Source organism: Alteromonas sp. KUL49, assembly GCF_006538345.1.
Taxonomy (GTDB): domain Bacteria; phylum Pseudomonadota; class Gammaproteobacteria; order Enterobacterales; family Alteromonadaceae; genus Alteromonas.
The window spans coordinates 1-57,671 of sequence record NZ_BJKL01000001.1; the positions used below are offsets into that span (position 1 = coordinate 1).

Annotated in this window: 58 protein-coding genes and 3 pseudogenes (1 of these 61 running past the window's edge); 42 read left to right on the forward strand and 19 right to left on the reverse strand. The window is 44.3% G+C overall.

What is annotated here, in order from left to right; genetic code table 11:
- The first annotated feature begins 312 nt into the window (after nucleotides 1-312).
- A complete protein-coding gene (locus EYS00_RS00005; RefSeq protein WP_130634534.1) occupies nucleotides 313-849 on the forward strand; it encodes a gamma carbonic anhydrase family protein in 537 nt (178 codons plus the stop codon).
- A gap of 7 nt (nucleotides 850-856) precedes the next feature.
- On the opposite strand, the gene aroE is transcribed toward EYS00_RS00005, so the two are convergent.
- Complete coding sequence (gene aroE, locus EYS00_RS00010) at nucleotides 857-1,684, reverse strand: shikimate dehydrogenase (RefSeq protein ID WP_130634535.1); 828 nt, start codon at nucleotides 1,682-1,684, stop codon at nucleotides 857-859.
- Between aroE and EYS00_RS00015 the strand changes: the two genes are divergently transcribed.
- Nucleotides 1,683-2,111, forward strand: coding sequence for a group II truncated hemoglobin (locus tag EYS00_RS00015; protein WP_130634536.1), 429 nt, complete (start codon nucleotides 1,683-1,685; stop codon nucleotides 2,109-2,111). The two genes, aroE and EYS00_RS00015, sit on opposite strands and share 2 nt — an antisense overlap.
- A 54-nt stretch (nucleotides 2,112-2,165) precedes the next feature.
- Here the strand turns inward: EYS00_RS00015 and EYS00_RS00020 are convergent, their stop codons facing one another.
- The 7 genes from EYS00_RS00020 to EYS00_RS00050 form a co-directional block, all read right to left on the reverse strand.
- On the reverse strand, nucleotides 2,166-2,840 hold the full coding sequence (locus EYS00_RS00020; RefSeq protein WP_130634537.1) for an OmpW family outer membrane protein: 675 nt from the start codon (nucleotides 2,838-2,840) through the stop codon (nucleotides 2,166-2,168).
- Nucleotides 2,841-3,003: 163 nt separating this feature from the next.
- On the reverse strand, nucleotides 3,004-3,939 hold the full coding sequence (gene hemF / locus EYS00_RS00025) for an oxygen-dependent coproporphyrinogen oxidase (RefSeq protein ID WP_130634538.1): 936 nt from the start codon (nucleotides 3,937-3,939) through the stop codon (nucleotides 3,004-3,006).
- Complete coding sequence (locus tag EYS00_RS00030; protein ID WP_130634539.1) at nucleotides 3,936-4,511, reverse strand: Sua5/YciO/YrdC/YwlC family protein; 576 nt, start codon at nucleotides 4,509-4,511, stop codon at nucleotides 3,936-3,938. The genes hemF and EYS00_RS00030 overlap by 4 nt, the downstream gene beginning before the upstream one ends.
- 20 nt (nucleotides 4,512-4,531) lie before the next feature.
- On the reverse strand, nucleotides 4,532-5,077 hold the full coding sequence (locus EYS00_RS00035; protein WP_130634540.1) for a type I DNA topoisomerase: 546 nt from the start codon (nucleotides 5,075-5,077) through the stop codon (nucleotides 4,532-4,534).
- 2 nt (nucleotides 5,078-5,079) lie between these two features.
- A complete protein-coding gene (locus tag EYS00_RS00040; protein WP_130634541.1) occupies nucleotides 5,080-5,556 on the reverse strand; it encodes a DUF494 family protein in 477 nt (158 codons plus the stop codon).
- Between the two features lies 1 nt (nucleotide 5,557).
- Complete coding sequence (dprA, locus tag EYS00_RS00045; protein ID WP_130634542.1) at nucleotides 5,558-6,670, reverse strand: DNA-processing protein DprA; 1,113 nt, start codon at nucleotides 6,668-6,670, stop codon at nucleotides 5,558-5,560.
- A 39-nt stretch (nucleotides 6,671-6,709) separates the two neighbouring features.
- Complete coding sequence (locus EYS00_RS00050) at nucleotides 6,710-7,771, reverse strand: LysM peptidoglycan-binding domain-containing protein (RefSeq protein WP_130634543.1); 1,062 nt, start codon at nucleotides 7,769-7,771, stop codon at nucleotides 6,710-6,712.
- Between the two features lie 215 nt (nucleotides 7,772-7,986).
- Here EYS00_RS00050 and def point away from each other — a divergent pair, with 215 nt between their 5' ends.
- The 4 genes and pseudogenes from def to trkA all read left to right on the forward strand — a co-directional run bounded on the left by def (nucleotide 7,987) and on the right by trkA (nucleotide 12,183).
- The gene (gene def / locus EYS00_RS00055) at nucleotides 7,987-8,496 is read left to right on the forward strand and encodes a peptide deformylase (protein ID WP_130634544.1); all 510 of its coding nucleotides are present in this window, start codon (nucleotides 7,987-7,989) and stop codon (nucleotides 8,494-8,496) included.
- 8 nt (nucleotides 8,497-8,504) lie between these two features.
- On the forward strand, nucleotides 8,505-9,461 hold the full coding sequence (gene fmt, locus EYS00_RS00060; protein ID WP_130634545.1) for a methionyl-tRNA formyltransferase: 957 nt from the start codon (nucleotides 8,505-8,507) through the stop codon (nucleotides 9,459-9,461).
- Nucleotides 9,458-10,777, forward strand: a complete 1,320-nt coding sequence (gene rsmB, locus EYS00_RS00065; protein ID WP_130634546.1) for a 16S rRNA (cytosine(967)-C(5))-methyltransferase RsmB — start codon at nucleotides 9,458-9,460, stop codon at nucleotides 10,775-10,777. The genes fmt and rsmB overlap by 4 nt, the downstream gene beginning before the upstream one ends.
- A gap of 27 nt (nucleotides 10,778-10,804) precedes the next feature.
- Nucleotides 10,805-12,183 (forward strand): annotated as a pseudogene (trkA, locus tag EYS00_RS00070) (Trk system potassium transporter TrkA).
- Between the two features lie 15 nt (nucleotides 12,184-12,198).
- Here trkA and EYS00_RS00075 read toward each other — a convergent pair.
- Together EYS00_RS00075 and elbB are read right to left on the reverse strand one after the other, a co-directional pair.
- Nucleotides 12,199-13,650, reverse strand: a complete 1,452-nt coding sequence (locus EYS00_RS00075) for a TrkH family potassium uptake protein (protein WP_130634547.1) — start codon at nucleotides 13,648-13,650, stop codon at nucleotides 12,199-12,201.
- Nucleotides 13,651-13,840: 190 nt separating this feature from the next.
- Nucleotides 13,841-14,494, reverse strand: coding sequence for an isoprenoid biosynthesis glyoxalase ElbB (elbB, locus tag EYS00_RS00080; protein WP_130634548.1), 654 nt, complete (start codon nucleotides 14,492-14,494; stop codon nucleotides 13,841-13,843).
- A 406-nt stretch (nucleotides 14,495-14,900) separates the two neighbouring features.
- Here elbB and polA point away from each other — a divergent pair, with 406 nt between their 5' ends.
- Nucleotides 14,901-17,684 carry a DNA polymerase I gene (gene polA / locus EYS00_RS00085; protein WP_130634549.1) on the forward strand — a complete coding sequence of 928 codons (2,784 nt, stop codon included), beginning with the start codon at nucleotides 14,901-14,903 and terminating at the stop codon, nucleotides 17,682-17,684.
- 358 nt (nucleotides 17,685-18,042) lie between these two features.
- On the opposite strand, the gene yihA is transcribed toward polA, so the two are convergent.
- Nucleotides 18,043-18,657: a ribosome biogenesis GTP-binding protein YihA/YsxC gene (yihA, locus tag EYS00_RS00090; protein WP_130634550.1), complete on the reverse strand. Its 615-nt coding sequence runs from the start codon at nucleotides 18,655-18,657 to the stop codon at nucleotides 18,043-18,045.
- Between the two features lie 174 nt (nucleotides 18,658-18,831).
- Between yihA and EYS00_RS00095 the strand changes: the two genes are divergently transcribed.
- The 4 genes from EYS00_RS00095 (at nucleotide 18,832) to EYS00_RS00110 (ending at nucleotide 21,423) form a co-directional block, all read left to right on the forward strand.
- Complete coding sequence (locus EYS00_RS00095; protein WP_130634551.1) at nucleotides 18,832-19,455, forward strand: cytochrome c; 624 nt, start codon at nucleotides 18,832-18,834, stop codon at nucleotides 19,453-19,455.
- A 338-nt stretch (nucleotides 19,456-19,793) separates the two neighbouring features.
- Nucleotides 19,794-20,441 carry a class I SAM-dependent methyltransferase gene (locus tag EYS00_RS00100; RefSeq protein ID WP_130634552.1) on the forward strand — a complete coding sequence of 216 codons (648 nt, stop codon included), beginning with the start codon at nucleotides 19,794-19,796 and terminating at the stop codon, nucleotides 20,439-20,441.
- A 52-nt stretch (nucleotides 20,442-20,493) separates the two neighbouring features.
- Nucleotides 20,494-21,003: a Der GTPase-activating protein YihI gene (gene yihI / locus EYS00_RS00105; protein ID WP_130634553.1), complete on the forward strand. Its 510-nt coding sequence runs from the start codon at nucleotides 20,494-20,496 to the stop codon at nucleotides 21,001-21,003.
- Between the two features lie 33 nt (nucleotides 21,004-21,036).
- Nucleotides 21,037-21,423: a DUF2489 domain-containing protein gene (locus tag EYS00_RS00110; RefSeq protein ID WP_307723723.1), complete on the forward strand. Its 387-nt coding sequence runs from the start codon at nucleotides 21,037-21,039 to the stop codon at nucleotides 21,421-21,423.
- Between the two features lie 98 nt (nucleotides 21,424-21,521).
- Here EYS00_RS00110 and EYS00_RS00115 read toward each other — a convergent pair whose 3' ends face one another.
- A complete protein-coding gene (locus EYS00_RS00115; protein ID WP_130634554.1) occupies nucleotides 21,522-22,094 on the reverse strand; it encodes a DNA-3-methyladenine glycosylase I in 573 nt (190 codons plus the stop codon).
- Nucleotides 22,095-22,243: 149 nt separating this feature from the next.
- Here EYS00_RS00115 and glyQ point away from each other — a divergent pair, with 149 nt between their 5' ends.
- The 3 genes from glyQ (at nucleotide 22,244) to EYS00_RS00130 (ending at nucleotide 25,743) form a co-directional block, all read left to right on the forward strand.
- Complete coding sequence (gene glyQ, locus EYS00_RS00120; RefSeq protein WP_130634555.1) at nucleotides 22,244-23,152, forward strand: glycine--tRNA ligase subunit alpha; 909 nt, start codon at nucleotides 22,244-22,246, stop codon at nucleotides 23,150-23,152.
- Nucleotides 23,152-25,224 carry a glycine--tRNA ligase subunit beta gene (glyS, locus tag EYS00_RS00125; protein WP_130634556.1) on the forward strand — a complete coding sequence of 691 codons (2,073 nt, stop codon included), beginning with the start codon at nucleotides 23,152-23,154 and terminating at the stop codon, nucleotides 25,222-25,224. The genes glyQ and glyS overlap by 1 nt, the downstream gene beginning before the upstream one ends.
- 78 nt (nucleotides 25,225-25,302) lie before the next feature.
- Nucleotides 25,303-25,743 (forward strand): hypothetical protein, encoded by a 441-nt coding sequence (locus tag EYS00_RS00130; RefSeq protein WP_130634557.1) that lies wholly within the window; start codon nucleotides 25,303-25,305, stop codon nucleotides 25,741-25,743.
- A gap of 70 nt (nucleotides 25,744-25,813) precedes the next feature.
- On the opposite strand, the gene gyrB is transcribed toward EYS00_RS00130, so the two are convergent.
- The 4 genes from gyrB to dnaA form a co-directional block, all read right to left on the reverse strand.
- Nucleotides 25,814-28,234 carry a DNA topoisomerase (ATP-hydrolyzing) subunit B gene (gyrB, locus tag EYS00_RS00135; protein ID WP_130634558.1) on the reverse strand — a complete coding sequence of 807 codons (2,421 nt, stop codon included), beginning with the start codon at nucleotides 28,232-28,234 and terminating at the stop codon, nucleotides 25,814-25,816.
- Nucleotides 28,235-28,242: 8 nt separating this feature from the next.
- Nucleotides 28,243-29,331: a DNA replication/repair protein RecF gene (gene recF, locus EYS00_RS00140; RefSeq protein ID WP_130634559.1), complete on the reverse strand. Its 1,089-nt coding sequence runs from the start codon at nucleotides 29,329-29,331 to the stop codon at nucleotides 28,243-28,245.
- 107 nt (nucleotides 29,332-29,438) lie between these two features.
- The gene (gene dnaN / locus EYS00_RS00145; protein ID WP_130634560.1) at nucleotides 29,439-30,539 is read right to left on the reverse strand and encodes a DNA polymerase III subunit beta; all 1,101 of its coding nucleotides are present in this window, start codon (nucleotides 30,537-30,539) and stop codon (nucleotides 29,439-29,441) included.
- A gap of 30 nt (nucleotides 30,540-30,569) precedes the next feature.
- Nucleotides 30,570-32,066, reverse strand: coding sequence for a chromosomal replication initiator protein DnaA (gene dnaA / locus EYS00_RS00150; RefSeq protein WP_130634561.1), 1,497 nt, complete (start codon nucleotides 32,064-32,066; stop codon nucleotides 30,570-30,572).
- A gap of 604 nt (nucleotides 32,067-32,670) precedes the next feature.
- On the opposite strand from dnaA, the gene rpmH reads away from it, so the two are divergent.
- From rpmH to EYS00_RS00270, 25 genes and pseudogenes are all read left to right on the forward strand, one after another.
- The gene (gene rpmH / locus EYS00_RS00155) at nucleotides 32,671-32,805 is read left to right on the forward strand and encodes a 50S ribosomal protein L34 (protein WP_014290886.1); all 135 of its coding nucleotides are present in this window, start codon (nucleotides 32,671-32,673) and stop codon (nucleotides 32,803-32,805) included.
- 15 nt (nucleotides 32,806-32,820) lie between these two features.
- Nucleotides 32,821-33,180, forward strand: a complete 360-nt coding sequence (gene rnpA, locus EYS00_RS00160) for a ribonuclease P protein component (RefSeq protein ID WP_130634562.1) — start codon at nucleotides 32,821-32,823, stop codon at nucleotides 33,178-33,180.
- On the forward strand, nucleotides 33,165-33,413 hold the full coding sequence (gene yidD / locus EYS00_RS00165; RefSeq protein WP_130635104.1) for a membrane protein insertion efficiency factor YidD: 249 nt from the start codon (nucleotides 33,165-33,167) through the stop codon (nucleotides 33,411-33,413). Before rnpA ends, yidD begins: the two co-directional genes overlap by 16 nt.
- 10 nt (nucleotides 33,414-33,423) lie before the next feature.
- The gene (gene yidC, locus EYS00_RS00170; RefSeq protein WP_130634563.1) at nucleotides 33,424-35,088 is read left to right on the forward strand and encodes a membrane protein insertase YidC; all 1,665 of its coding nucleotides are present in this window, start codon (nucleotides 33,424-33,426) and stop codon (nucleotides 35,086-35,088) included.
- A gap of 52 nt (nucleotides 35,089-35,140) precedes the next feature.
- Nucleotides 35,141-35,624 (forward strand): annotated as a pseudogene (locus EYS00_RS00175) (YajQ family cyclic di-GMP-binding protein).
- 8 nt (nucleotides 35,625-35,632) lie between these two features.
- Nucleotides 35,633-37,015 (forward strand): tRNA uridine-5-carboxymethylaminomethyl(34) synthesis GTPase MnmE, encoded by a 1,383-nt coding sequence (gene mnmE / locus EYS00_RS00180; protein ID WP_130634564.1) that lies wholly within the window; start codon nucleotides 35,633-35,635, stop codon nucleotides 37,013-37,015.
- Nucleotides 37,016-37,019: 4 nt separating this feature from the next.
- Nucleotides 37,020-37,454 carry a flavodoxin domain-containing protein gene (locus EYS00_RS00185; protein ID WP_130634565.1) on the forward strand — a complete coding sequence of 145 codons (435 nt, stop codon included), beginning with the start codon at nucleotides 37,020-37,022 and terminating at the stop codon, nucleotides 37,452-37,454.
- Between the two features lie 5 nt (nucleotides 37,455-37,459).
- Nucleotides 37,460-38,131 carry a DnaT-like ssDNA-binding domain-containing protein gene (locus tag EYS00_RS00190; protein WP_130634566.1) on the forward strand — a complete coding sequence of 224 codons (672 nt, stop codon included), beginning with the start codon at nucleotides 37,460-37,462 and terminating at the stop codon, nucleotides 38,129-38,131.
- A gap of 4 nt (nucleotides 38,132-38,135) precedes the next feature.
- A complete protein-coding gene (locus tag EYS00_RS00195) occupies nucleotides 38,136-38,960 on the forward strand; it encodes an ATP-binding protein (RefSeq protein ID WP_130634567.1) in 825 nt (274 codons plus the stop codon).
- A 604-nt stretch (nucleotides 38,961-39,564) separates the two neighbouring features.
- A complete protein-coding gene (gene mnmG, locus EYS00_RS00200) occupies nucleotides 39,565-41,466 on the forward strand; it encodes a tRNA uridine-5-carboxymethylaminomethyl(34) synthesis enzyme MnmG (RefSeq protein ID WP_130634568.1) in 1,902 nt (633 codons plus the stop codon).
- Nucleotides 41,463-42,107: a 16S rRNA (guanine(527)-N(7))-methyltransferase RsmG gene (gene rsmG, locus EYS00_RS00205; protein WP_130634569.1), complete on the forward strand. Its 645-nt coding sequence runs from the start codon at nucleotides 41,463-41,465 to the stop codon at nucleotides 42,105-42,107. Before mnmG ends, rsmG begins: the two co-directional genes overlap by 4 nt.
- Before the next feature lie 11 nt (nucleotides 42,108-42,118).
- Nucleotides 42,119-42,913 (forward strand): ParA family protein, encoded by a 795-nt coding sequence (locus tag EYS00_RS00210; protein WP_130634570.1) that lies wholly within the window; start codon nucleotides 42,119-42,121, stop codon nucleotides 42,911-42,913.
- Nucleotides 42,914-42,974: 61 nt separating this feature from the next.
- Nucleotides 42,975-43,844: pseudogene (locus EYS00_RS00215) on the forward strand (ParB/RepB/Spo0J family partition protein); the annotation flags it as partial.
- A 207-nt stretch (nucleotides 43,845-44,051) separates the two neighbouring features.
- Nucleotides 44,052-44,435 (forward strand): ATP synthase subunit I, encoded by a 384-nt coding sequence (locus tag EYS00_RS00220; RefSeq protein WP_130634571.1) that lies wholly within the window; start codon nucleotides 44,052-44,054, stop codon nucleotides 44,433-44,435.
- A gap of 83 nt (nucleotides 44,436-44,518) precedes the next feature.
- A complete protein-coding gene (atpB, locus tag EYS00_RS00225) occupies nucleotides 44,519-45,352 on the forward strand; it encodes a F0F1 ATP synthase subunit A (protein ID WP_130634572.1) in 834 nt (277 codons plus the stop codon).
- A gap of 106 nt (nucleotides 45,353-45,458) precedes the next feature.
- Entirely contained in the window at nucleotides 45,459-45,689 is a 231-nt protein-coding gene (gene atpE, locus EYS00_RS00230) for a F0F1 ATP synthase subunit C (RefSeq protein ID WP_075177146.1), read from the forward strand.
- 37 nt (nucleotides 45,690-45,726) lie between these two features.
- The gene (gene atpF, locus EYS00_RS00235; RefSeq protein ID WP_130634573.1) at nucleotides 45,727-46,197 is read left to right on the forward strand and encodes a F0F1 ATP synthase subunit B; all 471 of its coding nucleotides are present in this window, start codon (nucleotides 45,727-45,729) and stop codon (nucleotides 46,195-46,197) included.
- A gap of 14 nt (nucleotides 46,198-46,211) precedes the next feature.
- Nucleotides 46,212-46,745, forward strand: a complete 534-nt coding sequence (gene atpH / locus EYS00_RS00240) for a F0F1 ATP synthase subunit delta (protein WP_130634574.1) — start codon at nucleotides 46,212-46,214, stop codon at nucleotides 46,743-46,745.
- 13 nt (nucleotides 46,746-46,758) lie between these two features.
- A complete protein-coding gene (gene atpA / locus EYS00_RS00245; RefSeq protein WP_130634575.1) occupies nucleotides 46,759-48,300 on the forward strand; it encodes a F0F1 ATP synthase subunit alpha in 1,542 nt (513 codons plus the stop codon).
- Between the two features lie 57 nt (nucleotides 48,301-48,357).
- On the forward strand, nucleotides 48,358-49,218 hold the full coding sequence (gene atpG / locus EYS00_RS00250) for a F0F1 ATP synthase subunit gamma (protein ID WP_130634576.1): 861 nt from the start codon (nucleotides 48,358-48,360) through the stop codon (nucleotides 49,216-49,218).
- A 33-nt stretch (nucleotides 49,219-49,251) separates the two neighbouring features.
- On the forward strand, nucleotides 49,252-50,637 hold the full coding sequence (gene atpD / locus EYS00_RS00255; RefSeq protein WP_130634577.1) for a F0F1 ATP synthase subunit beta: 1,386 nt from the start codon (nucleotides 49,252-49,254) through the stop codon (nucleotides 50,635-50,637).
- Nucleotides 50,638-50,696: 59 nt separating this feature from the next.
- A complete protein-coding gene (locus EYS00_RS00260) occupies nucleotides 50,697-51,110 on the forward strand; it encodes a F0F1 ATP synthase subunit epsilon (RefSeq protein WP_130634578.1) in 414 nt (137 codons plus the stop codon).
- Between the two features lie 170 nt (nucleotides 51,111-51,280).
- Nucleotides 51,281-51,514, forward strand: a complete 234-nt coding sequence (locus tag EYS00_RS20740; protein ID WP_242618591.1) for a hypothetical protein — start codon at nucleotides 51,281-51,283, stop codon at nucleotides 51,512-51,514.
- Complete coding sequence (locus tag EYS00_RS00265) at nucleotides 51,511-52,266, forward strand: hypothetical protein (protein ID WP_242618592.1); 756 nt, start codon at nucleotides 51,511-51,513, stop codon at nucleotides 52,264-52,266. Before EYS00_RS20740 ends, EYS00_RS00265 begins: the two co-directional genes overlap by 4 nt.
- 33 nt (nucleotides 52,267-52,299) lie before the next feature.
- Entirely contained in the window at nucleotides 52,300-52,899 is a 600-nt protein-coding gene (locus EYS00_RS00270; RefSeq protein WP_130634579.1) for a glutathione S-transferase family protein, read from the forward strand.
- Here EYS00_RS00270 and EYS00_RS00275 read toward each other — a convergent pair.
- Complete coding sequence (locus EYS00_RS00275) at nucleotides 52,880-53,485, reverse strand: tRNA-uridine aminocarboxypropyltransferase (RefSeq protein ID WP_130634580.1); 606 nt, start codon at nucleotides 53,483-53,485, stop codon at nucleotides 52,880-52,882. The two genes, EYS00_RS00270 and EYS00_RS00275, sit on opposite strands and share 20 nt — an antisense overlap.
- Before the next feature lie 88 nt (nucleotides 53,486-53,573).
- Here EYS00_RS00275 and EYS00_RS00280 point away from each other — a divergent pair, with 88 nt between their 5' ends.
- From EYS00_RS00280 to EYS00_RS00290, 3 genes are all read left to right on the forward strand, one after another.
- Entirely contained in the window at nucleotides 53,574-53,912 is a 339-nt protein-coding gene (locus EYS00_RS00280) for an MGMT family protein (protein WP_130634581.1), read from the forward strand.
- A 53-nt stretch (nucleotides 53,913-53,965) separates the two neighbouring features.
- Nucleotides 53,966-55,171 carry an HD-GYP domain-containing protein gene (locus EYS00_RS00285; protein ID WP_130634582.1) on the forward strand — a complete coding sequence of 402 codons (1,206 nt, stop codon included), beginning with the start codon at nucleotides 53,966-53,968 and terminating at the stop codon, nucleotides 55,169-55,171.
- Between the two features lie 127 nt (nucleotides 55,172-55,298).
- A complete protein-coding gene (locus EYS00_RS00290) occupies nucleotides 55,299-55,928 on the forward strand; it encodes an OmpA family protein (RefSeq protein WP_130634583.1) in 630 nt (209 codons plus the stop codon).
- A 7-nt stretch (nucleotides 55,929-55,935) separates the two neighbouring features.
- Here EYS00_RS00290 and EYS00_RS00295 read toward each other — a convergent pair whose 3' ends face one another.
- Nucleotides 55,936-56,400 (reverse strand): nuclear transport factor 2 family protein, encoded by a 465-nt coding sequence (locus EYS00_RS00295; protein WP_130634584.1) that lies wholly within the window; start codon nucleotides 56,398-56,400, stop codon nucleotides 55,936-55,938.
- A gap of 114 nt (nucleotides 56,401-56,514) precedes the next feature.
- Nucleotides 56,515-57,671 carry the 3' portion of a DUF3526 domain-containing protein gene (locus EYS00_RS00300; protein WP_130634585.1) on the reverse strand. The gene runs 136 nt beyond the window's last position, so the window shows 1,157 of its 1,293 coding nt (coding positions 137-1,293); its start codon lies beyond the right edge, outside the window; its stop codon occupies nucleotides 56,515-56,517.

Genomic DNA, 57,671 nt, shown 5'->3' on the forward strand with positions numbered 1-57,671 from the left:
TGTGTTTTCTGAAAACCTCGCCATTATTGACCTATAAGGTTAGTAATGACTAGCTTTGTCAGGGAAGTTGTTTTGCTTTCCTGTCGAAGCGGATGCGCATTTTAGGGATTTAAACGGCCACGTCAACAAGTATTTTCAAAAAAATGTCATATTTAAATTAATCGGTCAAAAACCACCCTATATGCCCTAATTTCGTACTAAATATGTGTCTACTCCTCCGATATATTAAAATAGAGGAGATCATCATTGAGATAGGCACGTAAGTGATTACACTAACGTCAAATCTACTTTGAAGAGTTATAGGAGATAACAGTGCCATTACGCCACTATAAGAACATCTACCCTTCTGTCGGTAACAAGGTATATATAGATACATCATCTGTCATTGTTGGTGACGTAACTCTAGGTAGTGATAGCAGCATTTGGCCACTCGTTGCTGCCAGAGGAGACGTTAACCGTATTTCTATTGGTGAGCGCACCAATATTCAAGATGGTTCAGTACTGCACGTAACAAGAAAGTCTCCCTCAAATCCTAATGGTTACCCTCTTATTATCGGTAACGATGTCACTGTAGGACATAAATGCATGTTACACGGCTGTCAATTGGGTAACCGTATACTCGTAGGTATGGGAGCGATAATTATGGATGGTGCGATAATAGAGGACGATGTGTTTATTGGCGCAGGTACTTTAGTCCCACCTAAAAAAACACTCGAAAGTGGGTTTCTTTATGTGGGAAACCCGATGCAAAAGAAACGACCGCTTAAAGACAGCGAGATGCAATTCCTCAAACAGTCGGCAGTTAATTACGTTAACCTCAAAGATGAGTATTTAGCTCAGGAGGAATAAAGCACAGTTATTGTGCGCTTACGAGTTCTCGTAAAGCAACAACAACCTCTTTAGTGTCTGGCTGCTTTTCCGTCCATATAGTGAATGCAGCCGCCGCTTGTTCGACTAACATACCTAAACCGTCCAGCGTGTTCTTCGCGCCTAGTTTAGATGCCTCTGTTAAAAATACGGTAGGCTCTGCTTTATACACCATGTCATAAGCCACATCGCACCGCTCAAATAACTCGGACGAAAGCGCACACGGTAATTCACCATGCAGACTCGCTGCAGTTGAGTTAATAACAACAGTGGGCTTTACCATTGCGATATCGGACAGTGAGACTACTTCTACTTTCCCCGGAGCTGTTTCGTCGGCCACTATTTGCGCCTTTTCCAATGTTCGATTGGCAAGGGTTAGCGTTGACACGCCCGCAGCTAATAATGGTGCAATAACACCCCGTGCAGCCCCACCCGCGCCAATCAGTAAAACAGACGCACCTGCTAGTTTAGCGCCGTTGTTAATGAGGTCATTCACTAAGCCCACACCATCCGTATTAAATCCTAAGACTTCTCCGTTAGTAGTCTTCATTAACGTATTTACCGCTTTGGCATCCTGCGCAGCTTTGTCTTCAACACGGGCAAAGTTGTAGGCATCCAGCTTAAATGGCATTGTTACGTTACATCCTAACGCACCCTCTTGACTTAAGAACGCTTCGGCAGCCTCAATAAAACCATCGTCCGGCGCCGATATTTTTTCATAAGAGATAACTTCGTCGCACTGTTTAGCAAACATTTGATGAATCGTTGGTGATAGACTTTGTGCAATTGGATTACCGAAAACGGCGAACTTCTTCATGGGATTATCTAACTTATTTAAAAAAGGCAAAAAACAAACGATGGGTGAACAGACTACACCATATCATCTCATAGGGGGAGAGGATAAAGTGAGAGCACTGGCGAATTGTTTTTACGATATTATGGAACAAGACCCCTACGCTTCAGAGCTACTTGCCATCCATCCGCAACCCCTTGATCGTATTCGCGAGGTATTCTTCTTGTACCTAAGTTTATGGCTAGGCGGCCCTGATACGTATCAACAGCAATTTGGCCACCCTCGACTGCGTGCCCGTCACCTCCCTTTCACAGTAACACCAGAACTCAAAGCACAATGGATGTATTGTATGCGCAAGGCCATGCTAACCACTGTAGATGATATGACACTGGCAAATAGATTACTGGAAGCGCTAAACACTTTAGCTGACCATATGATTAACACCCAATAAAAAAGCCCCCACTATGCAATAGTAGGGGCCAAAGGTTACACGCCTTGGGTGCGATTAAAATGTGTAACCCACAGAAACGGTATAAACCCATGGATTTATATCGATATCAGCCACGCTACCTTCAGTACCACTTAGGTTGAAGCTTGCTTCAGTATTAATGTCGATGTAACGCACAGACGCGTTTACATGCCATGTTTTGTTTAACTGATAGTCAAAGCCCACTTGTGCAGACAAACCAAAAGAATTGTCAAGCGAGAGGTCGTCTAGGCCAGCCGCTTCGTTGGCTGATGTAAATTCTTCGTCGAAGAAAATAGTAAAGTTAACGCCCGCACCAACATAAGGCTGGAAAGCAGATGATGGGTCATTGAGGTAATAGTTAACCGACACTGTTGGAGGTAAGTGAGTAACTTCGCCTAATTTATTGCCTGTACCGAGAGGATCGGTAACAGAGAAGTTCACGTCATGAGTAAAGGGCGTAGCCGCTAACAATTCAACGTTGATACGGTCAGTTAAGAAATAAGCAACGTTAAGTCCCAACTGAGTATTGTTGTCAACAGTAAGACCAACACCAAGGTCGGTACCACCTACCATAATATTTGATGATGATTCGTCTGGTGCAACGGTGGTCAAGCCTCCGCGTACAATCCAATCTCCCGCTTCGTGTGCTGAAGCCAAAGGAGTTGCTAGAAGAAGAGGAATAATGGTTGCTGCGAGTTTACGTGTGTGCATTGTGTTTCTCTCTTGTGTTCAAAGAAGATAGCGCTACTTTACCGCCTGAACCAAAAGTTCATTTGATCCAGCGCAACTTCCTATAGCAACAACACAAGTATCGGCAACCCCCATTGATGTGGATCAAAAATCACACCTGTGAGAATCGCCTCTTAACACTCGCTTACCAGTCTGTGGGTTTTAGCCACTCAGATAACTTGTCTTCAGCACTACCCGGCGCAGGTGTATAGCAATACTCCCAGCGTGCCAACGGAGGCATAGACATTAAAATAGATTCAGTACGGCCGCCCGTTTGGAGCCCAAACAAGGTACCTCGGTCGAACACCAAATTAAATTCGACGTAACGACCTCGGCGGTAAAGTTGAAAATCTCTCTCTCGCTCTGAGTATTGTGCATCTTTTCTGCGCTCGACAATAGGCACATACGCATCAACGTACCCATTACCCACGGCTTGCATGAACGCAAAAGACTTATCAAATCCCCATTCGTTGAGGTCATCGAAAAACAAGCCACCCACACCACGAGTCTCACTGCGGTGTTTAAGATAAAAGTAGTCGTCACACCACGCTTTATATTTGCCGTATACGCCATCACCATAAGGACTGCATAGCTTCTTCGCCACCTCGTGCCAATGCACTACATCTTCTTTAAAAGGGTAAAAAGGGGTTAAATCAAACCCACCACCAAACCACCAGATTGGGGCCTCGCCTTCTTTCTCTGCAATAAAGAAGCGCACGTTAGCATGAGACGTGGGGATATAAGGATTGTGAGGATGAATAACTAATGAAACCCCCATAGCTTGAAAGCTTCGACCCGCAAGCTCAGGGCGAGACGCTGTGGCAGACGCAGGCAAAGATGCGCCAAAAACATGGGAAAAGTTAACGCCGCCTTGCTCTATTACTCCGCCGTTCTTAATAACACGAGAACGACCACCGCCACCTTCTTCACGTTCCCACGTATCCTCGCGAAATTGTCCCTTACCGTCGGCTAACTCAAGGGTTTGGCAAATGTTGTCTTGCAGTGATAGCAAGTAAGCTTTTACTTTTTGAATAGCCTCGTTGGCATCAATACCATCTAACGTCATTGGCACTGTTGTCATGCTCTAATTACCTCACCTGTATCACCATCGCGAATTACACTAGGGTTTTTATTTCCCCCGACTTCACCGTAGACGTACTCAACACTATCTTTAAACACCGCTTTTGCTTCTTCTATGGTTCGCGTAGACGGCTCGCCAGAAATGTTAGCACTTGTAGATACTAAAGGTTTGCCCAGCTTTTCACACAGGGCCTTAACCACTGGATGATCTGTGACTCGCACCGCTATTTTGTCGTGAACACCGGTAACCCATACAGGTGCGGTATCAGATTTGGGCAGCAACCACGTATTGGCGCCCGGCCAGCTTGAGAAAATATCTGTACGCTTGTCTTGCCTAATAGCGCTGTCATTAACATAGGGCAGTAATTGTGAGTAATTTGCCGCTATGAGTATGACTCCCTTGTCTACAGAGCGCTGCTTTACTTCAAGCACGCGGTAAACAGCTTCCTTATTATCAGGGTCGCAACCAATACCCATCACAGCCTCAGTGGGATAAACAAGCAGCTTACCTGCATTAAACGCTTCCACAATAGGATCAGTAGTGCCACCTGTATCAGAGCTAACGTTAGTCATTATTTATTTCTCTAAACGAATTACAGTTCTTCTTTGTAACCACACATTGGCTGAGGGCAACAAAGTGAACCTTTCTTTTTGATCATCACGGCCCAGCCACATGCAGGACACGCTTTATTGATAGGGGTGAAATTTAGCACATAACGGCATTTTGGATAATTATTGCAGGCAAAAAACTGCTTCCCGTACTTGCTTGTTCGAGACAGTAAATGTCCATCGCTGCATTTGGGACAATTTACCTGGGTATCCTCTTGGCTTTTTAACGGGGATATATAGTGACAATCGGGAAACTGCGTACAGCCCAAAAACATGCCGTAACGCCCCTTTTTTATCGCTAAATTAGCGCTGCATTCTGGACAAGAAGAGCCTTCTAGTACTTTTAATACTGATGTTTGATTGTCGTGAAGCGGCTTACTAAACTCACACTCTGGATACCCAGAGCACCCCAAAAAAGGGCCTGATTTACTGTGCTTAATTTGCAGAGGTTTGTTGCATTCTGGGCAATCGCCGTAGGATTCCAGCGCTTGTTCATGCGCTGAAAACAAAGAATGGTCGATTTTAGACATGATTAATGGAGTGTACCGTCCGGTTCTGCGAACAATAAGTCTTCCATCTGTGCGTACGCTTTTTCTTTTCCAGGTACATTAAATAGCACCATGAGCACGACCCATTTGAGATCTTCTAAACAAAATTCAGCGGAATCGATTTCCATAACACGATCTATCACCATTTCTCGTGTTGACGCGTCTAACACACTAACCTGCTCTAGGAATAATAAGAATCCCTGACACTCAACATCTAAACGCATTTGTTCTTCGTAAGTGTAAATACGGCTAACGCTGGCGCTCATACCCTTGCAAAAATACGGCTTGATATCTGTCTCTTGTAAAGCAGCGAGTTTCTCTAACCAAGCTAGGGCTTTGTATATTTCGTCGTGATGGAAACCGGCACGAACTAACTCTTCAGTTAATTCATCTTGGTCGACTCGAATTTCCGTTTCACTATGAATAAAGTTTTCGAAAAGGTACATGAGGATGTCGAACATGTTATTTGCCCCTCAATTTAACGTAGCCACCTGGGACGGAAGCTACCAAGCCACGCAACTCATATTCTAGTAATACTGCCATAGCGTCTTGGACTGGCATGGCGCTGCGTTCGGTAATAACATCAATAGCGGTGATGTCATAATCCACACTATCTAATAATTTATCGGTTGCCAAGCTATTAACTTCACTTTTTTTCGTTGTTTCGACGTCGATTAATGCAGGTTGCCAAATATATGAAGGTAGGGCTGACAGAATGTCATCAACACAGGTCACCAATGACGCGCCCTGTTGTATTAACCAATGACAACCTTCAGATTGAGGTTGTAAAATATTACCGGGAACTGCAAAAACTTCTTTCCCTAGATCTGCGGCCAACTTGGCAGTAATCAAGGTGCCACTCTTAATTTTAGCTTCTATTACCAAGGTTCCCATACACAACGCCGCTATTATTCGATTGCGTTTCGGAAAATGCCAAGAGAGCGGCGCCGTATTTGGAAAGAACTCGGTCACTAAAGCTCCACCACCGTCGATAATGTTATTTGCCAATCGCTGATGCCGCTTGGGATAGATGCTGTCTGGGCCGGTGGCAGTAACCGCTATGGTTGCTCCGCCCATTTTCAATGTTTCGTCATGAGCCACACCATCGATACCTAGTGCCAACCCACTGGTAATCACAATGTCTTGCTGAACCAGTTCGCGGCAGAAATGACGAGTATTCTCCTTACCTTGCAAACTAGCATTGCGACTCCCAACTATCGCTATTTGAGAGCGGTTCAAAAGACAGGGGTTTCCAGTAACAAACAATACTAACGGAGGCTGTGAAAGTTGCTTTAACACACTGGGGTAATTCGGGTCGTCATAGGTAATGATATGATGTTGTGGACTGCTTGCTTCCCAGTACTTAGCTTGCTGAACCTTGTGGTAAGACAAAGTGTCGTTGAACTCATTGGGCAGTTGCTTTGCCAACACCAATTCAGGCAGTGAAGCTACAAACCGCTCCACCGGCAGTGACGTGTAAGCTATCGACTCTAACCATTGCTTGGCATTGACTTTGTCTGAAGAGGCTAGTGTGAGCCACGAATACGCTTTGCTTTGTACCTCTGGAGTCGCCATGTCTTTCCTTCGTGTAAGGTGTTCACACGGCGATAGAGTTTAAGGATGCGCGACTATCATTCCCCTTCTAATACCCTTGTCTGCCCGCGTAATCAGTCCAAAACTCGCGCCTTCAAATGTTTTGAGTACAACAAGCTCCCCTACTTTTAACGCTGGCTGCTCGACAATGTCAGTAATAGGGTTCCACCTTTGAAGCGATGTATCACTGAGGTAGCGTGGAGCATCGCCATTGATAATATCTGCGCCTTGGTGATAGATACCCATAGCAGTGCCTGGCGTTACTTGGTGCAATGAGAGGTCCAGTACAACAACATCGTATAACCCCAACATTTCGTAATCGTGCAGGTCGCCGATAACAAAACCTTTTTGCTCATTCGCAGCAGAAAGTGCAATGTCATCAAAAGTTTCTGGTAATGCAGGTGCCAGCTTATCTCCTTGTCGAACTTCCCGGTGAGAAGAAACAATAGTCACCATCTGAGTAGTGTCCGATAACTGTGTTTCTTGTAACGCTTGCGCTACACGTTCAACTCGCAATCCAACCACCTGACCTTGCATGTTTTCAATGCTAGCGTAACGACGAAGTATATTTAACTGACCTTCGGCATTGCTTTGATACTCACTCACTAAATGATCGCCCACACTGAATTGGCTTTTACCATTGTGTTCCCCGAGAACCTTCGGTAAATCCTCGTACTCCTCTTCACCCATGAATAACAAAGCATTGGTCAATATACCCAACTGTTCTGCGGAGAACATAGGAATTGGTTGGCGTTTTTGGGTGACAACCCGTTGTGGACTTAATACCCGATGAGGCTTGGCCCTTACAACAGTGAGAACCGGTACACCATCTTCAATTTGGATACTCAGAATATCGCCAGGGTAGATAAGATGAGGGTCATTCAATTGTGTATTTCTGCGCCACAACTCTGGCCATTGCCAGGGATGAGCGAGAAATTGGCTGGCAATATCCCATAGGGTATCACCCTTTTTCACTGTATAGGTACTTGGCGCATCTTCATTAATTTCTACACTAGCATATACAACTAAAGACCCCAGCAGCAGTGCCATGGTACAGAGCATACGTAGAATGAATTTCGCCATAACATACCCTTGTTGTTATTCGTAATGGTAGTTCAAAGAAAATATCTCGCCATTTGTACAGATTATTCAATCAAAGCAATCTACTAAGTCGCTTCAAAAAACTGCACCTAACCGCGCTATATACGTTAGAATAGTAACCTAACTAGCGCTGTAAATAGTGCTGACAATGAGATCGTATATCTTTTTATACTGAGTAAAAGTGAAGTAAGCGAAACATGGCCATTTTAGACGTACTTAGTTTTCCTGACGAACGCCTTCGCACGGTGGCGGAACCAGTAGAGTCAGTCAACGACGAAATTAAACAACTTGTATCCGACATGTTCGAGACCATGAAAGACGAAAATGGTATCGGGCTAGCTGCTACCCAGGTCAATCGACACGTTCAAGTTGTCGTTATGGATGTGTCTGAAGAGCAAAACGAACCACTTGTGTTTATTAACCCTAAGATAACTGCTCGTGATGGTATGACTATCAGTGAAGAAGGTTGCTTATCGGTACCGGGTAATTACGCTAAAGTTGAACGCGCCGAGACAATTACTGTAGAAGCTCTAGATGAGAATGGCGAAATGTTCTCTTTAGATGCTGAAGGTCTCTTGGCAATTTGTATTCAGCACGAGTTAGACCACCTTAAAGGTAAACTTTTCATTGACTACTTGTCACCATTAAAGCGTCAACGCATTCGTAAAAAGCTAGAGAAAGAAGCACGCCTCGCTGCGCGCGCGTAAGGAATTTCGTGTCTACGCCACTCCGTATAATTTTTGCCGGTACACCGGACTTTGCAGCGCAGCATCTTGCTGCGCTTCTCGATACTGATCACGAGATCATTGCGGTATACACCCAACCTGATCGACCTGCGGGTCGAGGTAAGAAGCTCACGCCTAGTGCCGTCAAAGTTCTTGCCCTTGAAAACGATCTCCCTGTTTATCAACCTCAGTCACTGAAAGATGAAGAGGCACAGCAGACGCTTTCTAACCTTAATGCAGATGTTATGATTGTTGTTGCATATGGGCTATTGCTTCCTCTTGCTGTGCTTGATGCACCGCGTTTAGGTTGTATTAATGTACACGGCTCCATTTTGCCTAAATGGCGTGGTGCAGCCCCCATTCAACGTTCGCTTTGGGCAGGTGACGCTGAAACCGGTGTTACCATCATGCAAATGGACGAGGGTCTAGATACCGGAGACATGCTGGCTATTGAAACCTTACCTATTACCACAGAAGACACCAGTGCGACGCTTTATGAAAAGCTAGCGGCATTGGGGCCCAAATCACTCATTACTACACTGAGTAAGTTGGAAAGTATTCAACCTCAAAAGCAAGACGATGCATCGGCTACCTATGCCAAAAAGTTATCAAAAGATGAAGCCAAGATTGACTGGAATGAGAGCGCTGAACAAATAGAGCGAAACATACGTGCATTTAACCCTTGGCCGGTAGCGTGGACGCAGGTAGAAGACCAGAACATCAAATTATGGTCTGCAACCGTGGTGCCTCTTAAACAACAAGTCGCTCCGGGCACTATTATTCAAGCAAACAAGGCCGGCATAGTAGTGGCTACGGGTAACCAAGGTCTTTGCATCACTTCATTGCAAATTCCCGGTAAAAAAGCATTACCCGCTGCTGATGTTATTAATGCTCGTAAGTCGTGGTTTGAGGTTGGCAGTGTTATCGCGAGTGCATCAGACTCGTGAAGCCGCTTCCACTCCCAAAACAAAAAAACCTGCGGGCGGACTGCGCATGGGTGGTTTATCAGGTATTGGAACAGGGCAAATCCTCGCGCGACTGTCTTGAGAAAGTTCAACGTCGCCACAACCCGCGAGACAATGCTTGGCTTCAGGAAATGTCTCTTGGGGTAATGCGTAAACTGCCAATTTTGCAGCATTGGTTACGTGCCTTGTTAGATCGCCCCCTTAAAGGTAACAAGAAGGTTATTGAACATCTAATTCTGGTCGGCTTCTATCAGCTAGCGTTTTCTAGAGTAAGTGCTCATGCAGCGGTAGGCGAAACAGTCAATGCAGCTCCCTATTTAGGCGGCGGTGGTCTTAAGGGTTTAGTTAACGCGCTACTAAGAAACTTTCAACGTGAAGCACTGGCTGACAAACCTATAAACAACCCTATTATCGAAAGTGGATTTCCCAAATGGATATACAAAGCTATAGACAGTGCGTATCCCGATAATAGTCAGCAAGTAAGAGAAGCTTCAAATGGTATGGGCCCATTGTGGCTTCGAGTGAATCAACAACAAACTGACTTCACCACCTTTTGTAATGCATTAGACAAGCTAGATATCCCCTACACCACCAGCGAACAGCATCCTAGCGCGGTTATATTGAAGAAACGGGAAGACATTACGTCGCTACCCGGTTTTGAGAAAGGATGGTTTGCAGTACAAGATGGTGCTGCACAATTGGCCGCTGCCTACTTGGGCGCAAAATCTGGTGAGCGAGTTCTAGATTGTTGCTGTGCGCCCGGCGGTAAGACGGGCCATGTATTAGAGCTCACACCAGACCTTGAAACCTGCATTGCCCTCGACTTTGATGAAAAGCGCTTACAGCGGGTCAGGGAGAACATGACAAGGCTCAAGCATACCCCGGTGATTATCCACGGAGATGCCTCTCAACCTGCCGATTGGTGGGACGGGCAAGCCTTTGATCGCATATTACTCGATGCCCCCTGTTCCGCTACTGGGGTGATTCGCAGACACCCAGACATTCGCTGGCTGCGAAAATCATCTGACATTGATGCACTAAAACTATTACAAGCAAAAATATTAGAAGCGCTGTGGCCCACGCTAAAACCCGGTGGCACATTGTTATACGCTACCTGTTCTATTTTACCCGCTGAAAACGTCGAACAAATACGTACATTTTTAGCTAATCACGATGACGCTACCCTGTTACCGCTGCACGAGAATGATTCCAATGACATTCCAGGTAGACAGATTCTGCCTGGTGAAGCACAAATGGATGGTTTCTATTATGCGAGGCTGGTAAAGTCAGAAGGCTAATAAGAGAGTAAGGTATTGTAAGTAACGATGAAAATCATCATTTTGGGTGCAGGACAGGTTGGCGGTACACTGGCTGAAAACCTTGTCGGTGAAAAAACGAAATCACCGTTATTGATTCAGACCCTGATATCCTTCGCTCATTGCAAGATAGGTTAGATTTACAAGTCGTTACCGGCCTTGGCTCTCATCCTGATGTGCTCAGAAAAGCGGGCGCAGAAGACGCAGACATGTTGATTGCTGTGACCAACAGTGACGAATGTAACATGCTGGCATGTCAGGTGGCTTATAGCTTATTCAAAACGCCCACTAAAATTGCTCGTGTTCGTTCAGAGCAATACATCATTTACCAAGAACAACTCTACAAGCAGCAAGATATTCCTGTTGATCATATTATTGCACCGGAACAATTGGTAACTAAAGCCATCAAGCGGTTGATTGATTATCCAGGTGCACTACAGGTCGTTGAGTTTGCTGATGGTAAAGCGAGCCTAGTAGCAGTTAAAGCCTACTACGGTGGCCTATTGGTAGGTCATGCATTGTCGGCGCTGAAAGATCATATGCCCAATGTAGAAACCCGTGTGGCAGCGATTTATCGTCGTGGTCGCCCCATACGTCCATTAGGCACTACAGTTATTGAAGCTGATGACGAGGTCTTCTTCATCGCTGCCACCAAACATATTCGCGCGGTGATGAGCGAGCTTCAAAAGCTAGAGTCGAGTTATAAGCGTATTATGATTGCTGGTGGCGGACTTATCGGTGCAGGCTTAGCGAAAAAGCTCGAACACAAGCACAATGTTAAGCTGATCGAATTCAGCCATGAGCGAGCGCAATATTTGTCGGCTAATTTGGACAAAACCATTGTATTCAGTGGTGATGCGTCTGATCCTGAGTTGCTCAGTGAAGAAAATGTTGAGCAAGTTGACGCTTTCATTGCGGTTACTAACGACGATGAAGCGAACATCATGTCAGCTATGCTAGCCAAACGTATGGGCGCGCAAAAGGCAATGGTACTGATTCAGCGCAGCGCTTATGTTGACCTTGTACAAGGTGGCGAAATTGATATTGCCTTCTCTCCGCAACAAGCCACTATTTCGGCCTTGCTTACCCACGTACGTCGCGGTGATATTGTAAATGTATATTCATTGCGAAGAGGTGCAGCAGAAGCTATTGAGGCGATTGCACATGGCGACGAAAATACCTCAAAAGTGGTTGGTCGTCAGATTGGCGACATCAAGTTACCACCAGGAACCACCATTGGTGCCATAGTACGTGAAGAACAAGTGATCATTGCCCATAGCGATACAAAAATAGAAGCCAATGATCACGTTATTCTATTTTTGGTCGACAAAAAATATATCGGTGACGTGGAAAAACTCTTCCAGCCCAGTGCGTTCTTTTTTGGTTAGCTAACGGTTAATTACTTAACTGCGCCAAAATGTGGGCGAGAACAGCACTAATAATGAAAATACTTCGAGACGACCAAACACCATCGCAATAACCAGTATCCATTTTCCAGCATCGGTAACATCGGCGTAGTTCGCTGCGACGCTACCCAAGCCAGGGCCTAAGTTATTCAACATAGCTGCGGTAGCGGTGAAGGCGCTCAAGTTGTCTAACCCCGTGCCAATTAAACCTATCATAATGATCACAAAGACGACGGCGTAGGCCGAAAAGAAACCCCACACCGCTTCAACGACTCTGTCGGGCATTGCACGTTCTCCAAACTTAACGGCGTACACGGCTTTTGGGTGTATAAGACGATCGACTTCTCGCTTACCTTGTAAGAACAACAAACATACGCGAACAACCTTAAGACCGCCCCCTGTAGAGCTCGCACATCCACCAATAAAGCTCGAGAAAATAAGCATAATAGGCAGGAATGTAGGCCACACAGAAAAGTCAGTGGTTGCAAAGCCTGCTGTGGTACTAATAGATACAGCTTGCAGCATGGCTTGATCGAGGGCTGACTCAGCTGAGGTATAATAGCCACTGAGTGTAAGCACTAAAAAGCACACTAAAATCAACGCTGCTTGAATCATGAAAAAGGCTTTGAATTCAGGATCACTAAAGTAGCCTCTTACCGTTCGCGAACTCACTGCAGCATAGTGGAGCGAGAAGTTCAGTGCAGCAATCAAGAGAAAAATTACGCACACCAAGTTAACCATGGGACTGTTGTAATAGCCCAAACTCGCGTCATGGTTTGAGAACCCACCAATAGCGACGGTAGAAAATGAGTGGCAAATTGCATCAAACCAGTTCATTCCCGCCAACCAATAAGACACCATGCAAGCAATGGTTAAGCTCAGATAGATGTACCACAGATGCTTCGCAGTATCAGCTATACGAGGTGTCATCTTGTTGTCTTTTACTGGGCCTGGAGTTTCTGCGCGATAAAGCTGCATTCCTCCAACGCCAAGTATAGGAAGTATGGCAACGGCAAGTACAATGATACCCATACCACCGAGCCATTGTAGTTGTTGACGATAGAACTGCACTGAGTGAGGCAAGAACTCAATACCTTCGATCACGGTCGCGCCTGTGGTCGTTAACCCAGAAAACGACTCAAAAAATGCGTCGGTTACCGTCATACTTGGCTGTTCTAGAAGGATCAGGGGAATTGCACCCACACTGGCAAGTACCGACCAAAACAGCGCAACAATCAAAAAGCCCTCTCGAGCCCGTAATTCGTGTTTTTGATTACGGTTTGGATACCAGAGCGCAATGCCTCCCAGTACACACAAGATGAATGCTAAGGCAAAAGGCAAACCACTACCGTCTTGGTAAATCAAAGATACCACGGCAGGAGGGATCATTGTTACGCTAAACAGCGCTATTAGAAGTCCAAGAATACGGACTATCGCACGATAGTGCATGTTAGCTGCGGCCTTATTATTGTTCGCATGTATATTCCATAACCAGTGCGCAAACGTCTTTCAACTTAGTATGTGTTGTGTTTATCAACGCTCAGTAAAACAAGCTAATGGACGCGTTAACTTCAGTGGGGTTTCTTGAGTTTTGATTATAGGGTGAATGCCTGCACAGAGAAACCCCTTGTTTGACGACTTATTTCATCGACAACACAGTTTGAACCATTGCTGAAATACTTTTATGAGCATCTACTATATTTTCTGCAAGCATGTATGCAGGTGTAGTGACCAGTTTATTCGATGCATCTATGACAACTTCATCAACAATACTGTCAATGTGTTCCGCGCCCATGGCTTTGAGTGCATTGGCTGTATCGCCATCATTACCAATAGTTAGCTTAACACCATTTCCATATACAGACGCCGCCAATGCTGGCGAGATACACGCATATCCTGCAGGCTTTTTAGCAACAGCGAAAGCCTTACAAACCGCCAAGACTTGCTCATTCACACGACTCTTGTCACCATCAAGTGCGAAGGTACAAAGGTTTTTCGCCACTCCAAATCCACCAGGAACAATAATCGCATCGAACTCTTCCACATTACATTCAGTAACGGGTTGAATACTTCCTCGCGCAATGCGAGCAGATTCTACAAGGACATTTCTCTGTGCGTTTTCCTCAACACTTCCTGTTAAGTGGTTCACTACATGCAGTTGCTCAGTATCAGGAGCGAAACAGGAAAATTGAGCGCCTTCTTGAGCAATACTCAATAACGCAAATACTGATTCATGGATTTCAGCACCATCGAATACGCCACACCCACTTAAGATAACTGCAACCTTCTTCATCTTGCTACACTCCTCGCTTTTGTTGGCTTATACCCATATTGGCTATAATTCAGTCAGTAAATTTAAAAATATTATTAACAATTCATGTAAGAGCATAAATATGTTGTGCTACATTAGCAAACCGCTCGGAAATACTATTATTTGAAGCATCGGTAGTTATCCACATTTATCGACAATATTTATAGTAAGCCAAGTAGTGAGTGACTATTCCTCGAAGGCCCCATACCACTTACGATTGCACTTCATCGGTGCAATGTGTAAAGATCATAAAGATCCCGCTTATTACAAAACAGATCACAAAGTTATCCACAAGCCCTGTTCTAAAATATTCGTAGCGTACTCTATGGCGATCGAGCCTGTCCTATGGCATTCTTGCGCCACAATCACTCCTTAATAGCTACACGGCATGACAGATCAAAAAACACCTCCTTTTATTCTTGTAGACGGTTCTTCCTACCTTTTCCGCGCATTCCACGGTTTACCGCCATTAACCAATTCGAAAGGACAAGATACCGGTGCTATATACGGTGTAATTAACATGCTTAAGAGCTTGATCAAACAATATGGTCCGACTCATATAGGTGTAGTGTTTGATGCCAAGGGAAAAACGTTTAGAGATGACATCTACAGCGAGTACAAAGCTAATCGTCCTCCTATGCCCGAAGAACTAAGAAGTCAGATCGCTCCATTACATGACATTATTCGAGCGATGGGATTACCCGTTATCGTAGAGTCAGGTGTTGAAGCCGATGATGTTATTGGTACGCTTGCAAAACAAGCGTCTGAGCAAGGCATCGATACTGTTATTAGTACCGGTGATAAAGACATGGCCCAATTGGTGAATCAGCACGTCACTTTGATCAATACCATGACCAATCAACTTATGGACGTTGAGGGCGTAAAAGAGAAATTTGGAATACCACCGGAACTTATCATTGATTTCCTTGCGCTAAAAGGTGACAAAGTGGATAACATTCCGGGCGTACCTGGAGTGGGTGATAAAAGCGCACAAGCTCTGCTCAATGGTATTGGTGGTATTGATGCCATCTACCAGAATCTCGACGATATCGCAGGACTATCATTTCGCGGCAGTAAAACTATGGCAGCGAAAATGCAACAGTATGAAGAGCAAGCTCGGTTGTCCTATACTCTCGCGACTATCGCGATTGATCTTGAACTAGATTATGCCATTTCAGATCTTACCCCTACTGCTCCTGACAACGATGCCCTTGCTGCACTCTTTGCAGAGTACGAATTCAAACGGTGGCATGCAGAGGTCTCTGGAACGAGCGCATCAGAGCCAACCTCAACTTCATCAACCGATGAAACCTCGTCCGCACTAGAGGACACATCTACTAATGAGTTTCCCGGTATAGATAAAAGCGGGTATGAAATAGTTTATGACAAGGCTGTGTTTGATGCATGGGTGTCAAAGTTAGAGACCGCTGAACTTTTTGCGTTTGATACTGAGACAACTAGCTTGAACTACATGAATGCTGAGATAGTTGGGGTGTCATTTTGTATTACCCCAGGCGAAGCCGCTTACGTACCCGTTGCCCATGATTATCCCGATGCGCCAGAACAGCTAGACAGAGACTATGTGCTACAAGCACTTGCACCTATTTTGTCATCTCAAGACATCAAGAAAGTTGGCCAGCACATCAAGTATGATAAAAACGTACTTGCTAACTACGATATTACTCTCAATGGTGTAGCGTTCGACACCATGCTAGAGAGTTACGTTTTGAACAGCACCGCGCAGCGTCACGATATGGACTCGCTGGCCTTGGCCTATCTGGGGCACAAAACTGTGCATTTTGAAGAAATTGCGGGTAAAGGGGCGAAACAACTTACTTTCAATCAGATCCCACTTGAGCAAGCAGGCCCTTACGCGGCAGAAGATGCTGATATAACGCTACGTTTGCACAATGCCATAATAGAAAAGCTTAATGATGTCCCTGCGTTAAAGTCGCTACTTGAGGAAGTTGAAGTTCCGGCTTCTCAAGTACTCGCGCGAATGGAGCAAGCTGGTGTACTTATTGACAGTCAACAACTAGCGCAGCAAAGCCAAGATCTAGCTGCGCGAATATCTCAACTAGAGGCAGACGTACACGAAGAAGCGGGCGAACCGTTTAACTTGGGTTCAACAAAACAGTTACAGCACATTTTGTTTGAAAAAATGTCACTGCCAATCATCAAGAAAACACCAAAAGGTGCGCCGTCTACGTCGGAAGAAGTATTGCAAGAGCTAGCACTCACCTATCCGCTGCCAGAGAAAATCATGACCTACCGAGGTCTAACAAAGCTTAAGAACACTTACACCGATAAATTGCCAAAGATGATAAATCACCGCACAGGTCGTGTGCACACCTCTTATCATCAAGCCGTAACTGCCACTGGTCGTTTATCGTCTACTGATCCAAACTTGCAGAACATTCCCATCAGAACGGAAGAAGGCCGTCGTGTGCGACAAGCATTTATTCCGCGCGACGGCTATAAGATAGTTGCTGCCGATTACTCTCAGATTGAGTTAAGAATAATGGCACACTTATCTAAAGATGAAGGGCTACTTACCGCTTTCTCACAAGGTAAAGACATTCACAAAGCCACCGCGGCTGAAGTTTTTGGCGTATCAGTTGAAGAGGTTACTGTTGATCAACGGCGTAGTGCTAAAGCCATAAACTTTGGTTTGATTTACGGTATGTCTGCGTTTGGACTGGCTAAACAACTCAATATTCCTCGTCAAGAAGCACAAAAGTACATGGACCTCTATTTTGAGCGTTATCCGGGTGTACTAGATTACATGGAATCGACTCGAGAGTTTGCTAAAGCTAATGGCTATGTTGAAACAGTGTTTGGACGCCGCTTATATTTACCAGACATTAAAGCGAGTAATGGCGCTCGTCGTAAAGGTGCAGAGCGAGCTGCAATTAATGCTCCTATGCAAGGTACTGCGGCAGACATTATCAAGAAAGCGATGATTGCAGTCGACAGCTGGATTCAAGATTCAGCATCAGACACCGTCACTATGATGATGCAAGTGCACGATGAACTTGTATTTGAAATCGCTACAGATAATGTTGAGGAATACACTCAAACTATCACCAACATCATGCAAGATGCCGCTGCGTTATCTGTGCCTTTAGTGGTTGAAGCTGGTGTGGGTGAAAACTGGGATGAGGCTCATTAATCGTAATTTGATTACATATTTTGGATATAAGCATTGGTAAGTACGCTAAATTTGGTAATTTAATTACAATTTAGCCTTGCCTTTTTCTTGTCTTATTGTAACCTTAGTCGCGTAGGGTACAGAGGTGAGAAAGCTGTTTTCAAACCTTTGCTTTAACCCCGGCCATTGTTGCCGGGGTTTTTTTATGCCCAAATAAAAATCAACAAAAAAAGCATATATAATTCAGCCACATAGAAACTCATTTGAAAAATATTCGAATTAAATTGAACTTACTACTGTTGTGCGACTCTATTTAATCGGTTTTTATGTGTTTTTCTCTCAGTCCTTAGCCCTGCTTTCAAGTGGGGCTTTCTTTTATCTATTCACTACTTTCTTTTGTTTCTAACGATAGCCACTGATTCAGAACGCCTTCTAATTCGGGTAAACCATGTCGATTCAATGAAGAAAAGGTATGCACGGTTACATCACCCATAAACGCAAGCGCAGCTTCACGAGCCATGAGTAATTGTGCTTTGCGTTTTCCTGACTTTAGCTTATCGGCCTTAGTGAGAAGCGCTAGAACCGGTATACCAGCATCTACAGCCCAATGAATAAGGTCTTGGTCAAGGTCTTTAAAAGGATGACGAATATCCATTAGAACCACTAGGCCCTTAAGTGACTTCCTTTTTTGTAGGTATTCACCCAACGATGCTTGCCACTTTTTCTTCATTGCAATAGGTACTTGCGCAAAACCATATCCAGGGAGATCCACAAGGCGTTTGTCTTCTTCAAGTTCAAACACATTGATCAATTGGGTACGCCCCGGAGTTTTACTCGTTCTAGCAAGGTTTTTTTGTCGAGTTAATGTATTTAGCGCGCTAGACTTACCTGCATTAGAACGACCAGCGAAAGCGACTTCTATTCCCGAATCATTTTTGAGATGCCTAATATCTGGCGCACTAATAAGAAATTTTGCTTTAGTGTAATACGACATATAGTCTTACTCCGTACGCATCACTAACCTAAAATGAATCCTTTTTAATGGTCAAAACTAAGGTAAAACCATAGTTTTATTATGGAATAGGTTTTTCTGACGCGTTAAATGTGTAAAATACGCATGATATCACGTATATCACGCGAGCCGTTGGATCCATTTAAGAGATTTATTATGAAAAAACTGTGTTTGTTGTTTTGTATGTCTTTAGGTTTGTCTGCCACAGCGATGGCAGAAGGTAATGCTGAAGCAGGTCAAGCTAAGTCCGCTGTATGTGCCGCATGTCACGGTATGGACGGTAACAGCATGATTGATATTAATCCTAAGATTGCAGGTCAACACGAAAGCTACATCGTAAAGCAGTTGCAAGAGTTTAAATTAGCTTCACAAACTGGTGGTGAAGAAGGCCGCAATAACGCAGTGATGAACGGTATGGCTGCACCACTGTCAGAGCAAGACATGCTAGACCTTGCGGCATACTTTTCTAGCCAAACAGCAAAAGACGGCGAGACACCAGAACAGTACGTTGAAGCGGGTCGTGCACTTTATCAAGGTGGAGACGAATCACGAGGCGTGACAGCTTGTATCGCATGTCACGGTCCACAGGGTAACGGTATGGGCTTAGCGGGCTTTCCAGATATCAGTGGTCAACATGCTGCATACACAGCGGCACAACTTAAAGCATTCCGAGCAGGTACTCGTCATAATGATATGAACGGCATGATGCGCGATATCGCTATGAAATTAACTGACGAAGATATAGAAATTTTATCTAACTATATCGCGGGCTTACACTAACAAGGCCGTTTTTTAACCCATTTTGTTAATATGGTGTAACAAAATGGGTTGTGTTTTTAATATTTTCGTGTAATCTAGCGGCTTAGTTTGTAACCGTTTGCAAAACATTACGAACACAGTTAAAGAATAACAATAAAAATAAACTGCACGGACGACATTAAAAAACGATCATAGAAGATCAAAAACAACAATAAGCTCTGTGAACAATAATAATAAGTAGAGCAAATCCATGGAAGCCAGCTACACATTGACGTGTAAATAACGGGAGAGGTGTCATACGACACTCATACAAAACGAGGTGATGGTTAACCCCATCGCCTTTTTTCTTTTTTGCGCCTATGAATTCACTTACTTGCCCATTATGTGTTCATGATTTTGAAAGTACAGATGTATTCTTTCAGGATAAGAAACGCTGTTACCATCAATGTCCTCAATGTAGTCTTGTATTCGTCACGCCCGAAGAACGTCTCACACCAGATCAGGAACTCGAAGAATATAAGCTTCATGAAAACCATGTTGACGACGCCGGTTACCGAAAGTTTTTAAACCGCGCACTATCACCTTTAGTTCCCATGGTTGACTCTTTCACCAATGCATTAGATTTTGGCTGCGGTCCTGGACCACTACTCGCGATAATGCTTCGAGAGTACGGTATAGAAACGAGTATTTACGACCCATTCTTCTTTCCCTCTCGCGACGTATTAAATACGTCGTATTCTTTAATCACATGTACTGAAGCGATCGAGCATTTCCATCATCCTCACAAAGAGTGGGAACTTTGGCAGTCTTTAATCGCTTCTGATGGCGTCATTTTAATAATGACTAAGCGCGTGTTAGATAGAGAGCGCTTTAAGCACTGGCACTACAAGAACGACCCAACTCATGTGTGTTTTTTTAGCGAAGCTACTTTTCGTTATTTAGGTCAAAAATATCATTATGACGTACAGTTCCCAACGAATGATGTTGTATTGATGAAGAAGCTTTAGAAAATACAGGTTATAATATGGGACTGTTCAATAAAGTACTGTCTCTCTTGTTATGGCAACCAAAAGTAAGAAATCCCGCAAAATTGGTCTCATTGGCGTTCGTAAAGATCCCGATCGTAAGCCTGGTTCACATCGCAATAACGATGCTCGCCCGAAAAAGCACAAGGGCAAACCAGCCGGTACCCGTAACAATGTTGAGCAACCATCCAAGTCCGTTGGCAGGAAGCAAGAGAATAAAGACCCCAGGTTAGGTAGTAAGAAGCCTATCTCCTTGATCAAAGTAGAGACGCCAACCCCAAATCAGCCACAAAAACGAAAGTATGCGACGCCAGCGCAAGAATTAGCCGCATTAGAAGCAGACCAACGCCTTGCATCACTGCTCGACAAGCTCGATGACGATAAGCCGCTTACAAAAGAGCAACAAGCTTACGTGGATGAAAAAATGGCGAGACACCGCATTCTCTGCGATCTACTTGGTATCGTAGAAGTGGAAGATGAAGAAGAAGAAAACGATCCATTCGACTCTCTCGACGCTATTGATATAGACGACTTCAAAGATTAACTCAGTCAACTATTAACTTTCTAGAGTACTCTTATGCCTTGGATCTATCTCGCAGTGTGTTTTGCTGCACTCATTATTATAGGACTTAGTTTTTACGCCGGACGCTTACTCTTCTTGCTTAAGCAACAAAAAGAGCGTCAAAACAGTGTGCGCAGTAAACGTATTTACAACATCAGTGAAAGTGTTCACGTAATTGCCATGGCAATGGAGCAGCAGCAGTGTGAGTTGAGTGAGGGAGTCATTCGTATCGTTAATTTACTAAACGCGTTACCTATTGACCCCCAGCCCGATTTTAAAAACCATCTATCCACACACTCACGCGCTGTTCGGAGAAATCAGCGGTTTTGCCACCTTAGAAGACAGAAAAAACGCTCTCTAAGAAGGAAAAGCGCAAACAAGATACCGCCCGTGAACAAATAGAATCAGAGTTCGAATCTAATGTTTTAAATGAACTCCCCAGTATAAAGGCCTACAGCGCAGAATTAATGAAAGGGTAGACTCAGGTCTGCCCTTTCCTATTATCGAGCTAGCTCACTCACCTCTTGATAGCAAAAACACGTTTTGGCATGGTCGTTCACTATGCCAACGGCTTGCATAAACGCATAGCAAATTGTCTCACCAACAAAGGTAAATCCTCGCTTTTTGAGGTCTTTGGACATTTTTTTTGCCACAGCGGCACACTCTTCTTGGTTCCCATCTACTTCACCGCGAATAGTCTTCCCCTCGGTAAATGCCCAAACATAGTCACTGAAAGACTGCTCCTCTTGTATCAACAGGTACGCTTTTGCATTTTTTACGATAGCATTCAATTTCAGCCTATGTCGGATAAGCCCTGTATTTGTCATGAGTAATTCAATATCGTCTTCAGTCATCTCAACAATTTTTGAGGGGACAAAGTCAAAGAAAGCAGCTTCATAATTCTTCTGTTTTTTGAGTACGGTTATCCAAGAAAGCCCGGCTTGCTGGCCTTCTAGACAAAGCTTTGCAAAAAGAAGTTGGCTGTCTAACACTGGGCGTCCCCACTCTTCATCATGATACTTTTGATACAAAGGGTCTTCACTCACCCAGTTGCACCTGGTCACTTTATTCATGTGTTCTCACTTAGCAATTTTGCGCTTAAACCTTCTAGCATTATTCCTCAATAGATGCTGCATTTTCATGTATTACATCTACATACTACCCTTCACAAAATGTATACTATGCATCTTTTTTATACCGTTAACCAATAAGCAGCGAATGTATGCAGAAATACGATATTAAAACCTTTCAAGGGTTAATCCTCGCGCTACAGGATTATTGGGCTCGTCAGGGCTGTGTCATCATACAACCTCTAGATATGGAAGTTGGTGCAGGCACATTTCATCCGATGACATTTCTTCGTTCTCTTGGCCCAGAGCCAATGAGCAGCGCTTATGTACAACCATGCCGTCGCCCAACTGATGGACGTTATGGTGAAAACCCCAATCGCTTACAGCACTACTATCAATTCCAAGTCATGCTCAAGCCCTCTCCAGATAATATTCAGGAGTTATATTTGGGCTCTCTTAAAGAGCTCGGCTTTGACCCTCTCACCCATGACATTCGATTTGTAGAAGACAACTGGGAATCACCAACGCTTGGCGCGTGGGGCTTAGGTTGGGAAGTGTGGCTTAACGGTATGGAAGTTACTCAATTTACCTACTTCCAACAAGTAGGTGGTCTAGAGTGCAAACCTGTTACTGGCGAAATCACCTATGGTCTAGAGCGTCTTGCCATGTATGTTCAAGGAGTAGATTCGATTTACGATCTTGTTTGGACAGACGGCCCGCTAGGTAAAGTCACTTACGGTGATGTTTTCCATCAGAACGAAGTAGAACAATCAGCGTATAACTTTGAGCATGCAAATGTAGAGGCGTTATTTAGAACCTTCGACGAGTGTGAAGCAGAAAGCCAGAAGCTTATTGAGCACAACTTGCCATTGCCTGCCTACGAGCAAGTCATGAAAGCATCTCATGCATTTAATCTTCTGGATGCTCGTCATGCTATATCGGTTACTGAACGCCAACGTTATATCCTTCGCGTTCGTACATTGGCAAAAGCGTGTGCAGAAAGTTACTACAACGCCCGTGAAGCACTAGGCTTCCCATTATGTAATAAGGAGGCTAAATAGTGCAGACTCAAAACTGTTTAGTAGAACTAGGGACCGAAGAACTCCCACCAAAGGCGCTCAAAAACCTAGGTGAAAGCTTTGCAGCGCAGATTCAAGCGGCCCTTGAAGCGTCTGATTTAGGATTCGATAAAGTTGAATGGTATGCTGCTCCGCGTCGTCTAGCTGTTAGCATACTAGCACTTGCCGAAAAACAAGCAGATAAAGTGGTTGAGAAACGTGGTCCTGCGGTTACTGCCGCATTCGATGCTGACGGTAACCCCACTAAGGCGGCGTTAGGCTGGGCTCGAGGCAATGGTATTGAAGTTAGCCAAGCAGACCGTCTTGTGACAGACAAGGGTGAATGGCTGCTCCATAAAGCTGAAGTTGCAGGCAAGTCTGTTTCAGCGCTTCTCGGCGACATCATTAATCAAGCAATTAGCAAGCTTCCCATTCCTAAGCCTATGCGTTGGGGACGTAGTAGCACGCAATTCATTCGCCCTGTGCATACGTTAACCGTACTTTATGGCAGTGAAATTGTCCCTGTTACCGCTCTCGGTCTTTCAAGTGATAGAGTACTTCAAGGGCATCGTTTCCACGGCGTCGGTCGTGTTGAACTAGACCATGCAGATAACTATCTTGATACATTACAGTCCCAATATGTACTCGCAGATTTTGAAGGACGTAAAGCAAAGGTCAGTGAGGGCTTGTTAAATGCCGCAGCGGATCTTTCGCTTACTGCTGACTTTGACGATGCCCTGTTAGAAGAGATTGCATCACTAGTAGAATGGCCTGTCATTCTGCAAGCAAGCTTCGATGAGTCTTTCCTAAAGGTTCCTAAGGAAGCACTCATCTACACCATGAAAGACGACCAAAAGTATGTTCCGTTACTGGACAACGCTGGTGCGCTTTCTAACACATTCTTATTTGTGAGTAACATTGAAAGTCGCGACCCGATGCAAGTTATCTCAGGCAACGAGAAAGTTATACGCCCGCGCCTTGCAGACGCAGAATTCTTCTTTAACAGCGACAAGAAAGCAACATTAGAAAGCCGTTTAGACAAACTTTCTACCGTGCTTTTCCAAAAGCAATTGGGCACGCTAAAAGAAAAGTCTGAACGTATTTCTGCGCTAGCGGCATTTATCGGTGAGCACATTGGTGCTGATTCGTCGCTTGCAGCTCGCGCAGGTTTGCTTGCTAAAGCAGACTTAATGACGAACATGGTCATGGAATTTCCAGACGTTCAAGGTGTCATGGGTAAGTACTATGCACTTAATGATGGTGAAAATCCTCAAGTTGCTAACGCGCTATACGAACAATACTTTCCTCGTTTTGCAGGTGATGCGGTCCCATCCGACACAGTTGCTGCAAGTGTAGCACTCGCTGATAAACTCGATACTCTGGTAGGTATTTTCGGTATTGGCCAGTTACCCAAGGGCGACAAAGACCCATTTGCGCTTCGTCGTGCAGCGATCGGCGCTATACGAATTATCACCGAGCTGTCTTTATCACTGGACTTAGAAGTACTGGTTGCTAAGGCTATTGAAGTGTATGGTGACAAGTTAACTAATAGCGATACCCAAACTCAGGTGGTTGATTTTGTGCTAGGTAGATTTGTAGCCTTCCTTCAGGACAAAGGTATAGGCACAGATGTTATTCAAGCAGTAGCGTCTCGTCGCCCTACTCAGCCTACTGACTATATGGCACGTATCGCTGCAGTAGATAGCTTTAAGCTTGCGTCTGAAGCGGAAGCGTTGGCAGCAGCCAATAAACGTGTTGCTAATATACTCGCCAAACAAAGCGACGCGATTAATGATTCAGTAGAAGAATCACTACTTGTAGAAGATGCTGAGAAAGCGTTATTTGAAGCACTCTCTGCAGCCAATACTGTGGTAGCAGAAAGTCTCCAATCAACAGACTACACTCGTATTCTTTCGACGCTGTCTACATTACGTGACGTTATCGATAACTTCTTTGACAATGTCATGGTAATGGCAGACGATGAAGCGATTAAAGCAAATCGTTTGGCGTTGCTCCAATTGCTCCGAGGCATATTCTTAACCACAGCTGATGTTTCATTGTTAGCTAAGAGTTAACCGACTCGTCGCAACTTAAGCAATTATTTAAGCCCAACATTTGTTTGGGCTTTTTTATTTTTAAAAGGAATTCTCTTCTTGAGCAAATATATTGTAGCTTTGATATTTAGCGTATTGATTACTGGTTGCACGTCTAGTTCGTCGCTGTCAGGCCGCAGTAGTGCCACGCCAGTGAACTTCAGTACTCTGTATCTTCGCGGTGTATTTAATTGGTGGGAGGCATTACCGGCCTATAAGTTTACGCCGTTAGACGATAGCCAGTGGACTGTTGACGTAGAGTTAATTGCGGATGGTCAGCCTTACGATTTCAGGCTATCTGACGAGAACTGGACCCCTTCTCAAAGTTGTGGTGCCGTGATTAAGAGTCAGCCAGTGATTTTAGGAACTCAGTCAGTTCTAACGTGTAAACAGTCTTCTCAGAACCTACAGTTCACTCCTACGGTGACTGGCTTCTATCGCTTTCAAATCAGCCAGCCAAAGAGCGGTGAAGTTCTTCTTACCGTTTCTCGTATTCGCTAGTTAGAAATTCCCATAAAAAAACCGGTGTCATTTCTGAGACCGGTTTTTTTTGTGATTGCGCTGAACTGCTCTATACGTCTAAGTTTTCTACTTTAAGCGCGTTCGCTTCAATAAACTCTCTTCTAGGCTCTACTTGATCACCCATGAGCGTAGTGAACAACTGATCACATCCGATAGCATCTTCAATAGTCACTTGAAGCATTCTTCGGCTATCTGGATCCATAGTGGTTTCCCAGAGTTGATCTGGGTTCATCTCACCAAGACCTTTATAACGCTGTACGTATTGACCACGTTTAGCCTCAGTCATTAGCCACTCAAGTGCGTCCTTAAACGCGCTCACAGGCTGTTTACGTTCATTTCTTTTCACGTATGCATCTTCAGCCATCATATCGTTAATCGCAAGGTTAAGGTCTTTAATACGTTGATATTCTGTTGACTCAATAAATTCGTGGTTAATGTTATATTCGTAGTCAATACCGTGCATGCGCATGATAATTGTAATGTAGAACTCACTCAGTTCTGCGTCTCTACGAATTTCAAAACGATAAGTCGCACCATCAGATTCATTTGCCGTTAGCTGCTCAACGAAGGCCTCAGCAACAGGTGTAAGCGTGCTTTCTTGCTTCAAGTCTTCTAAGTTAATTACTGAGGTGTACAGCATACGATAAAGCAATGATTCGGGCATCATACGCTTCATGCGGCCAATCATTTTTTCAACGGTTTGATACTGAGTAACTAGTGTTTCTAACCCTACGCCACTAATACCTGGATCTGATTCACTGGTATGAAGCGAAGCACCATCCAATGCAATTGACGTTAAGTATGAAGTAAGCGCGTCATCATCCTTGAGGTACTGCTCTTGCTTACCCTTTTTCACTTTGTAGAGCGGAGGCTGAGCAATATACACGTATCCGCGCTCTATGATTTCAGGCATTTGACGGTAGAAGAAGGTCAGCAACAAGGTACGAATGTGAGAGCCGTCTACGTCAGCATCGGTCATAATAATGATGCTGTGGTAACGAAGTTTTTCAGGGTCATATTCGTCACGACCAATACCACAGCCTAGTGCAGTAATCAGTGTCGCCACTTCTTGCGACGAAAGCATCTTGTCGAAGCGTGCCTTTTCTACATTTAGAATCTTACCTTTAAGAGGCAGTATCGCCTGGTTCTTACGATTACGACCCTGCTTTGCTGATCCGCCCGCAGAGTCACCCTCCACTATGTACAGCTCACTTAGCGCAGGATCTTTCTCTTGACAGTCGGCCAACTTACCAGGTAAGCCAGCGAGATCCAACGCTCCTTTTCGACGAGTCATTTCACGTGCTTTACGCGCAGCCTCACGAGCACGAGCAGCATCAATAATCTTTCCAGCAATGGTCTTACTGTCACTTGGGTTCTCTAGCAAGAACTCTGCAAGCTTTTCATTCATAGCAGATTCAACCGCTGGACGAACTTCAGAAGAAACAAGCTTATCTTTTGTCTGAGAAGAGAATTTCGGATCAGGCACTTTTACTGAAATAACAGCTGTCAAACCTTCACGTGCATCATCACCACTGGCATTGGTTTTCGCTTTTTTATTAAGCCCTTCCTTCTCCATGTAGTTGTTTAACGTACGTGTTAGTGCACCACGGAAACCCGCTAAGTGAGTACCACCATCACGCTGAGGGATATTGTTGGTAAAACAAAAGATGTTTTCTTGGAAGCCATCGTTCCACTGAAGCGCGGCTTCCACTGATATTCCATCTTCGCGTTCTGAAGAAAAATGGAAAACTTTTTGATGTACAGGTGTCTTGTTTTGGTTTAGGTATTCAACGAATGCTTGAATACCACCCTCATACATAAAGTGGTCTTCTTTGCCATCTCTTTCATCTTTCAAACGAATGGAAACACCAGAATTCAAGAAAGATAGCTCACGAAGGCGTTTTGCTAAAATGTCATAATGGAACAAGGTATCAGAGAATGTTTCTTCACTGGGCCAGAAGCGTACACTGGTACCTGTTTTCTCAGTTTCGCCAACAACCGCTAGAGGTTGTTGAGGTACGCCGTGTTGATATTCTTGTTCGTGACTCTTACCCGCTCGACGAATACGAAGCTTAAGTTTACTTGATAGCGCATTAACTACCGATACACCTACACCGTGTAGACCACCCGATACTTTATATGAATTATCATCAAATTTACCGCCTGCGTGTAGTACAGTCATGATAACTTCGGCAGCAGATACGCCCTCTTCGGGGTGAATTTCGGTAGGAATTCCACGACCATTATCTGATACTGATACACTACCATCAGTGTGAATTTGAACAACAATTTCAGAACAGTGTCCTGCTAATGCTTCGTCGATTGAATTATCAACCACCTCAAATACCATGTGGTGTAAGCCAGTACCATCATCGGTGTCTCCAATGTACATACCAGGGCGCTTACGTACAGCATCCAATCCTTTCAGTACTTTAATACTGGACGAATCGTAGTTATTCTGTTCTGACATACTGTCTTTTACTCCTCTTTCACGCTTCCATGTTCCACGTGAAACATTCTTTTTTCATTATATTTAGCGATAAATTCTAATTGTGATGATTCAATTGCAGTTACAAAAACCTGCGTGTCCATTCGCAATAAACCGTCGATGAATCGTTCTCGCTTTTCGGCATCAAGCTCGGCCCCTACATCGTCAAGTAGAAAAACACTCTTCCGAGATGTTTGATTATTAAACAGCGCTGTTTGAGCCAATTGCAGCGCTGCCACAGCCATTCTGAGCTGTCCTCGCGATAAAAGTTCCTGAGCATTAAGACCGTTTACTTTTAGGCGTATATCAGCCTTGTGTGGCCCAGAAGATGTATGGCCTATTTTAACATCATACTCACGTTTTTTAACTAAGCTTTCATCTAAACTGGCATCTTTTTCCCATCCTTTATAGTAAGAAATCGTTACTTCGTACTCTGGAAGGAATTCACTGATGTATTGTTCAAAGAAAGGGGCAAGTGCAGCAACATAATCAACGCGTCGAGAGTGAAGTTCTAGCGCCTTTTGTACAAAACACGATTCCCAATAGCCGTATTCTGGACTAGCCAAATTGGCTCTTTGCTTGAGTAATGCGTTGCGGTGCTTGAGGAAACTCTGAAACTGTGACGTTAGTAAACTGTAGTCATGTTCCACGTGAAACAATCCCCAATCACAGAATCGTCTACGTTCAGAAGGTGAACCTAAAACTAGATCGGTACTTTGTGGCGTAAACAATTGAACTGGTACTAGGCTAACTAAGTCCGACAACTTTGTTGAATGTTCGCCGTTAATACTACAAGTAAATCCGCCGGTTCTATCTCTCTGTAAACCAACCTTGACTTCTTCCCCGTCATCCCTTCTAGCGAGGGAAAACACGCTAAAGGCATTACTCTCGGCTTGAATAACAGACTCATGCTTTTTTGTCCGAAAAGAACGACCGAACCCGAGATAATAAATGGACTCGAGAATAGAAGACTTTCCACTACCATTCTTACCGATAATGACAGTTAACGATGGCGACGGCGTAATATCGAGTGACGAGATATTTCGAAAATTACCAAGGTGGAGGCGACGTAACTTCATCTGCTGTGTACTAGCTTTATAAGTTACTTAAAGCGAAGTGGGTGCACACTTATTGTACACCCACTCAAAGAATAAAATATTGTTAAGCACTGAATACTGTTTGTACTCTATAAACGCATTGGCATAATAACGTACAGTGCCGCGTCATCTGAAGCGTCTTCTATCAACGCACTAGCATTGGCGTCTGACATACTTAACTTCACTTCATCTGAGCCTAAAGCGTTTAAGACATCAATAAGATAAGCAACGTTAAAACCAATCTCTAAGTCACTTCCCTCATAATTGATATCAACGATTTCTTCCGCTTCTTCCTGCTCCGGGTTATTTGCCGTAATCTTAATTTCACCTGACGAAAGGTTTAAGCGAACTCCTCGAAACTTTTCATTAGATAGAATAGCTGCCCGAGAAAATGCATCCTTCAAAACAGCTTTACTCGCCAAAATTTCTTTGTCACCGTCTTTTGGCAACACACGACGATAATCAGGGAAACGACCATCAACAAGCTTACTTGTGAAAATAAAGTCATTGGAAAACAAGCGTAAATGATTAGCGCCAATTTGAATTTTAAGAGATTTATCTTCTTCACCTATTAGGCGAGAAATCTCTAACACACCCTTACGAGGAATAATTACCTGACGAGAAGGCAACGCAGTGTCATAGGTTAAACGGCACAACGCAAGGCGGTGACCATCAGTAGCAACAGTGCGAATTGTAGTATCTTCGGTTTCGAGGGACATACCGTTTAAGTAGTAACGAACATCCTGCTGAGCCATAGAAAAACTAGTAGCATCAATCAGACGCTTCAAGTTACTGCAGGTTATCTCAAACTCAACCTCGCCTTCCCAATCTTCAAGATTGGGGTAATCCGACGCCGACAGCGTAGACAAGGTATAGCGTCCACGCCCTGCACGTATAAGTGCTTTGTTCCCATCTACAGAGAAAACGATATTCGTACCGTCAGACAAACCACGAATAATATCGAAAAGCTTCTTTGCAGGAACAGTAATTTCACCGTCGACGGAATCGCCCTCAAGCTTGACGCTCGAAATAAGCTCAACTTCCAAATCGGTACCGGTAAGCCATAGCGCACCTTCACTCACCTTAATAAGGATATTGGAAAGAATAGGCAGTGTGTGACGACGCTCGATAGCGCCAGACACTAATTGAAGAGGTTGCAAAAACGTTTCGCGGCTTATAGTAAATTTCATCGCTGTGCTATCTCGCCTCTAAAAGTCGATTTACGAAGACAAAGTCCGTATGAGGTTTTTATAGTCCTCTTTTATATCATGACTTTCTTCTCTTAGCTGCTCTATTTTTCGGCAAGCATGCAAAACAGTAGTGTGATCACGACCGCCGAAAGCGTTACCTAATTCGGGAAGACTATGGTTAGTTAGTTCCTTGGCTAGCGCCATAGCGACTTGACGAGGACGCGCAACACTTCTGCTTCTTCGTTTTGAGAGAATATCAGCAACTTTAATCTTGTAGTAATCGGCCACCGTCTTTTGAATATTGTCTACGGTAACCAACTTTTCTTGCAGCGCTAGTAGATCTCGCAATGCTTCGCGAACAAAATCGATAGTGATTGGACGGCCAGTAAAATTCGCATTTGCAATAACGCGGTTGAGTGCGCCTTCTAGCTCACGAACATTCGAGCGGAGTCGTTTAGCAATAAAGAATGCAACTTCGTTGGGCAAGTGAATTCTGTTCTCAGCCGCTTTACGCATAAGAATAGCAACTCGTGTTTCCAGCTCTGGAGGCTCTATAGCGATAGTCAGACCCCAGCCAAAACGTGACTTAAGTCGGTCTTCCACACCGTCAATTTCTTTTGGATAGCGATCGGACGTTAGAATGATCTGCTGATTACCTTCAAGCAACGCGTTAAACGTATGGAAAAACTCTTCCTGAGAACGCTCTTTATTAGCAAAGAACTGAATATCATCGATTAAAAGCGCGTCTACCGAACGATAAAAACGTTTAAAGTCTTCTATAGCATTGTTTTGTAGCGCTTTAACCATATCTTGGACAAATCGCTCTGAATGCATGTACACAATCTTTGCATCTTGCTTATTAGCAACAATACCATTACCCACCGCATGGAGCAGGTGAGTCTTACCCAATCCAGTGCCTCCATAGATGAACAGCGGATTGTAAGAGCCACCAGGGTTATTAGCCACCTGTGTTGCTGCAGCTCGTGCTAGTTGGTTTGACTTACCTTCTACAAAGTTATCAAACTGGTAAGTACCGTTAATGTTGCTCTTATGTTTCATCGCTTCCGGAATAGGTACCACTGATGGCGAAGAATTTACCGGCTTGGCACTACTGACTGGAGTATTTGTCGAAAACGACGACAGAGGCATGGGTGCAGTAGGTTCAGGTAATGGATCACTTGCCGCAGGCATAGAAATAGGCGCTTGTGAAACTGGGTTACTACTAACGGGAGCAACAATAGGCGAATTGCCAGTAGATATAGACGCCGGACGTTGAGCCTGCATCGCTTCACGCTTCAAGACATCTAAACGAAGCTGCGGTGCATTGGCACCAGCAAATTCATGAAGTAACGCAGTAATACTGTCTAAATACTTGTCGCGAACCCAATCAAGTACGAAACGATTAGGTGCATACAACGAAACAAGTCCTTCTTCTTCTTGTGATACAAGTGGTCTTATCCACATGCTGAACTGCTGCGTAGGCAAATCTTGACGCAAACGCTCTAGGCATTGGTTCCATAACGACATGGTACAAATTGCTCCCGTAACTCACTACTATTACCAACAACACACCGGGATGACAGGCACCATAGTTCGTCAAAGCGAATGACTTGAATGGAATTTATTTTGTTGGGTATCAGCGAGACTATTATTAATCTTCTAAGCTGTGGATTATCTAACGATGAACAAAAAAAGTAAACAGCGATCACGATAGATCTTAAGGATCAATTTCACAACTAACTGTAATAAAAGAAAATAATCAATATAACAATTGATCACGGTGACATTCTAAATTGTTATTTAAACAGTGGAAAACTTTACTTGATCAATACTAATTTTAGTGACCTTGCCCAGAAAAATACATTTTCTGTGGATAACTTGTATAAGAAAAAGTCGTTATACACAATGAAAGTGAAAAGTAAACTGAGAATAAATCAAAAAACTGTATAAAAATGCCTACTTTTTACACGACACAGTGCTATTTCATATTGACAGAGAGGCCCGAGATCTCTAGAATTCAGCGTCCTTTTGGGATGGGCCCAAAAACAATGAGCAAAGTTAACTTTAGTGTTGAAGATATCTTTGTCTATTGAAACGCCTATTATTAACTTAATAAAGTGAGACTTTGGTCATGAAAAGAACATTTCAACCGAGCAATCTTAAGCGTAAGCGTTCTCACGGTTTCCGTGCTCGTATGGCGACTAAAAATGGTCGTAAAGTACTAGCAGCTCGCCGTGCAAAAGGCCGCGCTCGTCTTTCTGCTTAATGGAAAGATGCCGAAGTGGGCGAGAATCAATTTTCCAGGGAGTTACGTCTGTTAACTCCCTCCCACTTTACCCATGTGTTTAACGACGCAACTCCAGCTGTATCCCCTTCTTTTACTGTATTAGCACGTCCTAGTGGTCAATCCACTCCCCGACTTGGTATTACACTCGCGAAAAAACGTATTCGCAAAGCCCATGATAGAAACCGACTTAAACGTTTGGTCAGAGAAAGCTTTCGCCACAAACAGCACAACCTCCCCAATGTAGATATAATCGTCATCGGGAAAAGTGGAGCTGACACCCTAACTAATCAAGAAGTGTTTTCCACATTAGATAAATTATGGAAAAAATTAGCAAAGCGTTGCAAAGCATCTTAATTGCGCTTCCAATTTTACTCATAAAGCTGTATCAATGGCTTGTTTCCCCTATGCTGGGGCAGCGATGTCGCTTTCACCCTTCATGCTCGCATTACGCTATTGAAGCATTAAAAGTACATGGAATTGCAAAAGGCAGTTGGTTATCGATTAAACGCATATTAAAATGCCACCCTTTGCATGCCGGCGGATACGATCCAGTGCCGGAAAAACAACAAAATAAACAATCAGACTAAAGAGACCAGTATGGAATCGCAACGTAGTTTTCTCGTCATTGGCTTAGCGCTAGTGAGTTTCTTGCTTTGGCAACAATGGCAAAAGGATTATGGTCCTCAACCCATTCAACAAGTTGAATTGGAACAGCAAGCAGCCAATGTGCCTCAGGGTGTACCTTCCTTTGAAGCAACAGCAACCAATAGGGATGTACCCGTTAGCGATGACGTACCAGGTGTAACAGCACTAAGCGAACCTGTAGCCACTAACAGAATTATCGAAGTCAAAACTGACACTTTTGACATTCGCATTGATTTACTTGGCGGTGACGTTATTAGCACTGACCTATTAAAATACCCTGTAGAGCAAGGTTCAGACATTCCATTCAGTCTGCTGCGCTCTGGTAGCGCTTCGTATATTGCTCAAAGTGGTCTTACTGGCGCACAAGGGCCAGATGCAAGTCCAGACGGTCGCCCTGTTTACCGAGCAGATAAAGCATTCTACGAACTCACTGGAGACACGTTAGTTGTTCCGCTAGTTTGGATGAATAATCAAGGTCTGAAGGTTGTAAAAACTTTCACATTCACACGAGATGCCTACGATGTGAAAGTTGATTATCAAGTCACTAACAACACTAGTGCCTCTGTTACCGTGCAACCTTACGCGCAATTAAAGCAGTCTCTCAACTTTGAAGATGACAGCAGCATGTTTATGCCAACCTATCGCGGAGCAGCTTACTCGACTGCTGACGATCGTTATGTGAAGTACACTTTCGATGACATCATTGATGAAAATCTGAAAGAAACTACTCCTGCCGGCTGGGCTGCAATGCTAGAGCACTATTTCGTTGCGGCATGGGTACCTCCTCAAGATGCAACAAACGTTATCTATTCAAGTAATAGCAATGGTCAATATGCATCTATCGGGGTTATTACGCCATCAGCGACTATTGCAGCGGGAGATACTGCCTCACTCAACACCACGTTATACATGGGACCCAAAAAGCAAGATAAACTTGCTGAGTTGGCGAGAGGTTTGGACCTTACTGTTGATTATGGCTTCCTTTGGTGGATCTCAAAGTATCTGTTCGCATTACTCGTGCTGATTCATAGCTTTGTTAACAACTGGGGTGTGGCTATCATTCTTATCACTATTATAGTGAAAGGCGCCATGTACTGGCTGACCAAAAAGCAATACGAATCGATGGCCAAAATGCGCAACCTAGCGCCAAAAATGCAACAGCTTAAAGACCGTTTTGGTGACGATAGACAAAAAATGTCACAAGCCATGATGGAGTTGTACAAGAAAGAAAAAGTTAACCCAATGGGTGGTTGCTTACCATTATTGCTACAAATGCCAATTTTCCTAGCGCTTTACTGGGTATTGATGGAAAGTGTCGAACTTCGTCACGCCGACTTCGCACTATGGATCACTGACCTATCTGTTAAAGATCCATTCTTTATATTGCCAATATTAACAGGTGCGAGTATGTACCTGCTCCAGAAGCTACAACCCACAACTGTCACAGATCCTATGCAGCAAAAAATAATGCAATGGATGCCAGTGGCAATGAGTCTATTCTTCTTTATCTTCCCAGCAGGTCTCGTACTTTACTGGCTAGTGAGTAACGTGATTACCTTGGTACAAGCTAAAATGATATATGCTTCTATGGAGAAGCGGGGAATAAACACTAAATAAGTTAATTAGCAGCCCGCCATCGCGGGCTGTGTTGTTTAAGAGGACAGAGTAAATGCCTTCATTTGATATCGTTTCTGAAATTAATATGGAAGAAGTGCGTAACGCTACAGAAAACGCAAGCCGTGAACTATCAACCCGTTTTGATTTTCGCGGAATAGAGGCGTCATTTGAATACAAAGACAAAACCGTATTAATGACTGCTGAAGCAGAATTCCAATTACAGCAAATGGAAAGCATGTTTAGGGGTGCCTGTGCAAAACGTGGCGTCGATACTTCATCAATGGACGTTAAACCCTATGACGCCCATGGAAGAACCTATCGCCAGAGCATTGGGTTTAAAGAAGGTATTGAACAAGCTGTTGCCAAAAAAACTCGTCAAGTTAATCAAAGACAACAAAATGAAGGTGCAAGCTTCTATTCAGGGTGATGAACTTCGTGTTACTGGTAAAAAACGCGATGATCTTCAACAAGTGATTGCACTCGTGAAGGGCGCCGATCTTGGCCAACCTTTCCAGTATAAAAACTTCCGCGACTAAGCCTAGCTATGACCTTGTCTGCAACTGAAACAATTATCGCACAGGCCACGGCACCAGGACGTGGCGGTGTTGGTATAATTCGCGTGTCTGGCCCCAACGTAAACGAGATAGCAAAGCTACTTGTACCTGTGCCCTTGTCCCCTCGCTTTGCCACTTATACGGCTTTCGTGAATGGTGACAATGACACCATAGACCAAGGCATCGCGCTATATTTCAAAGCGCCTCACTCGTTCACAGGAGAGGACGTATTAGAGCTACAAGGTCACGGCGGTCAAGTAGTTATGGATATGCTCGTTGATGCGGTATTAGCCACGGGAAAAGCGCGCATGGCGGCCCCAGGCGAATTCAGTGAACAAGCGTTTTTAAATGATAAACTGGATCTCGCGCAGGCCGAGGCAATTGCTGATTTAATAGACGCAAGCTCTAAGCAAGCCGCTAAAAGTGCGTTGCGATCACTACAAGGTGAGTTCTCTACACAAATCCAAATGCTTTCTGAACAAATCATTCATTTGCGAATGTATGTAGAAGCTGCAATTGATTTTCCAGACGAAGAAATCGACTTTTTGTCTGATGGAAAAGTTGCTGGAGATCTGGACGCCATCCTCGCCAAACTCGACGATGTAAAAGCGCAAGCAAAGCAAGGGTCTTTACTGCGCGAAGGTATGCAAGTGGTCATTGCTGGGAAGCCGAATGCTGGAAAATCAAGTCTACTCAACGCGCTTGCAGGTAAAGAGAGTGCCATCGTTACCGATATTGCGGGAACAACAAGAGATGTACTCAAAGAGCATATTCACATTGATGGAATGCCTCTTCATATTATTGACACTGCAGGACTCAGAGACAGCCCAGATAAAGTAGAACAAATTGGTATTGCTAGAGCATGGCAAGCTATCAATGAAGCTGATCACGTGTTGTTTGTTACCGATTCCACCACAACCCAAACGTCAGACCCCTATCACATTTGGCCTGAATTTATGGATCGCCTGCCCGCAGGAATCCCGGTTTCAGTCGTCAAGAACAAAGCTGATCTATCAGATATTACCGTGGGTCAGCAGACCGTAAATACAGAGCATGGTGACGTTATTGTTATCAATTTGTCCGCCAAAGAAAACCGTGGGGTGGATACACTAAAATCCCATTTAGCCAAAACCATGGGCTTTGATGCAACAACAGAAGGTCAGTTTACTGCACGACGCAGGCACCTTGACGCACTAGATCAAGCACATCAACTAGTGATCACAGGCAAACAACAACTAGACGATGCTATTGCTGGTGAATTACTCGCTGAGGATTTGCGATTAGCACACCAAGCACTTTGCGAGATTACGGGGGAATTCACCTCTGACGATCTCCTTGGTAAGATATTCTCATCGTTTTGTATTGGGAAGTAACCACATGTCACAACACTATTCAATCATTGTCGGATCCATGCTCGGCGCCTCTGAATATGTCGCAGAAGCATTAGAAGCAGAGATTACTGCCAAGGGCGATACCTGTGAATTACACTTCGATCCTAAGTTGTCAGACATTAACAAGGCTTCTACCTGGATAGTATGTACATCAACTCATGGTGCAGGAGAGCTTCCCGACAATATTCAACCCTTTGCAAACGAATTGCAAAGCACTGATCTCAGCGACACCAAAAGCTATGTCATTGGGTTAGGTGACACAAGTTACGACACCTTCTGTCATGGAGCATTGTCGATGGCATCTATACTCAAAGCACAAGGGGCGACTTTGCTGTCTGAGCCTCACCTCATTGACGTACTCAACCACCCTATTCCAGAAGAAAACGCCGTGGAATGGTTTAAAGACACCATTGTTGCGTAACGCTAATGTCATTAGCCTACACCGACGCTGAACTCGCTGCCCTTTCATCACCTCTGAGCAATGCAGCACGGGTATTATATATGCTTGGGTTGCGCCCCTCAGCTAACCGAGATACTGGCGCGACGCAACCTGTACAATACAAACCGCTTTTGGACCTTCTCAACGGTGACAGCAAATCCGAAGACTTTTTGAGGGGACGACAGATCAACAGTTTACTGCGTCACTTAGAAGACGCAGGACTTGTAAGCGTGCCATCTACCATTGATTTAACCCATTCAATCAATGGTATGTCACTCGTACTGCCCTTACTGCATGCAACCTCTGACAACTTTTCTTCTCTGCACACATCTCCCACACCAATGAGCACCCAATGGAAACCCACTAATGCATTGTTTGATGAACTTGTTGTGCTGGTGGGGATCATAGATAAAACGTACGATGAACATGATGTAGGCGAATTTATCGCGTACTGGCTGGGGAAGCCCCACCAACGATTCACTCAATTTCAGTGGACTCAAAAATTCGTTAATAACTTGAAGCAAAAGCGGATAAAAAGCGGCTACCACCCAACAGCCCAAATAGGCACACAAACCGTAAAAGTTGAAGCGGGACTGGAAGCCGACGATAATGCTAAAGCCCTTGTTGAAAAATATGCCACTACAGTAAAGAAGACCTAGCACTATGGATCGCATTACAGACAAAATAGCCAACCTTGCAAAAGCGCTAAACAAACCCGTAGTAGGCAGTGATAGTTACACCGACTATAAAACCTTAAGAGCGACCTACGAAGCGCAAGCGAATAAAGAGGTCAGTGCGCTACAGCAACGTACCAAAAAAGCCCGTGTAGAGGCTATTCACGGCCGTTCTGACCTGAACCCCAAGTGGACGTTTGGTAATCTCATCGAAGACAGTGAAGATGTGATTGAAGCAGTATCTATTGCGCAGTCGTTTATTGCTGCTCACGACGATCCCTCATGGCGTGCCAGTGGCTCGCACATGATGATATTTTACGGTGATTATGGTCGAGGAAAATCTCATATAGCAGGTGCTATTGCACACCAGCTTATTGATCAATACGAAATTTCTGTGCTTTACCGACAACTCTCTACACTGCAAGAAATGCGATATTTTTCCTACGACTTTAATGCACAGGACAATATTGGTCAGAAGTTTAGAGAAGCGACCGAAGAACTATTAAATGTCGATTTGTTGATTCTCGACGAAGTATGTGTCAACGAAACCGTGTTAAAAAAGAATGCACAGAGTTGGCTTGGCAATGTGTTACGGCAACGCTTAGTTAACAAGAAAAACTGTATATTGATCACTAATCATAATCTTACAGAACTTGAGCGAGCACTTGGACGCTACTGTTTCGAATCAATTAAAGAATACGATACTTACAAGGTAAAATTCTCGGGCCCAAGTCGAAGATCCAATTTATACCAAGACGATACGGATCAAACCACGTCATCACAGCACAGTTATCAACCTAATCAGGTTAAATAACCCAATAAAATTTTGGAGAAAGGCGCTAAAACAGCGCCTTTTTTAAATTCAGTAAAAAATAAGTGAAAACCAAAGTCGACCGATCATCGGATCACAAAGGTAAATTGTGGAAAGATCTCTTCCACAAACAGATCGCTCTACAGTACAGGTTTTTTAAAGGAAATGGTTAAACTACTAGTGATCTAACCTACACTTTATCCCCAACACGATCACAACTTGATCAGACCTGTGGATAGGATCATACAAGCCTTTGTGAATAAGCTTTGGTTGAAGATTGAATAGAAATTTAAAAATAAGCGCTTGTGGATAAATACCCTGCTTATACACAAGAAGATCCAGTGGTTATAGATCTGTGTTTCCCAATGTTATTGATCGTGTAACACTATGATCTCAATTAGCTTTATCGAGTTACTAACAGATCTTGTCGATCCTAATAAATATAAAAATAAACAGATCTAAAAGAGATCTTAAGATCATTAAAACCGATCAAGCACATAATTGAAGAAAATTTAACCATTTTAATTAGTCTCTAAGTCAGATAAAATACGCGCCCTTTTTTCGGACATCCTTAAAAATCCAACGCAAGTATAGAGTGAGGTTAACCATGTATTATCACCAAGCATTTGATGTCATCGTTGTCGGCGGTGGACATGCTGGTACAGAGGCAGCATTAGCAGCTGCTCGTATGGGTGCTAACACGTTACTATTAACACACAATATAGAAACCATTGGACAAATGTCGTGTAACCCAGCGATTGGTGGGATCGGTAAAGGTCATTTGGTTAAAGAGATCGACGCGTTGGGTGGTGCTATGGCACTGGCAATAGATCAAGGGGGTATTCAGTTTAGAACCCTTAATTCGAGTAAAGGACCAGCCGTAAGAGCTACGCGAGCGCAAGCCGACAGAACGCTTTACCGTCAGGCTATTCGCGCTATTGTAGAGCAACAAGAAAACCTTACCTTGTTCCAACAAAGTGTAGACGATCTCATTGTAGAAAATAATCGTGCTGTGGGTGTTGTTACTCAGATGGGGCTGAAATTTTCAGCAAAAACCGTAGTATTGACTGTAGGTACCTTTCTTGGTGGCACTATTCATATCGGGCTTGAAAATTACCGTGGTGGTCGCGCTGGTGATCCTCCTTCAATTGCACTTGCCGATCGTTTACGTGCATTACCTTTCAGAGTAGATAGGCTAAAAACCGGAACTCCTGCACGTCTTGACGCCCGCACTCTTGATTTTAGTGTGATGCAGCCTCAACCGGGTGATGATCCAACGCCAGTATTTTCTTTCATGGGTGACCGTACTATGCACCCACAACAAATCCCCTGTTACATCACTCATACGAATGAAAATACCCACGATATCATTCGAGGCGGACTCGATCGCTCGCCTATGTTCACTGGTGTTATTGAGGGAGTTGGCCCAAGATATTGTCCGAGTATCGAAGACAAAATCACCCGTTTTGCAGATAAAAACTCACATCAGATCTTTGTTGAACCGGAAGGGTTAAACAGTATTGAAGTGTATCCAAACGGCATTTCTACAAGCTTACCTTTTGATGTACAAATGGCATTCATTCGCTCGATCAAAGGTTTTGAAAATGCCCATGTGGTTCGCCCTGGCTATGCCATTGAATATGACTTTTTTGATCCAAGGGATCTAAAACAAACCCTTGAGACCAAATTTATCGACGGGCTTTTCTTTGCGGGTCAGATCAATGGTACTACAGGTTACGAAGAAGCCGGTGCACAGGGGTTAATTGCCGGAGCAAATGCGGCATTGCAAGTTAAAGAGCAAGATCCATTAACTCTACGTCGAGACCAAGCGTATATGGGGGTACTCATAGACGACCTCGCAACCATGGGGACAAAAGAGCCCTATCGCATGTTTACCAGCCGCGCTGAATACCGATTACTATTGCGCGAAGACAATGCTGATAGCCGTTTAACGAGTATTGGTCGAGAACTAGGACTAGTAGACGATGCTCGTTGGCAAGCGTACAACACGAAAATGGAAGCGGTTGAGCAAGAACTACAGCGCGTACGCGGTCAATGGATCCATCCTGATCATATTGCTACGCCATCACTCAATACGTTTCTGAAGAATCCCGTGAGTCGTGAACACTCTCTTGAAGAATTGATTAGGCGTCCTGAAGTGTCTTACGACCAACTGATGCAGGTAGAATCATTAGGCCCGGGTTTGAATGATCCTGTCGCTGCTGAACAAGTGGAAATTCAGATCAAGTACGCGGGGTACATTGCCCGTCAGATGGATGAAATTGCAAAAACGCAACGACATGAAAATACTTTGTTACCTGTCGACCTAGATTTTAGTAAAATATCCGGTCTGTCTAACGAAGTCGTCGCAAAGCTTACCGATGCGCGCCCTGAAACCATTGGCAAAGCATCGCGTATTTCTGGAATAACTCCTGCGGCAATTTCGTTGTTATTGGTGTATTTGAAAAAGCACGGCATGTTGAGAAAACAGGAACCATTGAGCGCGTGAGCAATGAAAATTTAGCGCAAGAATTATCAGCGATTCTTGCCAAGGGTATTGATGCACTAGCGTTGTCGCTGAGTCACACTCAGCAAGAGCAGTTAGTCGGTTATGTGCTACTCATGCACAAGTGGAACAAAGCGTACAACTTAACATCTGTTCGCGATCCAAAAGAAATGATGGTGAAACACATCCTTGATTCACTGGCAATTATTCCCTTTGTGACAGGCTCCAGAATTATCGATGTGGGAACTGGGCCTGGTTTACCGGGTATGCCATTGGCCATTGCATTTCCAGAAAAGAATTTCACATTACTAGACAGTTTAGGCAAGCGTGTTCGCTTTATGAAACAATGCGTTCACGAGCTTAAACTCCCTAATGTTACTCCAATTCAAAGCCGTGTTGAGGCCCATAACCCAGAACCTGTGTACGACATTGTACTGAGCAGAGCGTTCGCATCTTTAAAAGATATGTTGCACTGGTGCCAACATCTGGTAGATTCAGAAGGGCAGTTTCTGGCGCTGAAAGGGCAATACCCTGAAGATGAAATTGAAGAAGTAAGTAGTCACTACCATGTTAGTAGAACAGAAAACCTAACAGTGCCTAATCTTGTTGGCGAACGTCATCTGGTCTGGATTAAAAAACTATAACAGGATTCAATGTGGCTAAGGTAATCGCAATAGCGAATCAAAAAGGCGGGGTTGGTAAAACGACCACGGCGGTTAATGTCGCGGCTTCAATGGCAGCTACAAAACGAAAAGTACTGCTCATCGACCTCGATCCGCAAGGCAACGCAACCATGGGTAGCGGCGTCGACAAATACGAGGTTGACGCTACCGCATTTGAACTCTTGATCGAAGACAAGCCTGTCGAAGACGTAGTTGTCAAAGATACGTCTGGTAAGTACGACCTTATCGCAGCTAATGGCGATGTTACCGCTGCTGAAATCAAATTGATGGAAATGTTTGCTCGTGAGGTAAGGCTGCGCAATGCCCTCGCACCAATAAAACACAAGTACGACTTTATTTTCATTGACTGTCCACCTTCGCTCAATCAATTAACAGTAAATGCCCTTGCCGCTGCGGATTCAGTAATGGTCCCTATGCAGTGTGAGTACTATGCGCTGGAAGGATTGACCGCACTTATGGATACGATTCAAAAGTTAGCATCTGTCGTTAACCCTGATTTGAAGATAGAAGGCGTATTGCGTACCATGTACGATCCTCGGAATAGGCTTGCCAACGATGTATCAGAGCAGCTTAAACGCCATTTTGGCGAGCAGGTTTACCGCACCGTTATTCCTCGAAATGTAAGACTTGCAGAAGCACCAAGCTTTGGAGCGCCTGCCATGTATTACGACAAGTCTTCAACGGGTGCAAAGGCTTATTTGGCGCTTGCTGGGGAAATTTTACGTCGCAGAGATAAAACGGCGCCTGTTCCAGCCAAAGCTAGCTAGTAACAAAAATAACGAACAATAGACACCTTTCGGTTAACATCATCGAGGAAACTATGTCACCAAAAAAAGAGGGCTAGGTCGCGGGTTAGATGCGCTACTTGCGACCAGTCAATCTTCTTCTCAGCGAGAACGAGATGCAGTAGCTGATGAACTCGCTCAAAGTGAGTTGAGCAAGCTTCCCATCGAGCACTTGACGCCAGGTAAGTATCAACCAAGAAAAGATATGTCACCGGAGGCTCTGGAAGAGTTAGCTTCATCTATCCGTGCTCAAGGGGTAATTCAACCCATTGTAGTAAGAGAAATCGAACCGAACCGTTACGAGATTATTGCCGGTGAACGGCGTTGGCGTGCCGCACAATTGGCGCAGCTCGATGAAGTGCCTTGTTTGGTTAAAAATGTACCGGATGAAGCTGCTGTCGCGATTGCACTCATTGAAAATATTCAACGTGAAGACCTCAATGCCATGGAAGAGGCGCAAGCGTTAGATAGATTAATGAATGAGTTTGCTCTAACTCACGCGCAAGTTGCTGAGGCTGTGGGTAAATCCAGAACGACGGTCACTAATCTACTTCGCTTAAACAATCTGAACGAGGATGTAAAAATTCTTGTTGAGCACGGTGATATTGAAATGGGGCACGCACGTGCTTTGCTTGCGCTCGAAGGTATGGAGCAATCAACCGCAGCGCAAACTGTGTCTGGAAAAGGCCTCACCGTTAGAGATACCGAAAAGCTTGTTAAGAAGCTACTTGAACCAGAAAAGCCAAAAGCTGAGAAAAAAGTTGATCCCGATGTTGAAAGTTTAATGACTCGACTTTCAGAAAATCTCGGTGCTCAAGTGGCCATCAATCACAACAATAAGGGTAAAGGTAAGCTGGTTATAAGCTTCAATGACCTTGAGCAATTAGACGGTATTATTAATAAAATACAATAGTTTATAAAGAATTATTAAACGCCCCTCCTCCGCCTTGTGCATCGATGCATCATCGGTAAAATCGCCAAGGCGGATAGACAAGTTTCCAGTTATACACTTAGTAAATTTTCAAAATAACTTTCAAGATGCGTTGAATGGTTGAAAAATCTCGGTAAAACAGTATACTTCTGACGCTTTTTGTTAGACGTGAACAAGCTACGGGATAAAGTGACAAACAAGCTGACTGAACAAGGATTAAACTTAGCGAAGAAAGGGATCTTGGTTCAAGTCGTAATAGCGCTTTTTCTTTCTCTTTTTTTAGGTGTTTTGTTGAGCGGCCATGCAGCAATATCAGCATTAGCTGGGGCAATGGCGAGTATTCTCCCTACCTGTATTTTCACGCTATTTGCGTTCCGTTATGGCGGTGCAACGCAAAGTAATCTAGTGGCAAAGAGCTTTAGCCAGGGCTCAAAGGTCAAGTTGGCACTTACGACAATATTATTTGTTATCGCTTTCGCAGGACTAAACGCATTGCCGATCGTTGTGTTTATTTCTTATGCGGTAACAACGGCCAGCCATAGTTTGGCCATGCTGTGTTTTGATAAGCAATAAAAAAGAATAACAACGGCTATCACTACAATATCAGCGCAATAGAACAGTTAACGATTTCTACACTTTACAATTTGGGTTAAACAATGGCATCTGAATACACTACCTCAGAATATATCAAGCACCACTTGACCAATGCCTCAATGTGTTCAACCGACAACGGAATTGCGTTTAACAAAGCGTGTTCTGATGCAGGTTTCTGGACATGGCACGTTGATACACTGGCATGGTCAATCGGTTTAGGTATCCTTTTCCTTTGGATTTTCCGCAGCGTTGCTTCAAAAGCGACTACAGGCGTACCCGGCAAAATGCAGGCGTTCGTTGAGTTGGTTGTTGAGTTTGTTGACGACAACGTCAAAAGCACGTTTCACGGTAAGAGCGGCCTCATCGCACCATTAGCACTGACCATTTTTGTGTGGGTGTTGCTAATGAACTTGATGGACCTTGTTCCGGTTGATTTACTACCAACGATTGCTGGTCTTGTAGGTTCTACGGCATTTGGCATGGATCCTCACGACGTGTACATGAAAGCAGTGCCTACCACTGATCTTAATCTAACGCTTGCGTTGGCCACAGGTGTATTCGTACTTATTCTTTTCTACTCTATCAAAATGAAAGGTATTGGTGGGTTCACTAAAGAACTAACGCTACAGCCTTTTGGTCATCCTATCTTCATTCCAGTGAACTTTATTCTGGAAACGGTGACATTACTTGCACGTCCACTTTCATTGGCACTACGTCTTTTCGGTAACCTTTATGCAAGTGAGCTAATCTTCATTTTGATTGCGACAATTGGTTACTTCCAATTGCCTCTTCACTTTGCGTGGGCGGTATTCCACATCTTGGTACTTCCACTACAAGCCTTCATCTTCATGATGTTGACGATTGTATATCTAAGCTTAGCTTGCGAAGACCACTAAAAAAGTATTGAGCCGTGTTGATTCGCCTGGAAACAATCAGCACGGTTTATAAACGGGTTTAACTTTTAACATTAACTTTAACTTAACTTTAAATCGGAGATTTAACATGCTTGCAATTGCAGTTGCTATCCTAATTGGTATGGGTGCTTTAGGTACCGCTATCGGCTTCGGTCTTCTAGGTGGAAAATTCCTAGAGTCTGCAGCGCGTCAGCCTGAACTAGCCCCACAACTACAAGTAAAAATGTTCATCGTAGCGGGTCTAATCGATGCGATCGCGATGATCGGTGTTGGTATCGCACTATTCCTATTGTTCGCTCCACCTCAGTACCTACTTTAATCAATACTCTAGCGAACTTTTATGAGGAGAGGCGATAGTGAATATTAACGCCACTTTTATTGGTCAATTAGTCGCGTTCGCTGTGTTCGTGGTGTTCTGCATGAAATATGTATGGCCACCGCTGATTGCAGCGATTGAAGAACGTCAGAAGAAAATCGCCGATGGGCTTGAAGCTTCTGAACGTGCGGAGAAAGACCTAGAGCTAGCTCAAGCGAAAGCTACAGAGCAGCTTAAAGATGCGAAAGCGCAAGCAGCTGAAATTATCGAGCAGGCTAAAAAGCGTGCCAACCAATTGGTTGACGACGAAACGCAAAAAGGCCATGCGGAACGCGAGAAAATCATCGCTTCTGGTTATGCCGAAATTGAAGCTGAACGTAATCGTGCCAAAGAAGATCTGCGCAAACAGGTTGCTGCTTTAGCAATCGCTGGTGCACAACAGATCATCCAACGTGAAATCGATGCTGAAGCGCAAAACGACATTGTTGAAAAACTTGTCGCTGAGCTTTAAGAGGGAGATGAGCCATGTCTGAATTGACAACCGTTGCTCGTCCTTACGCTAAAGCAGCTTTCGATTTCGCTGTCGAGAAAGGTGTTATTGCCCAATGGCAAGACATGCTGGCTTTTGCCGGTGCAGTAGCAAGCAACGAAGAAATGCACTCGTTATTAACGGGTTCAGTTGCTGCAGAAACACTGGCGGATGTTTTTATTAACATCTGTGGCGAGCAGCTCGACGAACACGGCCAAAACCTAGTTAAGGTGTTGGCAGAGAATAAACGTTTATCTACGTTGCCTGAAATTTCGACCTTGTTCGATGCGCTAAAAGCAGATTACGAGAAAGAAATTGAAGTAGACGTTACGTCAGCGACTGAGTTGACTGATGCACAGCAAACTGAGCTTAGTGCGTCTTTAGAAAAACGTTTGGCACGTAAAGTGAAGCTTAATTGTAACGTGGACCCTGCCCTGATTGCCGGATTTGTAGTAAAAGCCGGTGATACAGTTATTGATGGTTCCGTAAAATCGAAATTGAACCGTCTCGCAGACGCGTTGCAAGCATAACGGGGATATGAGCATGCAACTTAATTCCACTGAAATTGCTGAACTGATCAAGAAAAGAATTGAACAGTTCAATGTAACCAGTGAAGCACGCAATGAAGGTACTATTGTTGGTGTAACCGACGGTATTATCCGCATTCATGGCCTTGCAGATGTAATGCAAGGTGAAATGATCGAGCTTCCTGGAAGCCGCTACGCAATTGCACTAAACCTTGAGCGTGACTCAGTTGGTGCGGTTGTTATGGGTCCTTATGCCGACCTACAAGAAGGCGTAAAAGTACAATCTACTGGTCGTATCCTAGAAGTACCTGTTGGTAATGCGCTACTAGGCCGTGTTGTAAACACGCTTGGTGAGCCAATCGACGGTAAAGGTGCGATCGAAGCTGACGGCTTTGAGCCGGTTGAGAAAATTGCACCTGGTGTAATCGAACGTCAATCGGTAGATCAGCCAATCCAAACTGGTTATAAGTCAGTTGATGCTATGATTCCAGTTGGCCGTGGCCAGCGTGAGCTTATCATCGGCGACCGCCAGTGTGGTAAAACAGCAATGGCTATCGACGCCATCATCAACCAAAAAGGTACAGGCATTAAGTGTGTGTACGTAGCGGTTGGTCAAAAGGCGTCTACTATCGCTAACGTAGTACGTAAACTAGAAGAGCACGGCGCACTAGATCACACTATCGTGGTTGCAGCTTCTGCTTCTGAGTCTGCTGCGCTTCAATACCTAGCGCCTTACTCTGGTTGTACTATGGGTGAATACTTCCGTGACCGCGGTGAAGACGCACTTATCGTATATGATGATTTGTCAAAGCAAGCAGTTGCTTACCGTCAAATCTCATTGCTACTTAAGCGTCCTCCTGGTCGTGAAGCATATCCTGGTGACGTATTCTATCTTCACTCGCGCCTACTAGAGCGTGCTGCACGTGTAAACGAGCAATACGTAGAGCGCTACACTAACGGTGAAGTTAAAGGTCAAACTGGTTCACTTACTGCGCTTCCAATTATCGAAACGCAAGCGGGTGACGTATCAGCATTCGTACCTACTAACGTAATCTCAATTACTGACGGTCAGATCTTCCTAGAAACTGACTTGTTCAACGCAGGTATCCGTCCAGCGGTTAACGCTGGTATCTCGGTATCTCGTGTTGGTGGTGCTGCACAAACAAAAATCATCAAGAAACTAGGTGGTGGTATCCGTCTAGCACTTGCTCAGTATCGTGAACTTGCTGCGTTCTCGCAGTTTGCTTCTGACCTTGATGATGCCACTCGTGAACAGCTAGAACACGGTGAGCGCGTAACTGAGCTTATGAAGCAGAAGCAGTACGCTCCACTTTCTATCGCTGACATGGGTGTTTCACTGTTCGCAGTAGAGAAAGGGTTCCTTAAGGGCATCGAGCTTAACAAAATCCTAGATTTTGAAGCTGCTCTTCACTCGTTCATGAACAGCGAACATGCTGAGCTGATGAAGACTATCAACGAAACAGGTAACTACAACGACGAGATTGCCGGCAAGTTGAGCGACGCTTTAACTAACTTTAAAGCGACACAAACTTGGTAATCAATGGTGCTGGTGTTTAACCACCAGCGCATTCGTTGAGTAATCGGAGAGATAGTCATGGCCAGCGGTAAAGAAATAAAAGGTAAGATTGGGAGTATTAAAAATACTCAAAAAATTACCAGTGCGATGGAAATGGTTGCCGCGTCTAAAATGAAAAAGGCGCAGGAACGCATGGCCTCTGGTCGTCCATACGCACAAAATATGCTTAAAGTGATTGGTCACATTGCCAATGGTAGCTTGGAGTATCGCCACCCTTATTTGGAAGAGCGTGAAGTCAAGCGTGTTGGTTACATCGTGATTTCTACTGACCGAGGCTTATGTGGTGGCTTGAACACCAACGAATTTAAGCTCGTTGCCAAAGACGTCCAGAAATGGAAAGAACAAGGCGTAGAAGTAGATTTCGCTGCATTGGGTTCGAAGGCGTGTTCTTTCTTCAACCGTTTCGGTGGTACGTTGTTAGCCGCTGAATCAGGTTTAGGTGACAAGCCATCGGTAAGCGATGTAGTGGGTGTTGTACGCGTTATGCTTAACGCTTACGACGAAGGTAAATTGGACCGAGTGTTCTTGGTATTCAATGACTTCGTAAACACGATGACACAGGCACCTGTGATCAATCAGTTATTGCCTTTGCCAAAGTCGGAAGACGAAGAATATCAGCATCGTTGGGACTACATTTACGAGCCAGATCCAAAGGAAATTTTGGAAGCATTAATGGTTCGTTACATTGAGTCTCAGGTGTATCAGGGTGTTGTAGAAAACGCAGCTTCAGAACAAGCAGCGCGTATGGTTGCCATGAAGGCAGCAACCGACAACGCAGGCAACCTTATTGATGAGTTGCAACTGGTGTACAACAAAGCGCGTCAAGCCGCAATCACACAAGAAATTAGTGAGATTGTTGGTGGTGCCGCAGCGGTGTAGGCAAAGGTTTAGAAAAGATAACGAGGACTAATTATGAGTCAAGGTAAGGTCGTCCAAATCATTGGCGCCGTTGTGGACATCGAGTTTCCACAAGATGCGGTACCAAGAGTTTATGACGCACTACAAGTTACCGAAGGTGACTTGTCAGGATTAACCCTGGAAGTGCAACAGCAATTAGGTGGCGGTGTTGTTCGTGGCATCGCACTAGGTACTACTGATGGTCTACGTCGTGGACTTACAGTAGAGAACAGCGGTAAACCAATCTCAGTTCCAGTAGGTACAGCTACACTAGGCCGTATCATGGACGTATTGGGTAACCCAATCGACGAAGCTGGCCCAATTGGTGAAGAAGAGCGTATGTCTATTCACCGTGCAGCGCCTAGCTACGAAGAACAGTCTAGCTCGGTAGAACTACTAGAAACTGGTATCAAAGTAATCGACTTAGTTTGCCCATTCGCTAAGGGTGGTAAAGTTGGTCTATTCGGTGGTGCTGGTGTAGGTAAAACCGTAAACATGATGGAACTTATCCGTAACATCGCAATCGAGCACAGCGGTTTCTCTGTATTCGCTGGTGTTGGTGAGCGTACTCGTGAGGGTAACGATTTCTATCATGAAATGAACGAATCAAACGTACTTGATAAAGTATCGCTTGTATACGGTCAGATGAATGAACCACCGGGTAACCGTCTACGTGTTGCACTGACTGGTCTTACAATGGCTGAGAAGTTCCGTGACGAAGGTCGTGACGTACTTTTCTTCGTTGATAACATCTACCGTTATACACTAGCGGGTACAGAGGTATCAGCACTGCTAGGTCGTATGCCATCAGCGGTAGGTTACCAGCCTACTCTTGCTGAAGAAATGGGTGTACTTCAGGAACGTATCGCGTCTACTAAGACTGGTTCAATCACTTCAATCCAAGCGGTATACGTACCTGCGGATGACTTGACTGACCCGTCACCAGCAACAACGTTTGCTCACTTGGACGCAACGGTTGTACTTTCTCGTGATATCGCATCTTTGGGTATTTACCCTGCGGTTGACCCACTAGATTCAACGTCTCGTCAGCTTGACCCGCTAGTTATTGGTCAAGAGCACTACGACGTTGCACGTGGTGTACAAACTGTACTTCAGCGCTACAAAGAGCTGAAAGATATCATCGCGATCCTAGGTATGGACGAGTTATCTGATGAAGACAAGCAAGTGGTAACACGTGCTCGTAAGATTCAGCGTTTCTTGTCACAGCCTTTCTTCGTAGCGGAAGTATTCACTGGTTCTCCAGGTAAGTACGTATCGCTAAAAGATACCATTAGCGGCTTTAAAGGCATTTTGGACGGTGAATACGACCACATGCCAGAGCAAGCTTTCTACATGGTTGGTTCGATCGACGAAGCAGTAGAGAAAGCCAAAAAAGCATAATCATGCGGCTGGCCTAGCCAGCCCATAATTTTGCGAATGTACCTAATCAGGAGGTTCACATGGCAATGACAGTACATTTGGACGTAGTAAGCGCAGAGAAGCAAATTTTCTCTGGTCTTGTTGAAACGATTCAGGTGACAGGTAGCGAAGGTGAATTGGGTATCCACCCAGGTCACGCCCCGCTTATCAGTGCTATTAAACCTGGTATGGTGCGTTTGGTTAAACAGCACGGTGAAGAAGAAATGATTTACGTTGCTGGTGGTGTACTAGAAGTACAACCAGGCAATGTCACCGTTCTTGCTGATACTGCTGTTCGAGCTGAAGATCTTGATGAGCAGGCGGCACAAGAAGCCAAACGACGTGCTGAAGAGCATATCGCCAACCCAGGCGCAGACTTTAATTACGCAGAAGCGGCTCACGAATTGGCAGAGGCCATCGCACAGCTTCGCTTGATACAGAAATTGCGTAAGTAAATGAGCATTTACCTTAAAAACCCGCCAAATGGCGGGTTTTTTGTTTGCAGCAAAACCTCACATGGCTTAATGTATGCCACTGGTATAACCACGCCTTAGTGTTACACACGTTCAGTACTACCCAGTGCTATTGTAGGCCAAGATTTACGTGTAGATAGCACGCTGTATTCATGAAGCTTAACCTTTATTCCCATAGTCAAAACTCAATATCAATCGGTTTTTATCCGCTAGTAACAACGGTATTGCTGCTTGTTATTCATTACTATACTGGCGCATTAGATTGGCCTTCCGAAGGCGACATTAAAGCGCAACGTGACTTCAATTCAGCCATCGGCATGTCAGCGCTTACTGGTTATTTTGGTTTGCCATTCGGTTGCTCCATCAAAACGTGGCAAGCGCGTTGATTTCACTGTTAGTGAAGTCTAATCAGTTAGGGCAGTTTGCTCGGCATCGTTCTCGACTTGCTACTGAGTTTAAACACCACATTTTTAACACCGCCGTCATCTCTATTCTTATCACGGTATCTTATGTGGTCGTTGAAGGCTTACTCTCCACTAAACAAGAACTGCATGTGCTTATTTTAACTGCGACCGCAGTCCCCTTTTGGTTTTTAATGTGGTTGTACTTATTTCAACTGACCTCAAACATTCGCTATTTATCAAAACAGATATTGCCTAATGTAAGTAAAGGCAGTGATTATCTGACGGCGTTGATTGTATTAGTTAGGCTTGGTGTTGCTAATGCACTCATCTCAGTAGGAGCAGTTATCATAGTGCCGATTTTTTGGTTTAAGAAAGATATCCCTTCCGTTGATCTGTTTATTCTTACGCTGTTTTCTGGGGCGTTACTTTTATACCTTTGCTTACCCATCTATCGCTTTAAAGTTCAATTGGGCGAAGAGCAACAATCAGTGCTGGCAGACATCGAATCTAAAATGAGCGATGAAATACAGCAATATAGAAAATCCCAAGATGGGGGTATCAGCCGCAAACTTGAAATATTGGAAAGCGAAAAAGAGGCGGTTACCAATATCTCTTCAAATGCCCAAATGTTTAAAGAGCATGCGAGACTCGCCACTATGGCCATGCTTGTGCCCTTATCTTGGGGAATAATTAAGATGTTAGAGTGGCTTGTAGCAAACCCCATTACGCAGTAGTCTGTTGTATTGACGAATTTTGGAGGGAAGCCTATGCGTATCTATGGCGACAAGCGTTCAGGGAACTGTTACAAGCTTCAGTTGTTACTCGCTCTACAGGGTAAAACATGCGAATGGATTGATGTAGATATTCTCAAAGGTCAGACGCGTACTGATGGATTTCTGGAAAAGTCTGCCAATGGCAAAATTCCTATTTTAGAGTTTGACGACGGCCGTGTGCTGTCTGAGTCAAATGCAATAATGCACTACCTCGCCGCTGGTTCACCGTTTATTCCGTCATCTACCTATGAATTTGCCAAGTTACTTCAGTGGCAATTCTTTGAGCAATACAGCCATGAACCTTATATTGCAGTGGCTCGATATATCAATATATATCTAGGGCTACCCGAAGAGAAAAAAGCAGAGTTTGAAGCGAAACAGGCGGGTGGCTATAGCGCACTAGAGGTGATGGAGAGACAGCTCACCGAAACACCTTTTTTAGTGGGTGACAGCTTAACCCTTGCTGATATATCACTATTTGCTTATACCCATGTGGCACATGAAGGCGGTTTTGATTTGACGCCCTTCCCTGCAGTACGCAATTGGATATCACTCGTGAAAGATCAGAAGGGATTCATCCCCTTGCAAGGTTAGTCTTTTTTGTTGCTCGTCGGTGATGTTTTGGCCCTTGCCAATGTTGTTGCATGGCCTGTTGAAGATTGTAAAGTGGCGATACGTCAATGTTATACACACAGCCAAGGGCGTATGCCGTTGCCTCGAGGGTAGAAAGCCCTGCTTTTACTTGTGTATGCCTTATTGCGTATTGAGTTTGAGGTGCGCTGTTAAAGTGAAAACTGGGCAGCATAGTTAACCAAGGGTATAGCTGCATAATTCCGAAGGCCTGACGCCAACTGCCGTCAATGACTACAAGGTGCGTTAATCTGCGTGCAAGTGCATCTTTGTGGTCTTCAAGGGCGGCACTGTTATCACTGGGATAGAGTATGGCGGATGTGTTAGGTGATAGGGTTTGTTTCAGTGCGTTAATGCGCTCAGCGTCGTTGTGAGCAACAATATGTGTACGTTGATTACTGATGGCAACCAGCTTCGCTGTATTTTTAGCATGAGATGCTTCTTTAGCGTGTTGTAAAATATAGATATCTAACGGAATATCAAAGGGTACCAATGCACTGCAAACACAGGTGGATAACGGATAAGCACAATGCTCACAATAAGCTCTCATTTTTGTTTTAAACTCACCCACTCTAGAATTATTGGCTACAATTGTAATGCATCGGTGATGTTTTTTAGAAATAGAGTCTCTCGCTATTATGAGTGAAGTATCCCTTTCTGAAAAAATCACTACTACGCTAGCGCTAGTACCTAGTGGTGTTGTTGTTAGCTACGGTCAGTTAGCTGATTTAGCAGGCTTACCGGGGCGCGCTCGTTACGTGGGGCAATGCCTTAAACAAACTAATGACATTGTGAACTGGCATCGTGTATTGAGGTCAAACGGGCATATTGCCTTTCCAGAGAACACTTTGAATTATCGTATACAGTGCGAGAAATTGTGTTCTGAGGGTGTTGACGTCGTCAATGGAAGGGTGAATATGAAGCGTTTTGGATGGAGACCAGATATCTATACTCTTCTCTCTCAACTCAAATACTAATGCGGTTCGCCATCGACCGCTACTCGCAAAAATAGAAGAATGAATTTGACAATATGACATCGTCGCCACTGAAAAAGATTACTATCGATGAGCTTAAGCCTGGAATGTATGTGCATCATATTGATGAACAAAAGGGCCGTTTGTCAGTGACAAATCAGGGGAGAATCTCTTCGCAGGCCTCTGCTGATTTATTAAAAAAGCGCGGTGTCAAAGCATTAACGATTGATACGTCAAAAACCCTCAGTATGGACGACACTCCAGGAGAAGACAGTCACAACAACAGTCAATGTGATGAACCACAACAAAGTGGTCCAAAGGTATCGTTACAAGATGAGCTAACCCGAGCCTCCAAGCTTCATCATCAGGGTAAACAAATACAAAAGCTATTGTTGTCGAGTGTGAAAAAAGGACTACCGTTTGACGATAAAATACCGCGCACATTCTCAAAAAACTTGGTGTCTTCCGTAGACAGAAACCCCGATGCACTACTGTGTTTAACTAAAATTCGCGAAAAAGACGACTACCTGTTTGAACACTCATTAAACGTCGCCATATTACTCGCCCATTTTGCCCGTTATCTAGGAATGTCGGATAACGATGTGCAGGACTTGGCTTATGCCGGATTTCTTCATGATTTGGGTAAAATTAAAGTGCCCGATGAAATATTGCACAAACCTGGCCGATTAACTGATTCGGAAATGGAAGTAATGCGGGGTCACGTTGCGTTTGGTGTGGATTATTTAAAGCAGACCGATATTGCGCCTCCGCTCATCCGGGCTATCAGTGAACATCACGAAAGATTGGATGGTTTGGGTTATCCGGCCGGCGTAGCAGGACAAGACATTAGTAAAGCAGGTCGAATGCTTGCTATTGCGGATATGTACGATGCATTAGTTGCCGATAGGGTTTACAAAAAAGGCATGCCGAGTCAAAAGGCGTTTGCCATTCTCATTGGCGATGCGCCCAATCGTTTAGATGAGGTACTAGTTAAACAGTTTATTAAGTGCATGGGCGTATACCCCGTGGGTAGCGTTGTTTTATTGTCGAACGAAAGATTAGCAATGGTTATCGCACAAAGTGATAACCCGTTAACCCCAAAGGTGAAGATCTTCTATTCGGCGAGAAATAATCATTTCTTAGAAGCCAAAGATGTAGCGCTGAGCAACGAGCCTCGTATTACTATTGTTAAAGCGGTAAAAGCGGGTGATTATAATATTGATATCAATGCATTCTTTGAGCGTTCAGTGTCTATTGCTTGATAGTTTTCGTTTAGCTAGCATTCATCTTCACGAACGTATACTTATTTCAGGTTAGCGAAGGATGACTAAACCCAGTTCTTTATCCAACCCGTGGTTCAACACAATTTTTATTTTCAACGGAGTCATTATGAAACACTATCTTTTCACTGGAATTGTTGTTTCCACCTTGTTCGTAAGTGGGTGTATGAGCACTACTAACAATACACAGCGAGGCGCAATGATTGGCGCGGTTTTGGGTGCTGTGCTAGGTAAAGCTACTGGCGACCACGATAAAAGCCGGTATGCATGGGGAGCAGCTGTTGGCGCCATCGCTGGAAGTGCAATTGGCAGCTATATGGATAAACAAGAAGAAGCTCTGCGTGAACAACTGTCTGATACGGGTGTACAAGTCGTAAGAGAAGGCGATAATTTGCGTCTTATCATGCCCGGCGACATTACTTTTGCTACCAACAGTTCAACTATTAGCACCAGCTTCCACCCAGTGTTGCAAGATGTGGCTACTGTGGTCAATCAGTATGAGAAAACCATACTGATGATTAAAGGCCACACAGACGACGTTGGTTCAGAAGAATACAACCAAGGGCTGTCCGAACGTAGAGCTGGAGAAGTGTCTAACATTCTCACACAGTTTAGCGTTAATCCAACCCGTATTACCTTGGTGGGTATGGGTGAATACGAACCTAAAGTGCCAAATACTACTGATGCAAATCGACAAATTAACCGTCGTGTAGAGCTAGAGATCCACCCGCTAACCTAAGCAAACTTTAAGGAGTGTACGCTTTTATTTGGTCGGCAATATCGTCGGCCAATGCGTTAGGTACGGGAATGGCTAGGTGATATTGAGCAAACTTCCATTGCCCATTGGATTTCTCCAATACTCCTGTACCTCGCGTTACACCCAGGCTCTCGTTGTAAAGTAACTCGTCAAACCAAGCAACGTTCCCATTAGCAGAGAAGTAGATATTTCGTTCTGTTACCGTGTAGGTCCATCCCCTACCCTTATCAAAGTGGGGCGTGGCGTAAGCTTTAAACTCATCGACGGTCCAGGTTTCACTGGCATCTGTACCAATAAAAATCGCGCTGTCGTCAAACAATGCAAAGTAAGCTTTTCCGTTGGCTTCTGATGCATAAGTGTGAAGGGCGTCGATGGTTTGCGCTACGTCATCATGTTCGTGCGACAGTGCATGGGCTGATGTAAAAAAACAAAAAAATAGAATGATTGCGCGCATAAATTTCCTAAGAGATTCGCTCTACTGATTATTCAATAATGCGGCAAAACAAGAGAAATGTCACAACGAGAAAAACAGTGTCGCACGAAACCTCGTACGACACTGAACACACAATTACTGTTGGGTGTGTTTCGCCTCATCGCTATTCGTGGTGTAGCGCGGGAGATCTTCCAACACATCCACAGAAAACTCCACATCGTTAAACAGTAATGGATAGTAAAACTGTCTGAGATCAGCGTGGTATTCTCTGATCTTGGCTTCGTACGTCATCATTGCTTCGGTATTGGTATTCGCAATAGCCGTCATTACTCGTTGAGTCAGCATGGGCGGAGACATCCAAGCAATGTAGCTGGCGAGCTTATCGCGCTGCTTGATAGCGTCTCTATATGAAGAAGACAAAGGCGCTGCAGTTTGGTCACCTACTTGCTGAAACGCGTAGTACCATTTCCATTCGAACAGCGAACTCATTTCTGTTTTGTCTGCCCATTGTGGGTGAGTTGCGAGAAACCCATCCCACGTTGCTGAAAAAGGTAAATCCCAAGCACCGTTTACGGCCTCTCGTTGCGTTAATACAATTTCGCCACCGCTGGGACTCTGCACGGCAGACTTTATAATATTGTCACCTGCGACCGGAATGACAACAGTAATTAGCAACCATATTCCCAGTAACGAAGAGGCAATACGCGCCGAGTTCATCGACGCAAACTGTTTGAACCCGCTCACTGCATAGGCGATAGCGGTCCACAGTGCAAGATGTGCGATGGTGATACCAACGATGAGTGCTATGTTCAATGCACTAGCACCGTTGACTATCGCGCCAATCACAAAAGGAATCACTATTGCCGAACCCAGTGCTGCGCTTTGTACGACTGCGCGAATAAGCCACAACGCTTTTTGATTGCTGGTGGTGACGGTTAGCAAATCATATCGCCCAGCCTCTCTCTCGCCCGAACGCAAATCATGAAGCAGCAATATGACGAATAATGGCATGAGTACACTGATCAAGAACGCGTAGTCAAAACGTCCTACTAATGATAACTCTGGATTATCAGCGTCGGTCTCATAAATTTGCCCTTCGAGGGCGAGCATACGAACTCTATGCTTCCAGGGATATACGTCTCGCTGCCCCATAGCTGCGAATGCCACTGGCGATGGTTCGTCGTAAGTTAAATGAAAGGTGTAGTAAGCTGCACTACCAAAATCACTCTGGTGAGACTGTACATTAACTCTATCTGTGTGGTCCTTTGCAATCAGTCTTTCAATGGTTTCTT

Coding starts and splice junctions, on each gene's coding strand:
- EYS00_RS00015 (WP_130634536.1), top strand. CDS start 1,683: ATGGGATTATCTAACTTATTTAAAAAAGGCAAAAAACAAACGATGGGT.
- aroE (WP_130634535.1), bottom strand. CDS start 1,684: ATGAAGAAGTTCGCCGTTTTCGGTAATCCAATTGCACAAAGTCTATCA.
- EYS00_RS00020 (WP_130634537.1), bottom strand. CDS start 2,840: ATGCACACACGTAAACTCGCAGCAACCATTATTCCTCTTCTTCTAGCA.
- hemF (WP_130634538.1), bottom strand. CDS start 3,939: ATGACAACAGTGCCAATGACGTTAGATGGTATTGATGCCAACGAGGCT.
- EYS00_RS00030 (WP_130634539.1), bottom strand. CDS start 4,511: ATGACTAACGTTAGCTCTGATACAGGTGGCACTACTGATCCTATTGTG.
- EYS00_RS00035 (WP_130634540.1), bottom strand. CDS start 5,077: ATGTCTAAAATCGACCATTCTTTGTTTTCAGCGCATGAACAAGCGCTG.
- EYS00_RS00040 (WP_130634541.1), bottom strand. CDS start 5,556: ATGTTCGACATCCTCATGTACCTTTTCGAAAACTTTATTCATAGTGAA.
- dprA (WP_130634542.1), bottom strand. CDS start 6,670: ATGGCGACTCCAGAGGTACAAAGCAAAGCGTATTCGTGGCTCACACTA.
- EYS00_RS00050 (WP_130634543.1), bottom strand. CDS start 7,771: ATGGCGAAATTCATTCTACGTATGCTCTGTACCATGGCACTGCTGCTG.
- def (WP_130634544.1), top strand. CDS start 7,987: ATGGCCATTTTAGACGTACTTAGTTTTCCTGACGAACGCCTTCGCACG.
- EYS00_RS00075 (WP_130634547.1), bottom strand. CDS start 13,650: ATGCACTATCGTGCGATAGTCCGTATTCTTGGACTTCTAATAGCGCTG.
- elbB (WP_130634548.1), bottom strand. CDS start 14,494: ATGAAGAAGGTTGCAGTTATCTTAAGTGGGTGTGGCGTATTCGATGGT.
- polA (WP_130634549.1), top strand. CDS start 14,901: ATGACAGATCAAAAAACACCTCCTTTTATTCTTGTAGACGGTTCTTCC.
- yihA (WP_130634550.1), bottom strand. CDS start 18,657: ATGTCGTATTACACTAAAGCAAAATTTCTTATTAGTGCGCCAGATATT.
- EYS00_RS00095 (WP_130634551.1), top strand. CDS start 18,832: ATGAAAAAACTGTGTTTGTTGTTTTGTATGTCTTTAGGTTTGTCTGCC.
- EYS00_RS00100 (WP_130634552.1), top strand. CDS start 19,794: ATGAATTCACTTACTTGCCCATTATGTGTTCATGATTTTGAAAGTACA.
- yihI (WP_130634553.1), top strand. CDS start 20,494: ATGGCAACCAAAAGTAAGAAATCCCGCAAAATTGGTCTCATTGGCGTT.
- EYS00_RS00110 (WP_307723723.1), top strand. CDS start 21,037: ATGCCTTGGATCTATCTCGCAGTGTGTTTTGCTGCACTCATTATTATA.
- EYS00_RS00115 (WP_130634554.1), bottom strand. CDS start 22,094: ATGAATAAAGTGACCAGGTGCAACTGGGTGAGTGAAGACCCTTTGTAT.
- glyQ (WP_130634555.1), top strand. CDS start 22,244: ATGCAGAAATACGATATTAAAACCTTTCAAGGGTTAATCCTCGCGCTA.
- gyrB (WP_130634558.1), bottom strand. CDS start 28,234: ATGTCAGAACAGAATAACTACGATTCGTCCAGTATTAAAGTACTGAAA.
- recF (WP_130634559.1), bottom strand. CDS start 29,331: ATGAAGTTACGTCGCCTCCACCTTGGTAATTTTCGAAATATCTCGTCA.
- dnaN (WP_130634560.1), bottom strand. CDS start 30,539: ATGAAATTTACTATAAGCCGCGAAACGTTTTTGCAACCTCTTCAATTA.
- dnaA (WP_130634561.1), bottom strand. CDS start 32,066: ATGTCGTTATGGAACCAATGCCTAGAGCGTTTGCGTCAAGATTTGCCT.
- rpmH (WP_014290886.1), top strand. CDS start 32,671: ATGAAAAGAACATTTCAACCGAGCAATCTTAAGCGTAAGCGTTCTCAC.
- yidC (WP_130634563.1), top strand. CDS start 33,424: ATGGAATCGCAACGTAGTTTTCTCGTCATTGGCTTAGCGCTAGTGAGT.
- mnmE (WP_130634564.1), top strand. CDS start 35,633: ATGACCTTGTCTGCAACTGAAACAATTATCGCACAGGCCACGGCACCA.
- EYS00_RS00185 (WP_130634565.1), top strand. CDS start 37,020: ATGTCACAACACTATTCAATCATTGTCGGATCCATGCTCGGCGCCTCT.
- EYS00_RS00190 (WP_130634566.1), top strand. CDS start 37,460: ATGTCATTAGCCTACACCGACGCTGAACTCGCTGCCCTTTCATCACCT.
- EYS00_RS00195 (WP_130634567.1), top strand. CDS start 38,136: ATGGATCGCATTACAGACAAAATAGCCAACCTTGCAAAAGCGCTAAAC.
- mnmG (WP_130634568.1), top strand. CDS start 39,565: ATGTATTATCACCAAGCATTTGATGTCATCGTTGTCGGCGGTGGACAT.
- atpB (WP_130634572.1), top strand. CDS start 44,519: ATGGCATCTGAATACACTACCTCAGAATATATCAAGCACCACTTGACC.
- atpE (WP_075177146.1), top strand. CDS start 45,459: ATGCTTGCAATTGCAGTTGCTATCCTAATTGGTATGGGTGCTTTAGGT.
- atpH (WP_130634574.1), top strand. CDS start 46,212: ATGTCTGAATTGACAACCGTTGCTCGTCCTTACGCTAAAGCAGCTTTC.
- atpA (WP_130634575.1), top strand. CDS start 46,759: ATGCAACTTAATTCCACTGAAATTGCTGAACTGATCAAGAAAAGAATT.
- atpG (WP_130634576.1), top strand. CDS start 48,358: ATGGCCAGCGGTAAAGAAATAAAAGGTAAGATTGGGAGTATTAAAAAT.
- atpD (WP_130634577.1), top strand. CDS start 49,252: ATGAGTCAAGGTAAGGTCGTCCAAATCATTGGCGCCGTTGTGGACATC.
- EYS00_RS00260 (WP_130634578.1), top strand. CDS start 50,697: ATGGCAATGACAGTACATTTGGACGTAGTAAGCGCAGAGAAGCAAATT.
- EYS00_RS20740 (WP_242618591.1), top strand. CDS start 51,281: ATGAAGCTTAACCTTTATTCCCATAGTCAAAACTCAATATCAATCGGT.
- EYS00_RS00270 (WP_130634579.1), top strand. CDS start 52,300: ATGCGTATCTATGGCGACAAGCGTTCAGGGAACTGTTACAAGCTTCAG.
- EYS00_RS00275 (WP_130634580.1), bottom strand. CDS start 53,485: ATGAGAGCTTATTGTGAGCATTGTGCTTATCCGTTATCCACCTGTGTT.
- EYS00_RS00280 (WP_130634581.1), top strand. CDS start 53,574: ATGAGTGAAGTATCCCTTTCTGAAAAAATCACTACTACGCTAGCGCTA.
- EYS00_RS00285 (WP_130634582.1), top strand. CDS start 53,966: ATGACATCGTCGCCACTGAAAAAGATTACTATCGATGAGCTTAAGCCT.
- EYS00_RS00290 (WP_130634583.1), top strand. CDS start 55,299: ATGAAACACTATCTTTTCACTGGAATTGTTGTTTCCACCTTGTTCGTA.
- EYS00_RS00295 (WP_130634584.1), bottom strand. CDS start 56,400: ATGCGCGCAATCATTCTATTTTTTTGTTTTTTTACATCAGCCCATGCA.